The 57,671-nt window shown below is 42.7% G+C and carries 47 protein-coding genes (2 of these 47 running past the window's edge); 24 read left to right on the forward strand and 23 right to left on the reverse strand.

Features of this window, described 5'->3' with window-relative positions; genetic code table 11:
* Positions 1-7,568: the 3' portion of a tandem-95 repeat protein gene (locus MMA19_RS07445; RefSeq protein WP_240205894.1), read on the forward strand. It extends 4,036 nt beyond the left edge of the window; 7,568 of the gene's 11,604 nt are visible here — the last part of the coding sequence; the start codon falls outside the window, past its left edge; its stop codon occupies positions 7,566-7,568.
* Positions 7,569-7,867: 299 nt separating this feature from the next.
* Here MMA19_RS07445 and MMA19_RS07450 read toward each other — a convergent pair whose 3' ends face one another.
* A complete protein-coding gene (locus MMA19_RS07450) occupies positions 7,868-8,149 on the reverse strand; it encodes a hypothetical protein (protein WP_171391373.1) in 282 nt (93 codons plus the stop codon).
* A 229-nt stretch (positions 8,150-8,378) separates the two neighbouring features.
* On the opposite strand from MMA19_RS07450, the gene MMA19_RS07455 reads away from it, so the two are divergent.
* From MMA19_RS07455 to MMA19_RS07470, 3 genes are all read left to right on the forward strand, one after another.
* On the forward strand, positions 8,379-9,188 hold the full coding sequence (locus MMA19_RS07455; protein WP_240205895.1) for a helix-turn-helix domain-containing protein: 810 nt from the start codon (positions 8,379-8,381) through the stop codon (positions 9,186-9,188).
* Positions 9,189-9,869: 681 nt separating this feature from the next.
* Complete coding sequence (locus MMA19_RS07460; RefSeq protein WP_140201167.1) at positions 9,870-10,196, forward strand: hypothetical protein; 327 nt, start codon at positions 9,870-9,872, stop codon at positions 10,194-10,196.
* A gap of 138 nt (positions 10,197-10,334) precedes the next feature.
* Positions 10,335-10,937, forward strand: a complete 603-nt coding sequence (locus MMA19_RS07470) for a hypothetical protein (RefSeq protein ID WP_240205896.1) — start codon at positions 10,335-10,337, stop codon at positions 10,935-10,937.
* 153 nt (positions 10,938-11,090) lie between these two features.
* Here MMA19_RS07470 and MMA19_RS07475 read toward each other — a convergent pair whose 3' ends face one another.
* Positions 11,091-11,339 (reverse strand): hypothetical protein, encoded by a 249-nt coding sequence (locus MMA19_RS07475; RefSeq protein WP_240205897.1) that lies wholly within the window; start codon positions 11,337-11,339, stop codon positions 11,091-11,093.
* A gap of 334 nt (positions 11,340-11,673) precedes the next feature.
* On the opposite strand from MMA19_RS07475, the gene MMA19_RS07485 reads away from it, so the two are divergent.
* The 10 genes from MMA19_RS07485 to MMA19_RS26550 all read left to right on the forward strand — a co-directional run bounded on the left by MMA19_RS07485 (position 11,674) and on the right by MMA19_RS26550 (position 16,350).
* Complete coding sequence (locus MMA19_RS07485; protein ID WP_240205898.1) at positions 11,674-11,952, forward strand: hypothetical protein; 279 nt, start codon at positions 11,674-11,676, stop codon at positions 11,950-11,952.
* On the forward strand, positions 11,949-12,350 hold the full coding sequence (locus tag MMA19_RS07490; RefSeq protein WP_240205899.1) for a hypothetical protein: 402 nt from the start codon (positions 11,949-11,951) through the stop codon (positions 12,348-12,350). The genes MMA19_RS07485 and MMA19_RS07490 overlap by 4 nt, the downstream gene beginning before the upstream one ends.
* Position 12,351: 1 nt before the next feature.
* On the forward strand, positions 12,352-12,840 hold the full coding sequence (locus MMA19_RS07495) for a hypothetical protein (RefSeq protein WP_240205900.1): 489 nt from the start codon (positions 12,352-12,354) through the stop codon (positions 12,838-12,840).
* Positions 12,809-13,468, forward strand: a complete 660-nt coding sequence (locus MMA19_RS07500) for a DUF87 domain-containing protein (protein ID WP_171391380.1) — start codon at positions 12,809-12,811, stop codon at positions 13,466-13,468. The genes MMA19_RS07495 and MMA19_RS07500 overlap by 32 nt, the downstream gene beginning before the upstream one ends.
* Positions 13,469-13,867: 399 nt before the next feature.
* Positions 13,868-14,134, forward strand: coding sequence for a hypothetical protein (locus MMA19_RS07505; protein ID WP_240205901.1), 267 nt, complete (start codon positions 13,868-13,870; stop codon positions 14,132-14,134).
* Positions 14,131-14,997 (forward strand): hypothetical protein, encoded by an 867-nt coding sequence (locus MMA19_RS07510; protein ID WP_240205902.1) that lies wholly within the window; start codon positions 14,131-14,133, stop codon positions 14,995-14,997. The genes MMA19_RS07505 and MMA19_RS07510 overlap by 4 nt, the downstream gene beginning before the upstream one ends.
* A 128-nt stretch (positions 14,998-15,125) precedes the next feature.
* Positions 15,126-15,323, forward strand: coding sequence for a phage tail assembly chaperone (locus tag MMA19_RS07515; RefSeq protein ID WP_240206170.1), 198 nt, complete (start codon positions 15,126-15,128; stop codon positions 15,321-15,323).
* Positions 15,324-15,340: 17 nt separating this feature from the next.
* Positions 15,341-15,769, forward strand: coding sequence for a M15 family metallopeptidase (locus MMA19_RS07520; RefSeq protein ID WP_240205903.1), 429 nt, complete (start codon positions 15,341-15,343; stop codon positions 15,767-15,769).
* 94 nt (positions 15,770-15,863) lie between these two features.
* Complete coding sequence (locus MMA19_RS07525; RefSeq protein ID WP_240205904.1) at positions 15,864-16,235, forward strand: hypothetical protein; 372 nt, start codon at positions 15,864-15,866, stop codon at positions 16,233-16,235.
* Complete coding sequence (locus tag MMA19_RS26550; RefSeq protein ID WP_261359882.1) at positions 16,228-16,350, forward strand: hypothetical protein; 123 nt, start codon at positions 16,228-16,230, stop codon at positions 16,348-16,350. Before MMA19_RS07525 ends, MMA19_RS26550 begins: the two co-directional genes overlap by 8 nt.
* 543 nt (positions 16,351-16,893) lie before the next feature.
* On the opposite strand, the gene MMA19_RS07530 is transcribed toward MMA19_RS26550, so the two are convergent.
* Complete coding sequence (locus MMA19_RS07530; protein WP_240205905.1) at positions 16,894-17,307, reverse strand: DUF3653 domain-containing protein; 414 nt, start codon at positions 17,305-17,307, stop codon at positions 16,894-16,896.
* 1,541 nt (positions 17,308-18,848) lie between these two features.
* Here MMA19_RS07530 and MMA19_RS07535 point away from each other — a divergent pair.
* Positions 18,849-19,100, forward strand: a complete 252-nt coding sequence (locus tag MMA19_RS07535) for a hypothetical protein (RefSeq protein ID WP_006075457.1) — start codon at positions 18,849-18,851, stop codon at positions 19,098-19,100.
* 98 nt (positions 19,101-19,198) lie between these two features.
* Here the strand turns inward: MMA19_RS07535 and MMA19_RS07540 are convergent, their stop codons facing one another.
* Both MMA19_RS07540 and matP read right to left on the reverse strand, forming a co-directional pair.
* The gene (locus tag MMA19_RS07540) at positions 19,199-19,510 is read right to left on the reverse strand and encodes a DUF3634 family protein (protein ID WP_006075456.1); all 312 of its coding nucleotides are present in this window, start codon (positions 19,508-19,510) and stop codon (positions 19,199-19,201) included.
* A 23-nt stretch (positions 19,511-19,533) separates the two neighbouring features.
* Positions 19,534-19,983 carry a macrodomain Ter protein MatP gene (gene matP, locus MMA19_RS07545; protein ID WP_124939722.1) on the reverse strand — a complete coding sequence of 150 codons (450 nt, stop codon included), beginning with the start codon at positions 19,981-19,983 and terminating at the stop codon, positions 19,534-19,536.
* Positions 19,984-20,154: 171 nt separating this feature from the next.
* Here matP and MMA19_RS07550 point away from each other — a divergent pair, with 171 nt between their 5' ends.
* Positions 20,155-21,792, forward strand: coding sequence for a Lon protease family protein (locus MMA19_RS07550; RefSeq protein WP_240205906.1), 1,638 nt, complete (start codon positions 20,155-20,157; stop codon positions 21,790-21,792).
* A 71-nt stretch (positions 21,793-21,863) separates the two neighbouring features.
* Positions 21,864-22,382, forward strand: a complete 519-nt coding sequence (gene fabA, locus MMA19_RS07555) for a bifunctional 3-hydroxydecanoyl-ACP dehydratase/trans-2-decenoyl-ACP isomerase (RefSeq protein ID WP_038230501.1) — start codon at positions 21,864-21,866, stop codon at positions 22,380-22,382.
* Between the two features lie 134 nt (positions 22,383-22,516).
* Here the strand turns inward: fabA and rmf are convergent, their stop codons facing one another.
* The 14 genes from rmf to MMA19_RS07625 all read right to left on the reverse strand — a co-directional run bounded on the left by rmf (position 22,517) and on the right by MMA19_RS07625 (position 43,740).
* Entirely contained in the window at positions 22,517-22,690 is a 174-nt protein-coding gene (gene rmf / locus MMA19_RS07560; protein WP_006075701.1) for a ribosome modulation factor, read from the reverse strand.
* Between the two features lie 164 nt (positions 22,691-22,854).
* Positions 22,855-24,837, reverse strand: a complete 1,983-nt coding sequence (locus tag MMA19_RS07565; protein ID WP_240205907.1) for a DUF3466 family protein — start codon at positions 24,835-24,837, stop codon at positions 22,855-22,857.
* A 5-nt stretch (positions 24,838-24,842) separates the two neighbouring features.
* Positions 24,843-26,765: an ABC transporter ATP-binding protein gene (locus tag MMA19_RS07570; RefSeq protein ID WP_240205908.1), complete on the reverse strand. Its 1,923-nt coding sequence runs from the start codon at positions 26,763-26,765 to the stop codon at positions 24,843-24,845.
* The gene (locus tag MMA19_RS07575) at positions 26,743-26,994 is read right to left on the reverse strand and encodes a glutaredoxin family protein (protein ID WP_081411582.1); all 252 of its coding nucleotides are present in this window, start codon (positions 26,992-26,994) and stop codon (positions 26,743-26,745) included. Before MMA19_RS07575 ends, MMA19_RS07570 begins: the two co-directional genes overlap by 23 nt.
* Before the next feature lie 6 nt (positions 26,995-27,000).
* Positions 27,001-29,124, reverse strand: coding sequence for a bifunctional 23S rRNA (guanine(2069)-N(7))-methyltransferase RlmK/23S rRNA (guanine(2445)-N(2))-methyltransferase RlmL (rlmKL, locus tag MMA19_RS07580; protein WP_240205909.1), 2,124 nt, complete (start codon positions 29,122-29,124; stop codon positions 27,001-27,003).
* 568 nt (positions 29,125-29,692) lie between these two features.
* Complete coding sequence (locus tag MMA19_RS07585) at positions 29,693-30,238, reverse strand: cell division protein ZapC (RefSeq protein WP_038230493.1); 546 nt, start codon at positions 30,236-30,238, stop codon at positions 29,693-29,695.
* Positions 30,239-30,397: 159 nt separating this feature from the next.
* Positions 30,398-31,408 (reverse strand): quinone-dependent dihydroorotate dehydrogenase, encoded by a 1,011-nt coding sequence (gene pyrD, locus MMA19_RS07590; RefSeq protein WP_240205910.1) that lies wholly within the window; start codon positions 31,406-31,408, stop codon positions 30,398-30,400.
* A 215-nt stretch (positions 31,409-31,623) separates the two neighbouring features.
* On the reverse strand, positions 31,624-36,468 hold the full coding sequence (locus MMA19_RS07595) for an NAD-glutamate dehydrogenase (RefSeq protein ID WP_240205911.1): 4,845 nt from the start codon (positions 36,466-36,468) through the stop codon (positions 31,624-31,626).
* Between the two features lie 158 nt (positions 36,469-36,626).
* Entirely contained in the window at positions 36,627-36,845 is a 219-nt protein-coding gene (locus tag MMA19_RS07600; RefSeq protein WP_006074533.1) for a DUF2835 domain-containing protein, read from the reverse strand.
* Positions 36,846-36,940: 95 nt separating this feature from the next.
* On the reverse strand, positions 36,941-39,550 hold the full coding sequence (gene pepN / locus MMA19_RS07605; protein ID WP_240205912.1) for an aminopeptidase N: 2,610 nt from the start codon (positions 39,548-39,550) through the stop codon (positions 36,941-36,943).
* 139 nt (positions 39,551-39,689) lie between these two features.
* Positions 39,690-40,352, reverse strand: a complete 663-nt coding sequence (locus MMA19_RS07610) for a hypothetical protein (protein ID WP_240205913.1) — start codon at positions 40,350-40,352, stop codon at positions 39,690-39,692.
* 165 nt (positions 40,353-40,517) lie between these two features.
* Positions 40,518-42,521 (reverse strand): carboxy terminal-processing peptidase, encoded by a 2,004-nt coding sequence (prc, locus tag MMA19_RS07615; protein WP_240205914.1) that lies wholly within the window; start codon positions 42,519-42,521, stop codon positions 40,518-40,520.
* Positions 42,522-42,538: 17 nt separating this feature from the next.
* Positions 42,539-43,168 (reverse strand): RNA chaperone ProQ, encoded by a 630-nt coding sequence (gene proQ, locus MMA19_RS07620; RefSeq protein ID WP_006074539.1) that lies wholly within the window; start codon positions 43,166-43,168, stop codon positions 42,539-42,541.
* A 98-nt stretch (positions 43,169-43,266) separates the two neighbouring features.
* A complete protein-coding gene (locus MMA19_RS07625; protein ID WP_240205915.1) occupies positions 43,267-43,740 on the reverse strand; it encodes a GAF domain-containing protein in 474 nt (157 codons plus the stop codon).
* 83 nt (positions 43,741-43,823) lie between these two features.
* On the opposite strand from MMA19_RS07625, the gene MMA19_RS07630 reads away from it, so the two are divergent.
* The 4 genes from MMA19_RS07630 (at position 43,824) to rsmF (ending at position 51,086) form a co-directional block, all read left to right on the forward strand.
* Complete coding sequence (locus MMA19_RS07630; protein WP_240205916.1) at positions 43,824-45,620, forward strand: ABC transporter ATP-binding protein; 1,797 nt, start codon at positions 43,824-43,826, stop codon at positions 45,618-45,620.
* Positions 45,621-45,659: 39 nt separating this feature from the next.
* Entirely contained in the window at positions 45,660-46,910 is a 1,251-nt protein-coding gene (locus MMA19_RS07635) for a paraquat-inducible protein A (protein WP_006074543.1), read from the forward strand.
* Positions 46,911-46,918: 8 nt separating this feature from the next.
* Complete coding sequence (locus MMA19_RS07640) at positions 46,919-49,555, forward strand: MlaD family protein (protein WP_240205917.1); 2,637 nt, start codon at positions 46,919-46,921, stop codon at positions 49,553-49,555.
* Positions 49,556-49,667: 112 nt separating this feature from the next.
* The gene (rsmF, locus tag MMA19_RS07645; RefSeq protein ID WP_240205918.1) at positions 49,668-51,086 is read left to right on the forward strand and encodes a 16S rRNA (cytosine(1407)-C(5))-methyltransferase RsmF; all 1,419 of its coding nucleotides are present in this window, start codon (positions 49,668-49,670) and stop codon (positions 51,084-51,086) included.
* Between the two features lie 282 nt (positions 51,087-51,368).
* Here the strand turns inward: rsmF and MMA19_RS07650 are convergent, their stop codons facing one another.
* Complete coding sequence (locus MMA19_RS07650; RefSeq protein ID WP_006074547.1) at positions 51,369-52,208, reverse strand: S1-like domain-containing RNA-binding protein; 840 nt, start codon at positions 52,206-52,208, stop codon at positions 51,369-51,371.
* 112 nt (positions 52,209-52,320) lie between these two features.
* Between MMA19_RS07650 and MMA19_RS07655 the strand changes: the two genes are divergently transcribed.
* Entirely contained in the window at positions 52,321-53,670 is a 1,350-nt protein-coding gene (locus MMA19_RS07655; RefSeq protein WP_006074549.1) for a hypothetical protein, read from the forward strand.
* A 36-nt stretch (positions 53,671-53,706) separates the two neighbouring features.
* On the opposite strand, the gene MMA19_RS07660 is transcribed toward MMA19_RS07655, so the two are convergent.
* A complete protein-coding gene (locus MMA19_RS07660; RefSeq protein ID WP_006074551.1) occupies positions 53,707-54,186 on the reverse strand; it encodes a DUF4442 domain-containing protein in 480 nt (159 codons plus the stop codon).
* Positions 54,187-54,312: 126 nt separating this feature from the next.
* On the reverse strand, positions 54,313-55,224 hold the full coding sequence (locus MMA19_RS07665; RefSeq protein WP_006074553.1) for a putative PEP-binding protein: 912 nt from the start codon (positions 55,222-55,224) through the stop codon (positions 54,313-54,315).
* 261 nt (positions 55,225-55,485) lie between these two features.
* Here MMA19_RS07665 and MMA19_RS07670 point away from each other — a divergent pair, with 261 nt between their 5' ends.
* Together MMA19_RS07670 and MMA19_RS07675 are read left to right on the forward strand one after the other, a co-directional pair.
* Complete coding sequence (locus MMA19_RS07670; protein ID WP_006074554.1) at positions 55,486-56,550, forward strand: 3-deoxy-7-phosphoheptulonate synthase; 1,065 nt, start codon at positions 55,486-55,488, stop codon at positions 56,548-56,550.
* A gap of 1 nt (position 56,551) precedes the next feature.
* Positions 56,552-57,034, forward strand: a complete 483-nt coding sequence (locus MMA19_RS07675; protein WP_006074555.1) for a YajQ family cyclic di-GMP-binding protein — start codon at positions 56,552-56,554, stop codon at positions 57,032-57,034.
* Positions 57,035-57,075: 41 nt separating this feature from the next.
* Here the strand turns inward: MMA19_RS07675 and MMA19_RS07680 are convergent, their stop codons facing one another.
* Positions 57,076-57,671 carry the 3' portion of an NAD(P)-dependent oxidoreductase gene (locus tag MMA19_RS07680; protein ID WP_006074556.1) on the reverse strand. 343 nt of this gene lie beyond the right edge of the window, so 596 of the gene's 939 nt are visible here — the last part of the coding sequence; its start codon lies off the right edge, out of view; its stop codon occupies positions 57,076-57,078.

Raw genomic sequence — 57,671 nt, forward strand, 5'->3', positions numbered from 1 at the left:
ACGTCGATGGAGACACCGCGACGTACGTTGAAGATGGTATTGTCGTTACAACGGTTGTTAGTGAGGGTGCTTTAGCGGCGTGGAATGGCCCCAATAGTCATGTCGGTGCTGGAATAGGTAATCAGTCATCCAATGGACTCAGCGACGATGAAACTCTCACGGTTACAGTTGAAGGAGAAGACGTCAATCAAATTACGTTCCAGCTTGATGGACTCGGCGGGTATTTTGATGAAACTAGCTCCCACGCAACGCAGGTGAACATTACTGCCTATGACGCTGAAGGAAACATTATCAGCACCCAAGGTGGTTATCGTGAATCTGGGGAATACGAAGATACGTATTCCTTCACAACCGATGTTCCAGTCCATCATTTTGAACTAGGAACGACAGGTGGAAATGGAACCTACGTAGTACAAAACATGGTTGTCTCGAGAACCATGGCAGAAGAAATTCAGATCACCACCATCCAAGGAGATGGAAGCGAAGTAACAAACACTCTGCAGCTGAACTTAAATCACAGCACTGCTGAGGATACTCTGAATGTCACAGAGCAACTTATCGAAATTGATGGCACTATCACTTCAAGAGCAATTGAGGTCGAAGAAGATGGAGTCTTGACGCTCCAAGCAAGCGATCTTTTAGTAAACGACTCAGATATTGATGGTGATGAGCTGACTTTAGTGAGCGTAACTTCTACTGACGACTCACACGGAACTGTCAGTCTAGATGAAAACGGACAGATCCAATTCACGCCTGATGCCAACTACAATGGACAAGCTTCATTTGAATATACCGTGACCGACGGGAATGGCTCTTTTGATACCGCTACCGTTTTTGTCAATGTTACACCAGTCAACGATGGACCTGTCGCCACAGATCTACCATTTACTATTCAAGAAGATGGAACGCTTCTGTTTACCAATGACGATATTTTGTCTGCAACCTCTGATATCGATAATGACGACTTGTCTATAGAACAAGTGACTTACGATGGCACGTCGGGTGTATTAGACAGCCATGGTGATGGTACGTATACCTTTACGCCTAATGAAAATTTCCATGGGGACCTCGAACTGAGTTATTCCGTCACAGATGGATTAGAGTCAAGCTCGGCAAATATCAACGTGACGGTAGAGTCAGTTAATGATCTCCCAGTCTTTGGTACCGCGTCTTACACCGTCGATGAAGACAATGTATTAATCTTTAATGAAACTCAGTTGCTCTCTAGCGCTTCCGATGTAGAGGGCGATGTGTCTTTGGTCGAGGTCAGCTACTCTGGTAATGATGGCATCTTCACCGTCAACAACGATGGAACCTGCAGTTTTGCGCCTAATGAGAATTTTAACGGAACGGTTACGCTTGATATTGTCATCGCCGATGAAGATGGCGCACAGGTCGAAGCTACGTTTGACGTAAATGTTCTTGCGGTTAATGATGCTCCAGTCAGCGGTGACATTGCTTATACGCTGGATGAAGATGGAAACATTACACTGTCACAAAACCAGCTGTTATCACAAGCCAATGATGTTGATGGTGATGACTTAACCGCGACCAATGTAACCGTAGGCGGTAATGCAAGTGTCAGTGAAAATCCAGATGGGTCATTTACCGTTACGCCTGATGCCAACTTTAACGGAGACCTCAACCTTGCCTTTGATGTCTCTGACGGACTGGAAACCATCCAAGCGGCAGGGACTCTAACGGTTAACCCTGTGAACGATTTACCAACCACTTCCGATGTCTCCGCCAACGTTGATGAAGACACCAGTATTACGGTCAATCAAGCTCAGCTTCTTGCGAATGCCGCGGACATTGATGGCGACCAGCTCACCGCTTCAAATCTGTCTGCTGCTAATGCATCGATTCAAGATAATGGCGACGGTACCTTTACCATCACACCTGATGCGAACTTCAATGGATTAATTGATATTGCTTACGATATTAGTGATGGGTCAACACCGGTAGCAGGGAATCTTGCTCTCACCGTTGACCCAGTCAATGATGCACCGATTATTTCAGCTGATGTGCCCATTACCATTGTAGAAGACGGTTCATACACCGTGACTCAAGCTGAATTGCTTCAATTTGCCACCGACATCGAAAATGATGATATGACCGCCGTCATTGGTGAACAGGGTGAATCGACCACCGTTTCTGGTACCGTTCTCAACGCGGAAAACGGTCAACCCGTCGTGGGTGCAGAAGTTACGCTAAGTGATGACGTAGGGAATTCAACAACCGCGGTCACCAACGCCCAGGGTCAATATACAGTGACAGGCAATGTATTTGAGCAAGGCAGTGTCACTATTGAGCAAGAGGGTGCTATTACCAACACCTTCCTCGTTCCAGCCGGCGAAACCACTGATAGTGGCGTTATTTCGCTAAGTGAGGTATTAGAAGCTACCGACATGCGAATCGTAGTGACATGGGGTGCAACGCCAAGAGATATGGACAATCACTTGTGGCTTTATGACACCGACACCGGTGCAGAATTAGATCATATCTATTATCGCGATATGAACCATCAACTTGGCGATGGTATGGTTCAGCAGGATGTTGATGACACCAATGGCCACGGGCCAGAAACTATTACTATACCTAACTATCAAGATGCCAATATGCATTATTCGGTGCATAACTACAGTAATCGCAGTTGGGATGTGGACGGGGTTGAGAATGTTCAAGTTCAGGTGTTTGTCGGAGATACATTAGTTCAAACCTTCGCGCCGGAGTTGCCAGAGAACATCAGTGGTGACCATTGGCATGTGTTCGATATCGTAGATGGTATTGTCGTACCAAGTCAGGAAGTAGGAGGTCAGAACAACTTCACCTTACCGACCAGTGAAGACGCGGCGAACGCAGACAACGGAATTGATATTGCATCGTTGTTTAACGTCGATGAAGGTAACACTGACAATGGCTCAGAAGGTAGTGACAATGTCACAATTGGTGATATTTCTATACCAAATGGTGTGATTACCGACAATGGTGATGGCACATATACCATCACTCCGAATGCGGATTTTAACGGTGAATTCGAAATTAACTATACCGTTGACGATGGCAATGGTGGCGTATCTCCAGCGCAACTCGATGTGACGGTGACAGCTGTCAATGATGCCGCTGTGATTTACGATCAGAGCTTTAGCATGGATGAAGATGGCACCTTAACCTTTACGGACGCTGAACTGCTGCAGGGTGCGAGTGATATTGAAGGTGATGATTTAACGGTTACCGGTGTCCACTATGAAGGTACCGACGGTGTACTTACGTCACTAGGTAACGGTACTCACACATTCACTCCAAACGAAAATTATAATGGTGCGTTGAATCTTAGCTTTGATGTGTCTGATGGTACCGATACCTCTAGTGCCTCAATCGCTATAGCGGTAGCTGCCATTAATGATGCTCCCGATACGACACAAGTGGATCTCAACGTTGATGAAGACAATACGATTACGATTACACGAGAACAACTTCTTGAAAGTGTAACAGATATCGATAGCACTGAACTGCATATTACCGATGTAAGTTACTCTGGAAATGATGGTGTATTAGTTGAGAATAGTGATGGTAGCTTTAGCTTTACACCATCTAATGATTTCAACGGCGAGATTCCTCTAACATATACAGCATCGGACGGTGAATTAACCGCAACAGAAACGATCTCATTAACTGTCAACGCCGTCGCCGACGACCCTCAGTTGAATGTAACCGATGAACTGGGTGCTGAAATTGGCGTAGATGGGCTCAAAGTTGACCCTGATAATATTGTTGAATTAAATGTTTCTGCTCAAGTGACTGATTTGGATGGGTCTGAATCAGTTACCGTTCAAGCAAGTGGTATTCCTGAAGGCTCAGTGCTCCGCTATGATAGTCAAACCGTTCTCGATGACCAAGATAATGGACTCACAAGTTATGTTGATAGTGAAATTACCGTTACTTTCGAAGGTGAGGGGGCTGGATACTATAATGCAGTCGGATACTATAAGGTTGACCAAAACGGACAGATTAACGACGTTGAAATCGTCTACGAAAATGCGTCTCAGGTAGGAGGAGGAGGAGATTTAGTACCCGGACAGTCCGCATTTAGTTTTGATCTAGAAGAAGGTGAGAGCTTTAATCTATTTGTCGTGCCAAATGGTTTTAATCATAACAACTTCTCTTCGTTCAGCGATGGCCATTACGAGTTTCAAGACGTCAATGGTGGGCTAGCTACTACTGATTCTATTGACCCGCAACTGGTATTTGTTAGCAGCAATGGAGGAGAGACTGTAATCCGAAGTCAGAATGGTGATGCTATCTTCCATGGGGGAACAAGCCCCAATCTAAATCAAGATAACATTAATCATACTCGTACCTATTTCAACAACGAAAATGAGCTAGTCTACGGTATTGAAGACATGTACAACGGAGGGGATCGTGACTTTGACGATTTCCTATTTACCATTGATTTAGGTGAGGTAAATACCAGCATCTATCAAGGTGAGGTAAATATTGACTCTTCCGAACCTATCACACTTCCAACAGTAGCACTACTGGAACCAATTTCGATAGAGTTGCCCGTTGATTACAGTGGTGAGTTTGACCTCAACATTGAAGCGACATCAACAGAACAATCCAATGGAGATACATCGACCACTTCACAAACCATCCATATTGATGCAAGAGAGCATGCACCTGAATCAACCCCAGTCTCTGCGACGATGCAAGAAGATGGAAGCTTATTGGTTTCCCAGGAAATGCTGTTAGCTAATGCTGTCGATTTAAACAACGATGCGTTGACGGCGTTCGAGCTAGCCACCAACGATGAAAATGCCATTATTGCAGACAATAATGACGGTACATTCACTATTACACTGAACGAAGACTTTAATGGTGATCTCGAACTCAGCTATAAGATCACAGACGGAGAGTTCGTTACTCCTAACACTCTGAATCTATCCGTTGAAGCTGTGAATGATGCACCGATCTCCGAAAGTGTTGAACTTTCTGGTGTTGAAGACGAGAGTATCGTTATCTCTCAAGAAGATTTACTGGCTTATGCCAGTGATGTTGACGGTGACACGTTGACGGCGAAGGACCTTCAGATAGACGCTTCATTTGGGTCGCTTGTCGATAATCTGGATGGAACATGGACATTCTCTCCGGTGGAGAACTTCAATGGTGATGTTCCATTCACTTTTAAAGTAGACGACGGACAGCTTGATACCGAAGCAAGCGGTCATCTCAATCTCTTAGAGGTCAATGATGCGCCTGATGCACCTGCAATTTCACTATCCACAGATGAAGACCAGATCTTAGTCATCGATCCAGCGTATATTCTTGCGCAAGCGTCAGATGTAGATGGAGATACGCTAACTCTCGATCAATTAAGCGTAAGAGCACCGGAAAATGCAACATTGCAAGTCCAGCCAGACGGTATGTACCACCTCATAACCAGTCAAGATTTTAATGGATTGATTGAGCTTGACTATGCTGTTTCAGACGATGCTTTAGAGGCTCAAGGTACTGTTAGTATCGACGTAATCCCCGTTAATGATGAACCATTTGCTGTCGGCAACGCATCTTTGACCACCAATGAGGATGGTGCCTTTACATTTGATGCATCAGATCTCGTGGATCTCTTTGATGACATAGATACCGATGAGCTGGTCGTTTCACGGGTCATCGTACCTGATTCCGAAGATGGTGGTGAAATTGCCCAAAATGAAGACGGCACTTGGACATTTAGTCCAACCGCTGATTTTGCAGGCATCTCCGAACTGCAAGTTATTGTCTCTGACGGAGAATTTGAAACATCACTAGATGTGCCCGTATACATTCGTCCCGTAGCTGACGGCGCTGTTATCACAACCGCACATGATGGGCCATTAGTGTTCTCAGAAGATACAACCGGCTACTTAAACCTAGATGTATCGTTAGTTGATAGCTCTGAGTTACTAAGTCAACTCGTGATGACAGGTTATCCCGTAGGATTCCAAATCACCGACGGGACTCATACCGTAGTAATTGAGGAAGCAGGTCAGCAGATCGTCATTACCGATTGGGACATCAATAATCTGCAAATGACGCCACCGCAAGATTTTCACGGCAACTTCTTTGTGACCGTTTCGGCGACAACAGTCGACTATGGTGATGAAACTACAAGTCAGGATGATAGTGTCTTTGCTGGTGATGTTAACGTTATCTCAGGTAATGAGCTAACTATTAGTACTGACGAGCTCATTAACCTAGCTCAAAATGTGGAGGCAGAGCAGGGTGATGCAATAAGACTCGTTCATTTAGTTGATAATACTCAGGGAGAATTAGTCACCAACTCAGATGGAACTTGGACTTTTATACCAGCACCTGACTTTTATGGGAATGTAGACCTAGCATACATAATTGAAAAAGATGGGATTATCCATGATGAGCAGTTGAGCATCGGCGTTTATGAATCAGGAAGTTCATTACCTAATACTTTAGAAATTGATGGTATTGGCCAGGCAGACGTTACCCCAAGTGAAACGCTCTATTTTTCAGATAGTGATATGTTAGCAACGATCAGCTCTGATGATCATCAAGATCTTAGTATCGAATCAGTTTCTTTACTTGGTGGTGAAGGTATTATTGAATCAGACGGGCAGGGTGGCTATCAATTCACTCCGGCTGAAGGTTATAGTGGCCCCGCTCAGATTGGTTTCGTCGCTAGTGATGGTGACAATAGCGTGCAAAGCCACTTCAATGTAGGTGTAGAAGAAAGCTCGGCTGATAGCGGCCTACTAGTTCAATCCGCTGATTCTTCTATCGAAATCTCAGAGTCACACTTACTTCAAAATCTAGGTTTGACTGACGAATCCGACGTTACCGCTTTAGCCTATACGGGTGATAGCGGCGCGTTGATTTCAACTGGTGAAGATAGTTGGACGTTTTGGCCAGATGATACGTTCGATGGTGATATCAGTCTAGCAACTACAATCACTACTGATGGAGATGAACAAAACATACCTTTGAATCTGAGCGTTGAAGCAATGGAAGCCTCAGAGCAGCAAACAACAGTTTTAGAGACCGTTGTGCCAGATAATACTGAAACAGATGACAGCTTTGATGTGACCGTCGCACCAGGTGATGTTATCAATCTGGAAACACCAGAAGCGGCGTCTTCATCTAATGAAGTTGACCACATTGTGGTTACTGGACTTCCAAATGATGCTGAAGTAACAGGAGGCCTAGACAATGGTGATGGCAGTTACACAATATCAGGAGATCTCACACAGCCATTAACCGTTTCGTTCAGTGATGCATTTGAAGGACAAGTAGATGTCAATTACCAAGGTGTAGATGAACTTGATGCACCGATTGAAGGAGCAAGTGAGACATTACAGATCGATGTCAGTGAACAATACGCACTGCAATCAACACAAAGCGGGCAGACAGTTTCTACTGAACAACAACAAGGAACAGACTGGACGCAAAGTGACAACACCCAAGTTAATGTTGACTTCACAGACGACTCGGGCAGCTTTGACACTGATGACAATACAGGTGGCGGCGCTCAACAAGACCTTGATGACAATTTAATGTAGTGAAACAAACATGAGCAACTACAACTTGAGAACGAGTCTATAAGCGTAATTATCGTAATAAACACATAATCGTAATCGTCAGATTAAGTTTATGTGTTTATTAGGTATTTTATGGTAAATATCGATTATGGTTAAATCTGGGCTAAAACAAGGATAGTAGAGCGGTTCAAGGTAAGGATTTTAAGCTCACGCGCATCTTATTTAACATAATATACATAATACGCACCAAAGGAGATAAAAAAGAAAGGTATCTTGTGCTTATTTATCAGTTAGATACCTTTACTTTTTACCCTTGTTTCTCATGCACGCTTTTTATTCTCTGCTGCTTCCTCTAAACGTCTTAATGCGTTGATAGCACCTTCATTTTTTGATCGTTCGGCGATAATGGCTAGCATTGTCATTTCTATATCTAACCCTAACAAATTAGCTATTTCGCACGCCATTTGATCACTCATTGTGCCGCCTTTGCTCCACAAATGAACCGTACCATGGCTAACTTCTAAGAATCTAGAAACTTCACGTAAGCTAACTAGCTGTTTTTCAACCATTAATCTATTTAGTAAATCTTTTGTGGTAATCATGTTTTTACCTCCTAAATGAAGGATAACTCACAACTTAGGTAGCTAGCATCTACTAGACACTAGATACTTAGATAATCTTTAATAGGAACTGTCTGGAGATGTGGAGCGTCGAAAGACAAATAATATCGTCGGGATGACGAAGTTATCGTGCCCCCTTGCAGTGGAGTGCTTGGGGGCAATCTATCAATGATAACAGTCCTTTATGAACCATACCTGAATAAAAAAACCGATGATTAACTTATCCGCCTACCAAAATGAGATAACGCGCTACAGCCACAAAGCGCAACAAGCCGCTAAAAATGGCTTGGAGCCGTATCTACATAAAGGAAAGAGCGATGTGTTCCGGGTCTTTGTAAAGCAAGGCGCACTATGTAACCCGTCAATCATCTCTCGTTCAGACGAGCCACCGCAACGTAGTAACCGTATCAACCATTTTAATGAAATCTGTAAGTGGATCATTTGCAATGTTTCGTTACACACCCGTACTTTTGCATCATCTGGCAACCAAGGACAAATCGCTAATGCTATTGGTGTTAGTCAGAGTACAGTGTCACGTTTACTTCAACAGCTCCATTCAATGAACGTTATTAAACCTGCCTTTCCAGCTAAACAAGACGAACTGAACAAATCAGGCGTTGTCTCAGATAACGACGGCATCCCTTTACCTAGCGTTTGGGAAGTTACTGACGATTTCGGCTATTTGGCAGGAAACACCGCAGGAAACAAGCTATTTAAAGCGTTCAGAAAGGCAGAGCAAGACGCTGACCAAGAGACTGGCGCAACATTGAAAGAACGACAATTAGTGGTACGCAACACGTTGTGGGAAGGCACAATAGAACGCCGATTAAAGAACCTTAACGACTCTGGTCTAAGAAAAGTCTTATCAAAAGTCACTGACCGATTCAGAGCTACACAAATCATCTTTAAACGCATGGTAAAGCGTGGAGAGGTTGAAGCCCTACCCGATGACCAATTCAAGCGAGAAGAAGCAATAGAGCGCCTCATTGGCCAGCGCTTAAAATATTACGGATTTACATAAACATTAACTGGATAAGTCCAGAAACAGCCATACCTAAAGATAAAAAAACGCTCATTTATTGAGCGTTTTTTTATCTTCCCTACTCTATGTACCACGATTAACGCCCATGCTATCCCCAAATGCGAACGAATACTTTCCCCCTTATGTGTATAGAACTTAAGTTAGTGCATAAGAGAATGGCTTTATGCTGCATATAACGGACAATTTATCGCATGACCTTTTGTTATTAATACGAGTATTTATTTATATGAGTGTATGGATAAAAGCATCCACAGGTCTGTGGATAAGAATGAAGCGGCTTATCTTATTCGCTAAAGCGAATTGAAGCCTTAGGGGAACGTAACTCTTATAGCATGGCGACATACTCTTAAAGCGCTATATGAAAGCCTAAGTGATGTCGCTAACGCGACGGCCTAGCAGAAGAAGGGGCAAAATTTAAAACCTTTCGTGTACTTTAAGGATGACTTGGTCAGTAGACCAATAGACAAAGTTAATCTAATCCTTACTTTGTTCTATTATCCGGATTTTTCCGTAGTTCGCCCCTGCAACTCTATGTCTAATTACATAACAGGTTGATACCATTTGAGTTTTATAAAAAATGGTAGCAACATAGACGGAATGCAAAGATGGTAAAATTCTGTCTAATAAGCGTTATGTGAATAAGTAAGGATACATAAAAGTATGGCGATTGATCATTTTGCACGTGCTAAAAAGGCGTGGCCAATTTTAATTAACAGGGCACAAACGACTTGTGAGCCATTTACCTACAAAGAGATAAGTAATCTAATTGGTCTTCATCATCGAGCTGCCCGCTGGTTTCTCTCTGAGATTCAGGAGTTTTGCAATGAAAATGAGTTAGCTCCTTTGCAAGCTCTCGTTGTTAACAAGAGAACTCGATTGCCCGGAGAGGGTTATTACGGCTCAGCGATTACGCCTGAAGCTCATAGAAAAGCACTTAAAAAGGTACGGAAGGAAAAGTGGGCAAAGGTAAAGTTCAAAAGGCGCTAGGAGTATTCACATAACAATCTGTTTAAGAGTGATTCGCAACGCGTGGCATTTTCAGCTTGCAGTAACATCAGCGTTTAAGGTGTATTGCAGTAACTAACATTGTGCGTTTCTGGCACGTTAGCTGCTTAAGGGGTTTAAATGGCAGAAGTAGAACAATCTATCGATATAATTGAACTTGCAAAGGTTGTTGGACCATATGCTGTGGCGCTAGGGACAACAGCTTTTGGTTATGTACAAACCAAGCGTGTCGCAGAAATCACGAGAGAAAAAGATTTAGAACTCGCGCAACTTCAACAAAGCTCGATTCAGCATGCTGAGAAACTTAAAGCTCAGAATTTGGCATCAACCCAATTGCAAAAAGTACTCAGTCCAATTTATGCGAAGACCGAGGCGATATTACATAGCTATAGTGGGTTAATTGCTGAAAAAACCGAAGCTAAAACACTAAAAAGTGATTTCCTCAAACTAGTTGTAGATGATTATGTTTCCTTTTCTGTTGAAAGTAGAAAAGTAGCCTTGGCTGAAGCGATAGCGATTTGTCAAACGCTTCAAGATCATGAAGCATATGAACTGGTGGTAAAGTTTGAATCTGCAATTACAAAAACGTTGGGGCTGATTGATCTTTCAGGGAACAGTTCTGGGCAAGAGTTTTTAAATGAGCTTAAAGCTGCTAAACGTGAATATGGTCTTTTATACGTAAGAATTTTCTATAGGGTGTCGAATGCTGAACAACGCAGCTAAAGACCGGAAAACTACTCGTCATAGGATTGTGAGATTTGGTACTAGATCCGACATTAGGTCTTAGTCTTCGCAATATAGCTAGTGAGTATAGGTCAAACTTGGCATTCGTCCGGTACTCACTCTTACAGCTGGCTTGTAATGATTTACCTTGACTTAGTAGCTAGACACAAGGTTTTGTATTACCTGAGTTTGGTGTTCTATCTCTTTTTTTATGCTCATAACATATTCAAGAGCGCTACGAGCCTTTTCATCCCTTACCTCTTCGATACGCTCGTCATTACCAAGGTAATTTGCTGAATGCTCAACCGCCTCGTCGTATGCACTTTCGGCATGCACTAGTTTATCAATTAGCTCTGACAGTTTTGCTTTCGCCGCATTAAGTTCGCTAGCCTTATCACTCATCTTTTTTCCCTTATCATTATTAATTTGTTTTGCGCACCTTGCAGCCTAAAAATGTTGCAATTACTTTATGGTGGCTTAAAGGTTTGTTTAGTATACAGTAAATGGTTTAAAGTAAGCATACAAACTGTTTAAGAGTGATTCGCAACGCGTGGCATTTTGACTATGCGTTGAATTTAGTGATTGAGGTGGTTGGCGGCGGCTTTTGGCTTCACATTAATTGCTTCAAAATAACGATGATTTATTTAAAAAAAATGAGAATTCTGTAGAATTAGATTAACGATAACTCCAATCTCGACTTTGTTTCTATAACACGCAGTTAAGGAATAAAGTTTTAATGAGCACCCTACTACACACGCAAAAAAAGCGTACCTTCACCAAAATTTCGGCTTTCTTTGAAGAGTTCATGGCAAAGCCGCCGATGGGAACCAAATCCTTTCTAAAGCCCTTAGAGCAAATCTTCGCGCTAATCCGTATCGATAAAGCCATCCTTGAGCAACATCAAAACGAACTGACCGAACTCAAGCAGCAACTGAGCGAGCTAAACGAGCGCGTCACCGCTAAAGAACAATCGTTCCTGGCACAAGTCGATGAGTTCGTGGAGGCCAACCAATGATAACGCCCGAAGATGATGTGTTGGGCTATGTCCATTGCCCTGAATGCAACTCACCCAAAGCTATCCGCCAAGGTGCGGGAAAGCGTCGTAATTTCCTCAAAGGTCGCTGTAAATGTGGCCCTGATAATCGCACCGGTGCGGATATCCAAAAGGCGATGAATGCCTTTCAGCCGCTTGAAGATATCGAAGCCCAAATCAATGCGCTTAACGACACGAGCGAAGACACACCAGAGATTGACAATCAAAGTGAATCTTTGGCTATCGATGCACAATCCCCAACCACAAACGACGATTCACAACCACCACAATCCGATTCACAACACCCTGCTTTAGCCGTGGCGATGGGCGCGGTATTTGGTTTTATTGGCGGCAAACTAATTACTTTAATGAGAGCGTAGAATGAGCAATACCAATCCAGTAGAAGAACAACTGTCCATCGAAGATACCGAGCTTGATATTCACGATGAAGCCCAAGTCAAAGCCATGCTCAGAGAGCTACAAGATGACGAGCTGACCGACGACGAACGCGAAGAACAAGAGCAAGCGAGAATCGAAGCCAGAGAAACCCGTAAGCAGATTGAAGCCGCGGTCAAAGCGCAAGCCATTGATGCAGTGAAATTTGGGGAATCGCTCATTCAAGAATTTGTTCATCCTGATTTGATGATTCCTGATGACAAAGCCGAACGTTTAGCGGTGTCTGCCCTGCCCTTATTAGCTAAATACGGTGGCAATCCACCGTCTTGGCTCACTCAATACAAAGAAGAAATTATGTTCGCTTTCGCTGTTGGTGGCGTTGGATTGTCATTGCATAGCCAATACAAAGGGATTAAAAAGCGTGAAGCAAAGGAGGCCGAAGATGCAGCCGATAAACGCGAACAACAAGCTTAGTAACGGCCATGTGTTTGCGGTGGGTATGTCAGGCTCTGGCAAGTCCTCCGCGGCTAAAAAGCTGTTCATAAAGCCTACCGACCAAGTGATCATCTTTGACCCTAAGCGCGAGTATGACGACGACATTCAAGGGCGTAAGGTTCGTGTTTACGCCAAACTCTCAGAGTTTGCGGCGGCGGTCATTGCGGGACGCCAAACCAAGCAAGGGTTTAAAATCGCGTACCGACCTATTGAGGAAACCACGCCCAAGCATTTTGATAACTTCTGCAAGATTGCATGGGGCGTTGGCAACGGTAAGCACAGCAAGCCCATTAAGGTGGTCTGTGAAGAAGTTGCCGAGCACAGTATTAGCGCGGGGAAAGCGACGGGCTTTCATGGTAAATTGCTGCGTTTAGGGCGGGCTTACAACATTCACACCATCAATCTGTTTCAACGTGGCCAAGAGGTATCAAAAACTATCATTGATAACTGTCAGTTCGCTTGCGTCATGATGCAAAAGACCAAAGCCAGCGCGGTCTATTTAGAACGAATGACGGGCATCGATGCCAATGCGATTGATGAATTAGACAAACTTGAATACCTGCTGCAAGACGGTAAGCACTATAAAAAGGGCAAAATCCGATGGTAATTGTGACTTGAATCAAATGTATTGTGAACCGATTCACAATCTCTATTAGGTATCGATTGTGAATACCCTGCTGTAGTAGAAGCCACTCAATAACGAGTGGTTTTTTTATTTACTACTAACGATGTGAATCAGGGGTAATCATGAATGCAATTCAAAAGAACTGGCCTATTTTGCTAGTCAGTGCGGCAATCTCTGCTGTGATTGTTTGGGCGTCAAACAACGTAGACGCTGTTGAAGACACTATCGGTTAAGGGGGCGTAATGACTACACCAACTAAGCTGAATTCCTTCACAGGGACAGGCAAGCCCCTGCGGGTATCACGTTAACGGGTGGCGGTGAGCTTTGGGCGTATAACAACAGCAACAACACCTTAAAACTGGCAATGATGGAGGTTCATCGATGAGCTACTTCATGCCCCGTCGAGTGGTCGGGTTCGACCCACTCACGGAACACCTACAAAACTTACAGCCTGAACAAGTGGACGCCTTGCACATGATGCAAGGTATCTACAGCAATCAGGTGGCGATTAGCGCGGCATTGATTTCATTACAGTGTCACGCTTTTGAATCAGATAATGACGTTTACGAACTGGCAGAGAGCGTGGCAGCGAATACGCTCCCTCGCCTACAAGCCATAAGCGAAGAGATGGAGAAACAAACGCTATGAGCGATACCAATTTTGCGGCAATCGGTCAGCTTGTGACCGAAGCCCGTCACTTACTCGATAGCATCAAAGGCGGGGCTATTCGTGTTATGGAAGACACCTTTGAAGCATTAAAGCAAACAATCACTTCAGAGCGTGCACAAGTCGTATCAAATATCGATACGTTAGGTCGGAAAAAGCTTCAATCAATAGATTCTGAACTTGCAACCATCCGCCAAAATATGGACATTCAAGCTCTCAATGGTGAAGGTCGCTACGTCACTGAAATTACGGTTAATGGCGATAAGGACACCTTCTACCCTGTGGCATTTCAAATGCCACGTAACGGGGAGACAGAAATTCAAATATTCAGACATTGGAGCTGGAACAATATTTACCAAGGCGTAGAGGCTAGCGATTTCAATGCTGAACGCTTAGCAAGTGCATTAATCGTTCTTCGTGGTGTTTCCAGTGAATGGTCTGATGATGGTGACTATTTAAGAACTCTGGTTAATCGACAGCGTTACCGTAAAACCGTCGCCAATATTGGTTATATGGCCTACTGCTCGGCTGTCAAATATGACGCTTCCGGGGCTGATACTCCCTCAAATCAGAATAAAGTTGGATTCCAAGCGGGAGAGTTTAGTGGATTTATGCTACGAGGGGGCAAACTCAAGTATCAGATTATCACCAATCAACCGATAGATTTCAGGTTACTTGCTGATGGTGACGTTATAGGTCATCACAAACACGAAACCACAAACGTAAGTTGGATTGCGCGAACTTTGCCGCTGTCAGAAGTAGTTAACGGCGACCCAGCAAACAATCATTCCGATGAATACATCAGTTATATAACGCCTAAAGCGTTATCTGGAGACCAACCATGATTAAGCAACTAATGATAAATGGTGAATTACTCATCAATATTCCTGCGGAAAAGCCTGTTCTTCTGTCTCTGGGAATGCCTGATGAGGAAGCGACTATTGCTCTAAATGAGCACGGCGTACAAAAAGAAATGGAAGCTATCCGAGCTTTTAGAGCGCCTTTATTACTTGAGGCGGATTATCTAGTAAACCTTGCACTTGATAATCATGTGGATGTCACAGCATTCCGCCAATATCGACAGCAGTTGCACGATATTCCTCAAACTTACCAAGCGCTAAAGGATGTGGTATGGCCTCAAAAACCATCATTGCCGCAAGTCTCTGCCTAATTGGAGGATTAATTCTTATGAATCGTAAAACGGTAGAACAAACCGTCTCTGGTTGGGTGCTCTCTGCACGTAGCGAAGCCCGTATGGTGGGTGTTCATGGCGATTTAAAAGCCGTGGTGAGACGCGCTCTTGAGTTATCCCCTTTTGATTTTGGTATCACATCGGGCAAACGCAGCGCGGAAGAGCAAAACGCCCTATTTAAGCAAGGCGCTAGCCAGCTTGATGGTTATGTTCGCAAGAGTCGCCACCAAAGCGGTCACGCGGTCGATTTTGTAGTTTACGACGAGAACAGCAAAGTGACATGGGGCTTTAGCTACTACGAACAAGTGAGCTGGGCGTTTAAAAAAGCGGCGCGCGAGTTAGGTGTGGCGATTGTTTGGGGCGGTGACTGGAAGTCTTTCAAAGATGGCCCTCATATCGAACTGAACAAGGCGGTTTACGCATGATAACCAAATCAGAAGTAAAACCAATTATCTTGACCATTGTGGGGACGGTTGCCGCCGCTTACGTGGTCAAGTTCTTAAAAGGGAGAAAGCTATTATGATTTCGTTGATTACGGCGTTGCTCGACAAGGGGATTGGGTACTTTCAGCGTAAGCAGGAAATCAAAGCCAAGATAGAGCGCATCAAAAAGGGAGATGAATCCGCCTCAAAGCTGGACGAGGTCAGTATTAAGCAGCGAGGCTGGAAAGATGAATACTTGCTGATTCTAACCACTATCCCTTTAAGCCTGTCCTTTGTCCCCGACTACGCCTCGGTGGTTCAGATGGGCTTTGATGCGTTGGCGAAGACACCAGAATATTACTGGTGCGCACTAGGCATGATTTATATCGATACGTTCGGTTTTCGTCGTATGGTGCGCGTTGCGTTTGAACATTGGTTACAGAAGCGTTTCGGGGGCGTGAATGGTTGAGCTATTACAAGAGTTAAACGGCATAAGCCTATCTCCTACTATGTTGCTATTTATCGCCATGTACTTGGGGCATGACAATCGCATTGTTAAGCTTGAAACCAAAGTATCGAAATAGATAGGTATAATCAGATAAAGGCGCAAAAGCAAAGTGCCTTTACTTTTATCATTTTTATACAGTACTACTATGCAAGTAGCGTTTATGAGACGCAAATCAATGAGAATCGTTATTTAAGGTTATAGAGACAAAGTAGAGTCACTTTTTCACTTCTTTGTATACTTTATCCACAAACATAAACTGTCTACAAAATGGACACTGAACCTTATAGTAACCTTTCTTGAATATAGATTTCTCAAATAGGGTTCGTTTAATCCTTCTAAAATTGCCTGTTGATTGACAATAAACACAAGTTGTTACTATAGGCATCGGCGTTGTCGTTCCCTGACGTGATTAATTGGCAGGTATTATAAGGGTTGATGTTTTCTATTTCAGGGGATTCTGACTAACTGATACAAATATAGATAAAACTGTACGAAAGACTGATTGAAAGTGCTTGGTCACATATCTAAATCAGCATTGTGTGAGTTTAACAAGACATTATTGGAACTGAAAAACTTGATTCTATTCAGGGGGTTAATAAGGATATCATATTAAAAGGCGCTACGTTACAGCGCCTTTTCTTTTACGTACTCTATGTCGCTTTATACGATTCTTTTTTTTCCGCCTAAACTGGACCACGTTGGACGTGTTCTTCAAACTCATTTTTATATCTAGTTCCATCAGGTCAAAAGCAGAGAGTTCTCGCCCACCAGGCGTGATCAAATTGTCCCCTCGTATTTTAAATTCTCGCCAAGGTTTAGAGACTGGTAGATAACCTCGATGTTTAATCAACATCAGTCTGACAACTGATAAAGGGTAATTCCCATTTTTCTGCCAGTTCTTAATCGTGTTCGGATGAACGCCGAAATACTCTGCCACTTCCTTATAACCATCAAAGTGCCATAAAAAGAGATCCTGAATCTGGTTTTTGTATAGGCCGAAGTTGTATAGCTCGTCTCTAATTGTCTTTTTCATGTGATCTAGTTCTCATTCTGATAAATGGGACTAAAATCATAATTTTTAGGGGTTTTATAAGACAGGTAATGCATATTGCTCATAACCTAAAGTTTCGAATTAGTCACAGTACTCGAATTCAGAACGCATTATTTCATCGCTATGATCCAAAGTTGATCTTCGCTTATTAAACATAAAGCCGCGATAATGCGCACTAAGGTATAGGATTAGGTAGGAATATGCTGAGACTTCTTCCCGTGGGAAACTTATGTATCTTGGCACTCACATCCTTTTGATTTATGGTTAGTTAACCCTTATACCGAAAATTAATTTAACTCGTCTAAATGTCTTGGCAGTTTCTATGTTGTGAGATGCCTGCTTCCACATCCATACGCATTATGCAGCGTTCAGCAAATGACGGTTCTTATAGCCGTAAATCTTGTAGAAAGTTTGGATGCTGTATGACTGCGCCACCTTGAATACCAAAAACGTTTAAATAGTAAAAAGCCCGTTATTTCTTTGTTTAAGCTGCTAGATCGCAATATCTATCTCACGAGAACCATTAAGTCGAGTTTCATTGTTAGTGCTCCTAGCCATTCGTGCCCCCTGATATAGGCGTTAATTAAACAACGTGCGTAGTTATCTGAGTCATTTTCGTTCTTTGGTGCAAAACACTAAATCATTTCATGAACGGCGTTGAGTTTTACATAAGTACTTTGATAGCTTCGAAGCATCTTAGCGCCTGTTGGAAAGCCTTATTTATTAAGCGAAAAGGTTTCGACGCGAGATAAACACCGCACCTTGCCGGTTGTTTCCCACACGAATGTTCAAGGGATTGTTATTGCGTGTTCTGCATACTAATCATTGTGGTATCAAAGGTTCGTGTTAGTATCAACCACAGAAAAATCATTACGCCAATACTGAGAAAATCGGTAATCTATTGATATGGAATTGGGAAAAGATAGAACCCAAACTAAAGTTTATCTTGTACTTACCAAGGAGGTATATATGAACTGGCTAGAACTGCTTATAGCATTCGTCTATCTACTAACAGCGATCGTTAACGCCATTTTTAACTAACTGAATACGGTCTCCTAGCGACTGCAACACAAAGAGGATCGAATCAAGTACAATATTTATACATTAATAGTCAATAGGTGCTTTACATTTAATTTAAATCATTAGTACTAGATATATACGATACCATTATTAATCTAGTTTATATTCACACCACGAAAATTGATAGAAATTAGTAATAGTAAAGGAAGATTGTAAATACACATTTATACTTCACACCACTTCCAGTTAACTGCTGCCCACAGGTTTACAAACAAAGGAAAGAACAAGTTATTGACTGTATCAATCTTGATATTAATAGCAATAATAAAAAACGAAAAAATAATATATAACACTACCATTATAAATAGAATATGATTATGAATTTAGATATTTATAAACTTTTATTGTGTTTTTCTAAGATATTCTCTTTACAAAATGAGTTAGATGTTTAATTCTAATTTCACCAACGAGAACAACAAGAATTATTAGAAAAGGAATATTCTATGTCTTTACCTATTGAGTGGTTTACAACTAGCTATACACGAATTCAAAAATGGGATATCGAAGGGTTGTCATTATTGGAGGCAGAAGCAGCTTTAGAAACCTATTTAACAGATAACAACCCTATCTCACTAGAGATGGCTGATTACATTGCCGAGAACTGGACTTGTCGCCGGATACAAATGCTGGATTCTGAATCAAGGCGTACCCTAATGAAAATCTGGGATGAACGAGAAATAGCGGCGCACGGATAGTTGTTTATCTTATCGAGTCAATTAATTTAGTTATAGTGCATTAGGTATATTAAAAAAGGCGCTTCTTACAGCGCCTACACTTCTAAACTAATTGGAACTCATCGAGATTTCTTTTTGCCTTTTGACTTGAATCCTTGATGTGGGAATACATTTCGAATACGTTGTTGGCATGCTTTCGCTACTGAGTTGCTAAATTTTAGTTTCATACCGGTACGGGTTTGGTAAACTTTTAAAACACCTGTCGCTTTATCACGCTCAACAATATCTTTAAGATTATGTCGAAAAGATGGAGGAATATGACCTTTAACGTTACCTAGTTCACCGTTATCAAATTTTACAGTTAAAACTGGACGGTCAACGGCAACAAGCCAAAAAACAACAAGTGCACCTATCAGAACAACGTATAACATCGCAACTACTCCCTATTCCCTGGCTAATCAGACAGTAACTTACTTAAGTCCTCTTTTAGGCTGCTCACTGTCTTGGTCGCTTTCTCACTGCGCGACGCTTCACTTAACAAGTATTCGATCGCTTCGGATAATGTACATCCGAGTTCGTTTGCTCGGTAAGACAGCTTTTCCCAAACTCGGTAGTCAAGATCGATAGACTTTTTCTTTGTATGAACTTGTTCTGCATTATAGTGACGCTTGCGCTTGGCACGAATTGCCTGCTTGAGTTTATTATCAAGCTCTGCAGACATATGCTCATCAATCCAATCAAGAACCAGAGTAGGCTCGTGTTCTAATGATTTAAAAGTCGCAACGGCCTGATCGATTTCACTGGTATCAATATAGCGAGTGATATTCTCCCCCTCGCGCCACTTTTTAGATAAATACTGCCACTTCCAACCACATTCTAGGTTTTCAAGCTGTTGGTATTTCATTGGTTTGCGTCCCTACTCTGTTTACAGTGACAGCGTAACCCAAGTCACGTAACAACTCAATAAAAGAACACAAAATCTGAGAATCTGCTCCCGATTAACCGTGCTCTATTACTAACGTTACTTCTGGTTTCGTTGTATACTCCATCCAAATTTTAAATAAGTAGCACCTTAATGAATCTAGTCCCTTGGCAAGACGTTTGTCCGCAGTACAACAACTATCAAACCACTATTGAACAAGCACCGAATATTGCACCAGCATCGCTGCTTGATTTGCAACCTCGTTTACAAGCCGCTCTTAAGTTTTTCACATCAAAAGCTTGTAAATCTAAAGTGTTAGTTGTTAAAGATGGTGACAACCTAAAGTACCGTGAACTAATAGCTGATTCACTCAAAGCATTAGGAAAACATGTTGTCGTGACAAAGGATACAAGCTCTGCGCTACTGTTTGATCATTACGCTAAGGTTGATAACCAACTTGAAGTTTCCGCTGGATTAATTTCACAAGCTAATAACGGATTTCTTGTGGCTTCAACTCAAGCGGCATTAAGTACGTTAAGCGCTTGGGGAAATATTAAGGCTTTGCTTTCAGGAGCGTCACTAAACAGTGTGGCTATTGATAAGCAGTCCACTGTTTTATCTCCGCCACAATTCCAATCAGATTTTAAATTGATCATTCTTGGTGACCGAGACCAACTCGCTGAATTTGATTATGCTGACAATGATTTCCGCTCTGGTTTTATGCAGTATACGGAACTGGAGAGTGACCTAAAGGTCTCCGACAAAACTATCTCGACGTACTTTGGTTTTGTAAATGGTCTACTAGAGAAGCTGCTTCCCGAATATAATCTAGATAGTTCAGCCTACCTGCGCCTTCTCCAAGCCGGAGCTCGTGAAACTGAAGATAAGCAGTATCTTCCTCTGTCCATCGATTGGCATTCGGCACTTCTTGGTGAAGCATCATCTTTTAGTCATGACAAAGTAATAACATCCGCTCATATTGAGGAAGCAATTTGTGCGAAACGAAGCAGAGAAGCGTATCTTCCTGAACGCGCAATTGACGATATTCTCGAGGGGCAAGTTGTTATTGAAACTCAGGGACAACAGGTTGGCCAGGTCAACGGATTAACTGTTATAGATATTCCCGGGCACCCAGTTTCCTACGGAGAACCCGCTCGAATTTCCTGCGTAGTGCACTTTGGTGATGGTGATGTCTCTGATGTCGAGCGAAAAGTTGATCTTGGCGGTAACATCCATGCGAAAGGCATGATGATTATGCAGGCGTTCGTTTCTTCCGAGTTGGACCTTGATGCCCCGCTCCCTTATTCTGCCTCTATTGTGTTTGAGCAATCTTATTGCGAGGTTGATGGTGACAGTGCGTCGCTAGCTGAGTTGTGTTCTCTCGTAAGTGCATTATCTGGCTATCCTATCGACCAACAAATTGCGGTCACAGGTGCTGTCGACCAATTTGGTCGCGTTCAAGCCGTCGGTGGCCTCAATGAGAAAGTCGAAGGTTTCTACAGCGTATGCAAACACCAAGGTTTTACTGGTAAACAAGGTGTTGTACTCCCAAAAACTAATCTTCAACACCTAGCTCTCAGTACTGAGGTAGTCGAAAGTATTAAGAAAGGTGAGTTCCATATTTGGTCAGCTACACACGTTGACGAAGTGGTTCCTCTCCTTCTTAATAAGCCTTTCAAGAGTGAAGACGAAGATAGCGTTATTGGAAAGATAGCCGAACGTATTGAAAATTTTGAAAAACTTGAACTGCCGGAAACTTTGTTAGAAAGGGTTAAAAACTGGTTTGTCTAGTCGTGGTCGGACTTGTCTAGCGTACACCTGTTCACTAAGATGCTCATACCAAAATTTGGAGTAATTTAATAATGCAAAACAGACGTGAATCTTATAGCCGTGAAGATCTTCTAGCCTCTAGCCGTGGTGAACTATTTGGCGAAGGCTACCCTCAGTTACCAGCACCAAACATGCTGATGATGGATCGTGTAACTAAAATGTCAGAAACCGAGGGTGACTTTGGTAAAGGTTTAATTGTTGCAGAATTAGATATCACCCCTGACCTATGGTTCTTTGATTGTCACTTTATTGGTGACCCAGTCATGCCAGGCTGTCTTGGTCTAGATGCAATGTGGCAGCTAGTTGGCTTCTACCTTGGTTGGATTGGTGGCGAAGGTAAAGGTCGTGCTCTTGGTGTAGGTGAACTAAAATTCACTGGTCAAATCCTTCCTACTGCGAAAAAAGTAACGTATGAGCTACACATGAAGCGCGTAGTAAATCGCAAGCTTGTTATGGGTATCGCTGACGGACGTGTCCTAGTAGATGGTAAAGAGATCTATGTTGCTAAAGACCTAAAAGTCGGCCTCTTTAAAGACACATCAACTTTCTAAATCGAAGTTTTCAATAAACGACTCCCCAGAGTCGTTTATTTTACTCATACATATTTAGTTATAGTGCATTAGAAGTAACAACCACAAAAAAGACCTCAAGTTGAGGCCTTAAAATACTTCAATTTTGCTCCCGACTACTTGAAGAGTCCTGAATGTTTGTCATCTCGGGCATCACGCCAACCGCCTAGCCAATAAGACTTAGCATCCATTTGTTGATAGGGACAGGTTTCCATCGATCGACCATTCAATCCAGCTTTATAACCCTGTGATTGAGCTCGCTCTAGACGATCACGTTTTTGTCTCTTCATAGTACGGTCCTCGTTATACAAAGCCAGTCTCCCAGCTTTCTACCATTAAAGATTTGTGGAGCTTTTGTGACTCCTCTTTAATAATTGCGCATTATTCCGCTGATCACAAGGCACAAAAAATCCCAGATTCAGAAGTGTGAACCTGGGATTTTTGTCACTTGTGACTATTTGTTACGGCGTAACCCTAAGAACCCTAGAAAAATCATCGCCATCCAACCGAGACTACCACCCTTACGCTCTACGGGAGCGGCTTCTAATGCACGAGTCTGGATGTCAGCAGATGTTGCATTTGCGATCGGGATCAACTTAACCGCTACTACTTTCTCACGTTTTTGACCATTGCCGCAATATGAGTTGTGGCCAGTTGTATCATAGCCGCCTTCACATTTTAGCGCTGTCGCTACGATAACACCGTCATCGTTAATATCAGCTGCATCGACGATTCGGAACTGGTTATTGTTAGTAGACTCACTACCACCATTCGTTAAGTCATCTAACAACCATGGTCGATTTTGGAAAATAGCACGTCTGTCTATCATGTCCTGATCACCAGAGTCAGCAACAGTATACGGATAGATAAAACCACGTTGACGACGTTTCTTACCAAAATACTCTGTAGACTGTTCGGCATCAACAGCACCAACGATTTCGTTAAAGTTGTTAATAGCTCCCGTCTCACCGCCAGCACCACGGAAGAAGATCCCACTATTACCGTTAAGTTCATCAAAGTACTGCGCAGAACCAACGTTACCGCTAGAGTCGATCGAGGCTAAGAACATTCGGTTAGGTGCAGCGCCATTTTCACGTTTATCTCCTCGACGTTTTGCTTCGCCGATTACAACAAGGTTTTTGTTGATATCAGTAGCTACTGAGTTGCTGTAAACGAAATCATCACCATCTTTCACTGTTGCTCGAGAAATAACTCGTGAAGTTACACTTCCAAGCTTATCAGCCGCGAAATCAGTATTTGGAGTGAATACGGTAGCTTGCATAAACAAGTTGCTTCCATCTTTCGTAGTATTTAGCCCTACAAAGACTGGTTTACCTGAATAAGCGGTAGCTGAAGAAACAGCGACTCCACGTATACTGCCTTGGCTTGCCTTTTTGTCGATATTGTTATCGCCAGTATTCTGCCAACCATAGAACGTATCAGGTTGGACTTCAGTGGCAGAACTTACGCCTGTGACATCCCAAATTGTAGCTTTAGTTGCAAACGCAAAATTTTGACAATCAGCATAAGCGGCAGGATCAGCTTTAATAGTACTGTTGTTAATACAGTTTGCTACGGAGCCACGATAGTTCTTATTAGAATCGTTGTAATCAAAAGGCGCTACAGCAGCACTACCAACAATATATTCATTGCTACCCAGCTTAAATGAGTCAAACGCCATTGTACGACCCATCTTCTGTGTAATATTTCCGTCTTGTTTAGGCAACAGAATGGACGGGGTTGCACCATCTCCCCAGAAACCTCGATGACGGTAGATCAGAGCACTATTAGAACCGTTGTTATAATAGCCACTACTCGTGTTACCGATTGCTACACCATTACTATCAACTCCATTAACTACTGCGTTACTTGAAGTTGGTGTATAGGTAAACCCACTCGGCGAATAGGCTGCTGATAGAGGTTGCTCCAGAGCGAATAAGCTACCATTTTTAAATACTTGTGCATTTGACTTATACGTCGCGGAATTCCATGCATCACGTTCACGACGTAAACCACCGTGATCACTAAAGCTGTACCATAATTTATCTGTCCACGCAGGGTCACAAGTTTGATAGCCTAATTCATTTCGGCAATAGTCTCTGTTGCGACCCCAGTCTGTATAATAAAAGCTTGAATCGTAATTGAATGGCACTTCTTGACGATATGAGTGACCTTCAGATCCCGCACGCGAATCACCATAGGTTACTATTGCATTAGAAGAGCAGTCCTCTCCAAAACAACCTTTATTGGTACCCGTCTGTTTGGACTTATCAATGGCAGAACCGTAGAACTCAGTGATATCAACACCATTGGAGAGGCCCGCTTCATAACCGCTAGCAGGCCCAATCTCAACAACCTTATACAACGCTGCCTGACTTGAAGTTGCAGCCATAACACCGGCTGCAATTAATGAAATTTTGAAATTAATACGACTCATGAAGACTAACTTTCCTGTTGCATTGCTTCGAGCTCTTCCCATCGCTCAAAGGCAATTTCCAGTTCCTGCTCTTTGGCAGACAAACTATCTAAAATTGGTTGTGTCTCAGTGACAGGTTTAGTGAAAAAATCAGGGTTATTCACGGTTTCCTGCAACTGTTCTAATTCTTGCTCTAGCTGCTCAAGTAACGCAGGTAGTGCCTCTAATTCCCTTTGCAGCTTATACGACAGCTTTTTAGGTTTAGAGTTCACAGCAGTTGCTTTCTTTTCTGGTTCAACTGCTTGCTTTTTAGTCTCTTTCACAGGTTCGTAAGCTTTTCTTGCTTCGATGACCTGCATTCGTTGTTGTTGGGCATCATGATAACCACCAACAAACTCTTCTATAACCCCTTCACCTTCAAAAATCCAGCTCGTAGTCACAGTATTATCAACAAATTGACGATCGTGACTCACTAAGAGCAGCGTGCCCTGATAGTTAGCAAGTAATTCCTCGAGTAACTCTAACGTTTCGATATCTAGATCGTTGGTTGGTTCGTCAAGCACCAATAAGTTGTTCGACTTAAGGAAGATACGCGCCAATAATAAGCGGTTTTTCTCGCCGCCAGATAATGCCTTAACCGGAGTTCTGGCACGTTTTGGGGCGAATAAAAAGTCTTGAAGATAGCTCAACGCGTGTCGTTCTCGACCGCCTACCATGACTTCTTGCTTACCGTCAGCAAGGTTATCAATCACCGTCTTCTCTGGGTCAAGAGCTTCACGATATTGATCGAAATAAGCCACTTCTAGCTTAGTACCACATTTCAACTTTCCAGATGTCGGCTGTAATTCGTCGAGGAGAAGCTTGATTAGAGTACTCTTGCCGCAACCATTAGGACCAATAAGCGCAATTCTGTCGCCACGCTGGATGTTAAAGGAAAAGTTCTTAACTATGGTTTTGCCTTCAATCTGATAATTGAGGTCATTAGCTTCGAAAACGATTTTTCCGCTACGAGCGCTATCATCCAATTTAAGATTCACTTTACCCTGAACTTCGCGACGACCTTGGCGTTCCTCACGCAGCTTTTTAAGCGCTCTTACTCGTCCTTCATTACGCGTTCTACGTGCTTTAATTCCTTGACGAATCCATACTTCTTCTTGCGCAAGCTTTTTATCAAATTCAGCATTTTGCATTTCTTCAACACGTAATGCTTCCTCTTTCTCAACCAAATAGGTTTCATAACTACCTGGATAAGAAACTAATTGACCACGGTCAAGGTCGACAATGCGAGTTGCCATCGAGCGAATAAAGGCGCGGTCGTGCGAGATAAAGATAATTGAACCACGAAAATCTTTTAGGAAAGTTTCCAGCCACTCGATTGTGGTTACATCTAGATGGTTGGTAGGCTCATCGAGTAGTAAAACATCAGGATCACAAACAAGAGCACGAGCTAACGCAGCTTTACGCTGCCATCCACCAGATAAGTCAGTTAACAGTGTGTTGCCATCTAACTTCAAAGCCCCAAGAATATTCTTAATGCGGTCTTCAAAGCGCCACGCCCCGGCAACTTCTAAGCTCTCTTGAGTTTTCGCCAATCGATTTATGTTTCGCTCAGACGGGTCTTGCGCGACCAAATCCAGTTGAGCATGATAAGTTTTTAATAACTCACCGACTTCTGCCAGTCCTTCGGCGACGTAATCAGCTACCGTACCGGCCTGATCACGCGGAGGATCCTGTTCAAGCCGTGATACCACGACATCTTGAGTGATCTGCAGTTTGCCATCGTCCATGACGATTTCTCCCGCAAGCACTTTCATTAATGTTGATTTGCCCGCACCATTGCGGCCAACCAAACACACACGTTCGTTTTCTTGAAGTGCGAAATCAGATTTGTCTAGCAGTGGATGATCACCAAATGCTAGTTGCCCATTATGAATGGTAAGTAATGCCATTAGCTGTTAACCATTGTTTCAGTTGAGAAAGGTCAAAAGGCCAGTTAATTTCAGATTGTTCGCTTTTTACAACTGGTATAGTGACGCCGTAACGAGAAAATAGCTCATCATCAAAAGCAATATCGATCACTTGTAACTGCTCAGTTAATCCAACCTGAGATATGAGCTCAAATGCCATCTCACAGAGATGGCATCCTTCAGTACTGTATAGAATAAGTTCCTTTTCCATAATCCTTTACTTTTGGTGAGTAATAACCCAACAATTATGAATATGTTTGTTACGAGCAAAATCAAGTGGCAGAGTTTTATCTGAAATGTTCTCGGCTTTAAGGCCAAGTTCTTCCAGCGCTTTCAAGTCCATCTTGAAGTGTCGTTTGTTGTTCGAAAATACTATCGTACCTTCTTCGCGCAGTAGTCGTTTCAAGTTCGTCATTAGCGTTACGTGGTCACGCTGAACATCAAATGATTGTTCCATTCGCTTAGAGTTCGAGAAAGTCGGTGGATCAATAAAGATAAGGTCGTAACTACCGTTGGCTTTTTCTAACCATTGTAAGCAGTCTGCTTGAATATATTGATGCTGACGGCCAACTTGGCCATTGAGTTTCATGTTCTCTTTCGCCCACTCTAAGTAGGTATTTGACATATCAACTGTTGTCGTTGATTTCGCGCTACCCAATGCTGCGTGAACAGTTGCAGATCCTGTATAAGCAAATAGGTTTAAAAAATCTTTGTTGCTCGCCATTTCACCAAGCTTACGGCGAGTGATTTTATGGTCAAGGAACAGGCCAGTGTCTAAGTAGTCGTAAAGATTAACGATTAGCTGAGCCCCGTATTCATTTACGTGAAGCTTTGATGACTTAGCCGCCAGTTTGTTGTACTGCGATGAACCTTTTTTCTTTTCACGTACTTTAAGAACCACGTTGTTGGTACCAACACCGGTTACCTTGATACTGGCACGAATAACATCCGTTAATCGACGCTTTGCTGTCTCTTCAGGAATGCTTTTGGGAGCTGCGTATTCTTGAATAACCAGATAGTCTTGATAAACGTCAACAGCAACATTGTAGTCAGGTAGATCAGCATCATATATGCGATAGCAATCTAAGCCTTCCTTTTTAGCCCACTTTCCAATCTTTCCAATGTTCTTCTTGAGACGGTTAGAAAAGTCCGGAGCTACAACTTGTGCGTCCTTATTGCCGACTAACTCGTCTTCGGAGCGTTGAGAAATTGAATAGTTTTTGTGGTGACACTGTAACGCACCATTGTTCAGTTTAAATTGTTTTTCTGCTCGCATACGTAAGCAACTTAACAAATCGTCTGAACTAGAGAAGATAGAGGCTTGGCAACCGCCAAATTGAGTTTTTAGTTGGTTGCCAAATTCGGTATAAAGTGCGATAAGCCCTGGTTCCGTGCCCAAGCGCTCGCCGTATGGAGGGTTACACACCACAACACCTTCTCCGAACTCGGCAGGTTTAGTCACTTGGCTCGCATCGCCAAGCTCAAAGTTAATCAACTCTTCAACGCCTGCACGTTTGGCATTTTCTTTAGCGGTTCTCAACACTTTAGGGTCGTTATCGAATCCCCAAAATCTGCTGTCAGTCTTTTTGACACCGCGTCGAGCTTGGACATTAGCTTCTGATTTTACCTCTGCCCATACCTCCGGTTCAAAATCTTCAAGTGCTTCAAAACACCATGTTTGACGCTTAACACCAGGAGCCATATTTGCAGCAAGCATGGCCGCTTCTATCAGCAGCGTACCAGAACCGCACATAGGATCGAGCATGTTTTGCCCTTCTTTCCAGCCGCTACGAGCAACAATGGCAGCGGCCAATGTTTCTCTTAAAGGCGCTCGGCCTGCTTCTGTTCTATAGCCACGTTGGTGTAAGCCTGAGCCAACCATATCTAAGCCAATAAGCGCTTTATCTCTATGTAGGCGCACATGAACACGCACATCCGCGCGGTCTTTACTGATATTTGGGCGAGGCAAATTCTTCTTATTGAAGCAATCTACTACGGCGTCTTTGACTTTCATCGCGCCATACTGGCTATTGCGAATCTCACGGTTGGTACCGTTAAAGTCTACGATAAATTTCTTTGAGCTATGGAAGTGATTAATCCAGTTAATGGAAGACGCAGCCAGATATAAGTCCATATCATCTTGGCAAGTAAACTCCGAAAGCACTTTAACAAAGCGAGAAGCATATCTGCTCCATAAACAAGCTCGATAAATCTGCTCATTTGACGCTTTAAACTTCACTCCCGCTTGTACAGGTTTTACTGAAGTTAAACCCAATTGCTCAAGCTCTTGAGCCAGTAGGTTTTCGAGTCCATTAGAAGTAACGGCAAGATATTGGTTCATAGTGTTCATCTGACTGTGAAAAATGGTGTTGATTATACCTGACAAACGGCCTTCTCACTAAACAAACCTACTCTAATCCCTTAGTTATTCGTTTGTTCGAACAAGCTTTAACCGAATGAAACTCATAAACACCGTCACCATCATTATATTAGCCGTTAATGATATACCAGTCGTATTTATTGACCAAGGGACGAAGTGAATACTTATTTACATCAATTTTGGTCTATACCAAAGAGCGTTTTGATGCGTTATTTTATTACATTTTTAGCTAAAGGAGGAATTTATAGCGATAAAACACCCTGTTTTAAGCAGAAAAAGAGTCACTATTTAGATAAAAAATATGCGAAATATCACCAGATAGGATTCAAAGGTATAGGTTTCTTAAAAACAAGATAGGAAGATGGTGGCAAATACGAGGTGTATCCTCTAGGATTGAGGCAAAAAAAATCGGCCATGAAGGCCGATAAATTTCTACGAGGAACGTTTTTGGAATCGTTGTGTACTACTAAAAGCTGCCACTGCTTTTTCTATTTGGCGCATTTTGCGCTCGAATTACCCTACTAAGCTCTTAACCGACAAGAGCAATGGGCTGGTTAATTCTCATAAATTGGTGCGCACAAGCCATTCTGTCATGCATGACTTTAATGCTCTGGCCAAATTGAACACCTTTACTTGGCGTCAAACTGAATGACTCTAAATCGACTAAGGCACATAAGCTAGCGCTCTCACCGACTTCTAGGACAATAAAGAAACCTTCCGAATGTTGATTAACTAATCGGACTAAATCGCCTTCTTGGGGTTGATAGCTGCCATTTTGATGGTCAAAGAACCAACTCTTTGGCTGAACGGGCTTATGGAAGCGCTTGGCTGCAACACAATAGAGTGTGAGTTCAGCCTGTCGAGGCTCAGATAGCCCCAATATGCTTATTTGGTCTTTAAAGGTTTGGAACGCGGATGCGTCATCTACAGTAAAGTTGTTCTGACCCATCGCGCAGTCGACAAGGAGCTTTCGGGAAAGATTGGTTTTAAAAACCATCTCATCTCCCAAATCCAGCATGAGAGAACCTTCGTCCTCATCCATATACCAGATCCATGTATCGCTGGGTTTAAGCATCGTTCCGTCTCTTATATTTAAAGAATAATCAGACTGTTAGGTAAAACGCTTAATTACCTTTTTTGTCAGTTGAATATAATTCTACAAACGATTACGCAAAAAAAAAGGGGAAAACAATTTTCCCCCTCTCTTATGTTAGACCCAGTAACTTTTCAGTAATTACAGGTTTTTAACGATGTCTTTAACAAGTTTTGGACCATGGTAAATGAATCCGGAGTAAACTTGGACGAGTGTTGCACCTGCCATCAACTTCTCTTTCGCAGAAACATAGGAATCAATGCCGCCAACACCGATAATTGGCAGCTTACCTTGCAAATTCTCAGCAAGTAGACGCACTACTTCGGTACTACGTGATTGAACTGGACGCCCACTTAAGCCACCAGCTTCATTCGCATGCTTCATTCCTTCTACGATAGAACGATCCAACGTAGTATTCGTTGCGATCACGCCATCAATTTTATTTTTGATCAACGATTCACAGATTTGGCCAATCTCGTCGTCACCAAGATCCGGAGCGATCTTCAATGCCAAAGGTACATATTTATTATGTTTTTCAGCAAGTTCCGCTTGTTTCGTTTTCAGTTCTTCTAACAGCTTATCAAGTGCTTCACCATATTGAAGGCTGCGCAGTCCCGGAGTATTTGGAGAGGAAATGTTTACGGCAATATAACCAGCGTGCTCGTATACCTTTTCCATGCAGATAATGTAGTCTTCAGCACCCTTTTCGATCGGAGTGTCTTTGTTCTTGCCGATATTAATACCTAGAATACCGTCAAATTTTGCTTTCTTTACGTTCTCTACAAGGTTATCGACGCCTAGGTTATTGAAACCCATTCGATTAATAATCCCTTCAGCTTCAACTAAACGGAAAAGACGAGGCTTGTCGTTACCTGGTTGAGGACGAGGTGTCACAGTCCCTACTTCCACAAAACCAAAGCCCATAGCACCAAACGCTTCGATGCATTCGCCATTCTTATCAAGACCTGCAGCAAGACCTACAGGGTTCTTAAAAGTCAGCCCCATACATTCAACAGGACGATTAGGAAGCTGTTGACGATATGCTAGATCAAGAGGAGTGCCAGTAAAACGTTTGAAGTTCTGAATAGCGAGATCATGAGCCTTTTCGGCATCAAGTTGGAAAAAGCCAGTTCTGGCAAGACGGTAAAGCATTGTGCCTCCGATAGAAAACCCGTGTAAACGGGGTGGTATTATTTACTTATTTGTTTGAACATGCAATGAAGTTTTTAGTTTTCTCGCGAAAACGCAAACGATTAGACGAATAAAAACACAAATTATGTGACATTGTCACTCATTATTCTCTCGACAATAAAAAAGCGCCTATAAAAGGCGCTTATCACTTAATAAAACCGGTTAGCAGTATCTATTTATTGTGTGTTTGCACAATTTAAATTTAACAAGCTCAATTCTCGGAGTGCTACAGAGAACTTAGCAAACTCATGAACATTACCTACTTTGAACTCGTTGAGTATATTTTCCCAACGAAGCAAACTACTCGCATTAGTTTCCATCCAATTATTAAGTGACAGGATAACGTCTTCGTTATCGCCACCACAGCCACATTTAAGGACTTGCGCTGTCAACAAACGTTGCTGCCAGTCTAGATCTTCGCGGAATGCTGCCCTAGCAAGAGCTTGCCAATTATTGTCAACGCCTTGACTGTTTATTTGGTTTAAGAACCAATGCAATGATAGACGATCACCGAGATGGAAATAGAGTTTAGAGGCTTGCTCAACACTAAAGTTAGCTTCTGCCGCGATTTCCGAAATATCAACAGCGGATAGTAGGCTAGATAAACGAGCTACATAATTGGCCAGCTCTTTTCCTACTCCTTGCTCCACCCAGTTTTCAGCTTGTAGACGATGTTCCGCTACTTCTTCAGCTACAAGGCAAGTTTCAAGTGTTTCCTCTACTTTCATAACATCATCACGGTAGCGCGCAACGAGTTGCTCAACCGACTGTTTGCCAGGTCGATTTCTCAAGATCCAACGAGCAAGTCTGCGTAATGTGCGGCGTACAATAAACAGCAGCTCATATTGCGCTTCTGAACTGGCAATATTATCAAGTTTACGTATTTGCTCGAAAGTATATGCAAAACCATAGATTTCTCTAGATGCTGCGTATGCGTTGGCAATATCAACTACTGTGGCACCCGTCTCTTCTTGTAGACGAGTCACGAAATTACATCCCATTTCGTTAACCATCTGATTTGCAAGCATTGTAGAGATGATTTCAGCCTTCAGAGGATGCGTTGACATACTTTCTATGTAGTTACGGCGTAACTCAGATGGGAAGTATTGTGTCAGTTGCTGCTGATGATACGCATCGGTCGCGATCTCATCAGTCACCAGTTCTTCTTTCAATACCATCTTACCGTAAGCCACCAGCACTGAGAGCTCAGGTCTTGTCATTCCAATGCCTTGTTTCTCGCGCTCAATCAGCTCTTCATCAGATGGAATATATTCCAAACCACGATCCAAGTGACCTGCTTTTTCTAGCGTATGTATGAAACGAATCTGTTCTTTGACTAACGATACGCCTTGGAATTCTGTTACTGATATAGACTCTGACTGGCAATAAGCATCATCTAGTACAATCTCGCCAACCTCATCTTCCATTGACTCAAGGATTTCATTACGTTGTTTGACCGTCAGATCACCGTTAGACACCAGACCATTCAAGAAGATCTTAATATTAACTTCGTTATCGGAGCAATCTACACCACCTACATTGTCAACAAAGTCAGTATTAACACGACCACCAGTTAAAGCGTACTCAATACGCCCCAATTGAGTCATACCTAAGTTACCGCCCTCACCAACTACCTTGGCTTTCAATTCGTTGCCGTTGATGCGTAATACGTCGTTAGCGCGGTCACCTACATCAGTATGCGTTTCAACGCTAGATTTAACGTAAGTACCGATACCACCGTTCCAAAGTAGATCGACTTCCATGGAGAGAATCATCTTAATAAGATCATTTGGTGCCATGGATGCTTTCTTGGTCCCAAGCATTTTTTGGATCTCAGGAGTTAACGTGATCGATTTTGCTTTGCGAGCAAAAACACCACCGCCCTTTGAGATCAATTTCGGATCATAGTCTTCCCAACTCGAGCGTGGGAGATCAAATAATCGTTTACGCTCTTCCCAACTTTTCGCTGAAGATTGTGGGTTTGGATCAATGAAGATATGCATGTGGTTAAACGCAGCTTGAAGTTTGATGTGCTTCGATAACAACATACCGTTACCAAATACATCCCCTGCCATGTCACCAACACCAATAGCAGTAAAGTCTTCGTTCTGACAATCAATGCCCATTTCACGGAAGTGACGTTTAACTGACTCCCAGCCACCCTTAGCGGTAATGCCCATTGCTTTATGGTCGTATCCGTTGGAACCACCGGAAGCAAACGCATCACCCAACCAGAAGTTATATTCATCTGATACCGAGTTGGCCAAGTCAGAGAACGTCGCAGTCCCCTTGTCCGCAGCTACTACTAAATACGGATCGTCTTCATCATGTCGAACAACACTCTTCGGTGGAATAATTTCACCTTCGATAATGTTGTCGGATACATCTAATAACGCTCTGATGAACTGTTTATAGCAGCGTTGACCTTCAGCAAATATCTCATCACGTGATGATAGTTGAGGTTGACGTTTACAAACAAAACCACCTTTTGCCCCTACAGGCACGATCACCGTGTTCTTAACTTGCTGCGCTTTCACCAACCCAAGTATTTCAGTACGGAAATCTTCTTGGCGATCTGACCAACGCAAACCACCACGAGCAACTTTACCACCACGTAGGTGTACACCCTCAATGTCCGGCGCATAAACGAAAATTTCAAACGCAGGTACTGGAGCTGGAATTTCTGGAATGTTCTTTGGCTCAAGCTTTAAAGATAACCAAGGCTTGTTAACACCATTGTTATCTTTCTGATAGTAGTTTGTACGCAGTGTAGCCGAAATCATTTCAACATAGCGGCGGATAATACGGTCATCATCCAAGCTTTCTACTTTATCTAACTGTTTGTGAATCTTATCAATAACACGTTGTTGCCCTTTCTTACTTCCTTTTAGAGAAGGCATAAAGCGCTGTGCAAATAACTCAACTAGGTCTTTTGCTAGATCTGGGTAATGATTCAGAGTGTCTTCAATATAGTGTTGGCTGAATGGGAAGCCGACTTGACGCATATAACGCGCATACGCCCTTAAGATTGACACTTCACGACCAGTTAAGCCGGAACCTAGTACCAGACGGTTGAAACCATCACTTTCCAAACCACCAGACCAAATTGCAGCGAATGCTTGTTGGAATCGATCGCGAGCTTCTCGAAGATCGACAACCGCATCACTCTTATGTAGCATTGCAAAATCTAGGATCCAGTATGTTCCGCCATCTGACTTAACGATCTCATACGGTGATTCACCGATCACTCGCAGACCAAGATTTTCAAGCATTGGCATTACATCGGATAAGTGTATTGGTTCATCACGATGATATAGTTTCAGTTTAACTTCTTTGGAATCCGCCGCCGCTTCTTGTGGTCGGTAGAACAGCATGCCCAACTTATTATCTTCATCAAGGGATTCAAGTCGTTCAATATCCGCCACAGCAGAGGTCGGCATCATGTCTTCTTTATATGAACGCGGGAATGCTCTTGAATATACTTTCGATAACGGTAACCCTTTGCTCTCACCAAAATTGGCAACAATAGCTTCCGAAAGACGATCATCCCAAGACGCTGATACTTCCATTAGGTTTCTTTCTATCGCCTTCACATCCATATCCATATTATTGTTATCAACCCTTACGATGTAATGGGTTCTAGCCAGAGGGCTTTCGGAGAAATAAGTCGTAAACTCAACCTCTTGCTCACAGCCAAAGTAGTTTTGAAGGATCCGTTGTGTATCTTTTCGAAGCTGAGTGTTATAACGATCTTTGCTAACATACACCATGCAGCTAAAGAAACGACCAAACGGATCTTTACGAACAAACAAGCGGATCAAGTCACGATCCTGCATTTGAACCACACCCATACCTATCTCAAGCAATTCTTCTTCTTTTGCTTGAAGTAGTTCATCGCGCGGATAGTTTTCTAATATATTACGAAGCGCTTTATATGAATAAGATCCATTTCGGTATCCACTAGCATCCAAGATACGATCAACTTTTTCGCGAATTAGTGGAATGGTGGATACACTTTGGTTGTACACGGCTGATGTATACAGGCCAGTAAATCGATGTTCTCCCACAACCTTTCCATTTGCATCGAATTTCTTGATTCCGATGTAATCTGTATACGCGGGTCTGTGGATACGACTTGCTTTATTACCTTTGGTAAGAATAAGTAGGAAAGGCTTTTTCGCTTCTAGGCGTGCCGAGTCGGAAAACTCAGAAATTTTTACCGAACGGACACGTTCTTCACTGGCGAACAGGCCTAAGCCTTTATCTTCGGTAGGTTTGAGTATGGAGTCACCCTCTTCATTGATGAGATCAAACTCTTTGTAGCCCATAAAGGTAAAATTGTGGTTACCAACCCAATCTAAAAACGCGATGGTTTCATCAAAACGATCGGCTTCCATTGGAAGTTTCTTTTTGTTCTTAACCAGATCTTTTGTGATTTGCTTAAGCTTATCCGACATCGCCTCCCACTCGTTAACGACCAAACTAGTGTCTTCGAATATAGAAACCAACTCATCCTTAAGCGCTGACATTTCAGCTTTGTCACTTAAACGGTCGATTTCGATATGGAAAATCGATTGTAAGTGCCCTTTCCCTTCATTAACTGATGTTATCTGCCCTTGTTCATCGCGTTCAAATTGAGTCGGACCATGAAGCATGATGTGACAAGTCAAATCTACTCGATTAAGAGCCATCTTGACTGAGTCAACTAAGAACGGAGAATCTGGAACGGCGATTTCTAAAATAGTGTGAGTTGATTGCCACCCATGACGACTGACCGCCGGGTTGAATACCCGAACCGACACTTCATCGTATTTTTTCTCATTGAGATGATGCCATAAACTAACAACAGCACCGTAAAGATCTGATTCATTTCTTTGTAGCAAATCATCGGGGGAAACATTGCTAAAAATATGTTTGGCGAGTTTAGTTACTAAAGGCTGATTGCTCCCTTCAACTTTGGATTCAATCAACTTGTATACTTTCTCCAGTAGAACCGGAACAACTGGTTCGCGCGTGGTCATAGAAACGCTCCACTTTTTTGTTTTTATGAGGGATGTAGGCTTGTTCTATATTGTAAAAGTTTTATTGAGAAAGAGTTAATAAAAAATGGAAGAAGTTTCAGGGAAATGTTTGATAGTGTGACTAATGCACTTATTCATATCACTATAATTTGGAGCGGTTACAGTGATTCTAACCGTATAAACTTATTGTTCTGGTCAGTTATCAATCTAAAGCGACCTTTAATGCCTAATTGTGTCAAAAACGGTCGAAAGCGACTTGCGGGAAGCTGCAGTTTTAAACGCTCATCGGTCACCACCAAAATACTGGATGCATGACCAGTGTAATGAGCAAGGTAATTCTGATACGAAATATTGAGATTAAAGCAGTACTGTTTCATATTGTTTAAATATTGTGCAATTTAAGTAATTTTCCTTAGGTTTATTTAAGAAAAAGCCAATACTGTTCATATATACAGTATTGGCTATTTATCGATTATGACTCTAGTGCTTTTGTGACTTTTTCAAATAAGTCTTTAGCTAAGTTGTCCAAACTGCGTAACTTATTCAATTCGACTTTGATAAGTTCCTGACGTTTTTCGTCGTACTTCTTCAGCTTGAGCAACGGATCAATTAAACGTGACGCTACTTGCGGATTTGATTCATTTAACTGACTCAATATCTCACCAGCAAACTGATAGCCCTCACCCGAGATATCATGGAAGCGACGTGGGTTCATGTTCAAGAAAGAACCTATCAAACTGCGAGTACGATTTGGATTGCTTAAACTAAACGCTTTGTGTGACATACAATGTTTAACATTCTCTAGAGCGTTGATTGATGGATTGGCCCCTTGTAAGGCAAACCATTTATCCATAACCAGTCCATCATGACTCCATTTCTCACTATAATCATCCATCAATAGCTGACGACACGAAAGTGAAGCACTATTTGCGGCAGTCATAGCGGCGATAGTGTCCGTCATATTGTTGGCATCACGATATTGTTGCTCGGCCAAGTATTGGTACTCATCAACGTTCACCAAGTACTGTAGACAAAGGTTTCTTAACGAGCGTTTACCAATTGCGTCATGCTCAATCGAATAATCGGCTTGAGTTAACGTGTGGTATAACGCAGACAATTCATCTTGTAACGCATCTGCTAGCAGTGACTTAATCTCTTTCAACACGTCGCAAACTGCATCGACATCTACAGTTTTATACCAGCCGGCTACTTCATTAAAGCTTGGCAAAGATAATGCTTCAGCAATGAACGCCTCTTCTAGATCTTTGTTCAGTAGTACGCCTCGAAATGCATCAATTACCAAGCTCGGTAGTTCTACACTAATGCCACTTTGAACAGAAATAACATTCGATTTAATGTACTTTGCCAACAACATTTGCCCAGCATCCCACTTAGCAAAATCGTTTTTCGCATTGATCATTAAAAAGGCTAATTGCTCATCGCTGTAATCGAATTCGAGACGAACCGGAGCTGAAAACTCGCGAAGCATTGAAGGCACAGGTTTCGAAGATATGTTCTCAAAGACAAATTCTTGTTCACTCTGGGTTACATTTAACACGTTATTTAACTCGATTCCGTTACAACGTAACTCTAGAGAATTTCCTTTTTCATCATACAGTTCTACGTCAAACGGAATGTGTAACGCTTGCTTTTCGGCTTGATCTTGAGTTGGCTGAGTTTGTTGAGAAACGTTAAGCGTATAAGTCTTCGCAGATTCATCGTAACTATCGGTAACCGTTAATGTTGGCGTACCCGATTGACTATACCAAAGACGGAATTGCTTCAGATCGATTCCCGATGCATCTTCCATTGCGGAAACAAAATCTTCACACGTCGCTGCAGTGCCATCATGCCTTTCAAAGTACAATCTCATACCTGCTTGGAATTTGTCTTCACCTAGCAGCGTATGCATCATTCGAATAACTTCACTTCCCTTTTCGTAAACCGTCAAAGTGTAGAAGTTATTCATTTCAATGACTTTGTCAGGTCTTATTGGGTGTGACATTGGGCTAGCATCTTCAGCAAACTGAGGGCCACGAATAATACGAACATTATTGATGCGGTTAACAGAGCGAGAGCCTAAATCCGAAGAAAATTCTTGGTCACGGAATACCGTTAAACCTTCTTTTAAACTCAACTGGAACCAATCGCGACAAGTCACTCGGTTACCTGTCCAGTTATGAAAATACTCATGACCAATAACAGCTTCGATTCCCAAGTAGTCAGTATCTGTAGCGGTTTGGTCGTTAGCCAAAACAAACTTAGAGTTAAAGACATTGAGGCCTTTATTCTCCATTGCACCCATATTGAAGAAATCGACCGCAACGATCATATAAATGTCTAAGTCATATTCAAGACCGAACCGTTCTTCATCCCACTTCATCGAATTAATTAGTGAAACCATCGCATGATTAGCACGATCGAGATTGCCTTTGTCTACAAATATTTCCAGTGCGACATCTCTACCTGAACGTGTTTTAAATATATCTCGCAATACATCAAAATCACCGGCGACAAGAGCAAAGAGATAGGAAGGCTTTGGATGTGGATCTTCCCAGGTAACAAAATGTTTACCACTTTCTAATTCACCTTCTTCGATTTTGTTGCCATTACTTAGGAGGTATGGGAAAGCTGTCTTGTCTGCGATGACTTTCGTTGTGTATTTAGCAAGAACGTCTGGTCGATCTAAAAAATAAGTAATACGTCGGAAACCTTCGGCTTCACATTGAGTGCAGTAAGCACCATCAGAAATATATAAACCTTCAAGAGCAGTATTCGTTGACGGAGAAATGTGGTTTTCAATCACCAATTCGAATTCTTTTGGCAGATTAGAAATCTCCAAACCGGAATCATTAGTAATGAAATCACTCCAAGCTTCTCCATTCACTCTGACTTGAATAAGTTCGATATTTTCTCCATCAAGTACCAAGGTTGTTGCCTCACCAAGTTGCTTAACTTGGGAAACAGCGGTCACTTTAGTTTGGGTTTCATGAAGGTCGAAAGTAAGATTTACATCTGTGATAGTATGCGACGGTGTTTGATAGTCGCTACGGTATTTGGCTTTAGGTGCTGACTCGGTCATCCTTTGTCCTTATATTATTATCGTTAGCATAGTTAGCTTAATCCTCGACGATTATATACCTTAGAACTGTTACTGTGCAGAATTGGATACAAAAAAAGCGTCAAACTAAGTTGACGCTTTTGAGTAACTGCCTGTGTTGCTAGCGAATACGGTTGAGGACAGCAAACATATCACCGTCTTCTACCTCTAAAGTCAGTTCATCCTGATTTAATGTATAAGTTGCATCGTGTTCACCGTCTTTATAAAGCAACACGATGTGATCATTTTCGGTGTAGTAGACGCCACTATGAATCGCTTCATCCCCATCGCTTGAACTTACACGAAACGTAAACACAAAATCTGGCTGAAGGATTAAATCCATTCTCGCAATTTCTTGAGCGTGCTTGTCATCACCACTCACACTAACTGAAGACCAGATACCAGCGAGTGCATTGGGCAACGCTTTAGTAAAGACGACTCCATTAAGATTAAGCATATTATGGTTACCACTATAGTTATAGACCTGTGGTTCATCACTGTTTAGACCGAGAATGATCGTATCATCATTGGCGGTAAACAACCCTTCCCAATGTTCAATACTGTAATCTTGTTTTTGAATGTCTATCGAAAAAGTGTAGTTGGAACCCAGCGATAACTTGATTGCTAAAAAGGTGTCCGGGCCTTCTTCTGGACTCGGGTTTACTAAATACCAATCTCCCAACAGAAACGGTTGGTCAAACTGAGTTAAGTCATTGTTATCTTTACGTGTATCAGACAGCACCTCAAACGACAAAACACATAAAAGTAGTGTAATCCATCTCATATGTATCCCCCTCACAGTTATAATAAGCTTAGGTGGATTAATACGAGATTGCGAAATTTTTTGATCTAAATCACGATTTTTAATTTTAAGTATCAAATCTGAGGCAAGCGAGGACAAGCATTAAAAAAGCGAGCACTAGGCTCGCTTTTGTTTAGTTTGAATACGTTAAGATTTGGCGTTTACCATGTCGACCATAATAGCCACGGCTTCATCTAAGTAAGCGTCTGGAACTTCATAATCTTTCGGGATGTCATCCAAAGTTTTGTATGGCTCTTCTCCCGCCGCTTTTTGACGCAAGTTGACGCGCTCTAATCTAAGCTCATCATTGTTATCGCTTTCCGCTTTACGTGCAGCTTCATTCAAAGATAACGTTTTGTCGTCTTTTTCAGCTTTGTACTTAGCGATGTCTTCTGCGATAAATCCAAATTCCATATCCGATTTAATGCGTTCTTCATGCTTAATCGTAAGCGATGCGATCATTTCATCGTTACGTTGTAACTCGCTGTATTTCGCTTTATCTATGCTATCCCATGGTAGTGCGTTATCTTCAACACTCTCACCAGTTTCAGCAGGATCGATTGGCGTTGGGAAGGCGATATCTGGCACTACGCCTTTGTTCTGCGTACTACCACCATTAATTCTGTAGAATTTCTGGATAGTATATTGTACGTAACCTAACTCTTTATCGAATAGATCATAGATATGGTTTAGTGAGCGGTGTTGCTGAACTGTACCTTTACCGAATGAGTTTTCGCCTAATACAATTGCACGACCATAGTCTTGCATTGCAGCTGCGAAAATTTCTGAGGCAGAGGCGCTATAACGATTAACGAGTACAGTCAATGGGCCTTGATAGCTGATTTTACCGTCAGTATCACTGTTTACATTGACTCGACCATAGCTGTCTCGTACTTGTACAACCGGGCCACTTTCAATAAAAAGCCCCGACATTGCAGTGGCTTCCGTCAAGGCACCACCACCATTGTTGCGTAAATCAACAATGATGCCGTCGACACCTTTTTCTTTCAGCTCGGTAATTAGTTTGTCTGTGTCTTTAGATAAACCAACATAGAAACTCGGTACCTCTAGAACACCAATTTTCTTACCGTCTTTCTCGATAACTTCAGACTTAACGGCTCTGTCTTCTAAACGAATCTTGTCACGAACGATTTCAACAACTGTCGCCTTAGCATCTTTGCCGTCAGGTAAAATCTGTAATTTAACCTTGGTGCCTTTTGGACCTTTGATAAGCTGTACTACATCATCAAGTCGCCATCCGATGACATCTACGATTTCTTCACCATCTTGACCAACACCGATGATCTTATCGCCTTCGCCTAATTGCTTACTCTTAGATGCCGGACCACCTGCTACTAGAGAACGAATAACAGTATAGTCATCAGTGAGTTGGAGAACGGCACCAATACCTTCCAGAGACAGATTCATCTCTGACTGGAACTGTTCTGCAGAACGAGGAGATAAATAACTAGTATGAGGATCAACTTCTCTTGCAAACGCATTCATATAAATTTGGAATGCATCTTCGTTGTGTGATTGAGTTAGGCGTTTGATTGCGTTGTTGTAACGTTTACCAAGCGTTTCTTTTATCTCATCCCAATTCTTGCCAGCCAACTTCAGATTCAACGCATCATACTTAACGCGTTTACGCCAAAGCTCATTAAGCTCCGCTTCATCCTTTGGCCAAGCGGCCTCTGAACGATCTAACGTAATGCTTTCATCGACATCGAATTTCATCTCTTTGTCTAACAGAGATAACGCGTATGCAAATCTGTCATAACGTTTCTGCATCGAAAGGTTATACACATCAAATGCAATTTGGTTATTACCAGCTTTGAGTTGATCATCAAGCTGAGTCGACCAAGAGTTGAACTTGTCTATGTCGGCTTGTGTGAAGATATTTCGGTTGTAGTCGAGCATTTCCAAATAACGTGCAAAAATCGCTTTTGAAAATTCGTCGTCTAGAGTGAAGTGTTTGTAGTGAGAACGAGTAAAACGAGAAGTTACGCGTTTACTGGCTGTTTCATGTTGTACTTCGGGAGCCAAGGTAGGGATATCTGATTTTTCAAATTTCGCTTCCAAAGCGTGAGCTGATGAAGCTGCTAGCCAAAGGCTAGCAGCAACTATCGATAATTTTGAACGGCACTTCATGCGTAGGAATTTCTCCTTTATGCGCGCAGGTGCTCCGCTTTAACAACCATTTGTAGGCCATTTACTAGCTGAACGCGCACATCTTCCTTATTGATTTCAACAATGGTCGCAGCCATGTTCCCTTTGCCCATGTTTACGTTTACTTGCTTACCGATGATCATTTCATCTGCATTCAAAGCGCGCGTTTCAACTGGCGTATTTACTTTCGCTGGTTTCTTAGTATTGTTTTGTGGCTTACGTGCTTGAGGCTTTTTAGCTTTAGGTTTTGCCTTGCCTTCTTCACGAGCTTTCTGAGCTTGTTCTTTACGACGAGCTGCAACTTTAGCTTTACTTTCAGCCAGTGTAGCTTGCGCGTGTTCAACATGCTCAGCTTCTAGCTCACCACATTCATTGCCATCTAGGTCAACACGCACTGCACCCGGTTTTACACCGTGTAGATAACGCCAAGAAGAAGTGTATTGTCTTAACGCTGCACGTAGCTGAGTCTTGCTGACTTTCTCGTCATCTTTTAAACGTTCAGCAAGATCTTGAAAGATACCAATTTTAAGTGGTTTTGCTTCACCTTCTACAGTAAAGCATTTAGGGAAACATTCAGCAATATACGCGATAATTTCTTTGCTGTTCTTCAACTTCTCAGTGTTTTCCATGTGGGTTCCTGGTTAATGCGGTTATCCGCGAAGCATTAAGAAAAATATTCTTGGTATTATAGTGACCTGCACTAGAAAAACCACAGGCAAATTTCATTTTAAGCCGCGTTTGTATGTGAATTGAGCACCTTTTCTACCGAATTCATGAAGTTTTTTAGTCCCTCTTCGTCGATTTCACTGAATCGACCAATTGTTGGGCTATCAATATCTAAGACGCCGACTACTTCACCACCGATAGAAAATGGAATCACAATCTCTGAATTGCTTGCAGCATCACATGCAATGTGACCTTCAAACGCGTGTACATCGTATACACGTTGTATGGTGTTGGTTTCTGCCGCAGTGCCACAGACACCACGGCCGACTGGAATGCGGACGCACGCTGGTTTTCCTTGGAAAGGTCCCAACACTAACTCGCCCTGTTTCATTAAATAAAAGCCGGCCCAGTTAAGATCATCTAACTCCATAAAAAGAAGTGCACTAATATTAGATAGGTTAGCAATAAAATCCGTTTCGGATTCAATGAGTGCTGTGGCCTGTTTCGCCAAGCGTTCATAGGTTTCTAGATTCATGATATGTCCATCAATAACACTTTCAATATCTTACAATACCAGTACAATGCCTCAAAATCGTAATAGGAACTATTCTCAAAAGCATGACAAGTACGAAAGACACTATTAGCCGTTCCTGGTTAATAACTCAAGTAAAAAATCATAAGTCTCGGCTTATTGCGGCGAATATTATCGCTCTTATTGCTACACTCATTAGCGTCCCTATCCCACTATTGATGCCACTGATGGTCGACGAAGTTCTGCTTAACCAACCTTCCACTGGTTTGCAGTATATGAATATGATCATGTTAGGTAGTTGGCAGACACCTATCGGCTACATCGCTCTTACCTTAGTACTCGTCGTTCTTATGCGTACTGTCAGCCAAGGTCTAAATATTCTGCAAGGTCGCCAGTTTACGCTGGTTTCTAAAACCATTACCTATAAAATCCGATGCAAGATGATAGATAAGCTCGGTCGTATCAGCATCAAACAATATGAGACTCGCGGTAGTGGCGGCATTAATGCGCATTTAATTACTGATATTGAAACCATTGACCAATTTATTGGCTCAACGTTAAGCAAATTTATTATTAGTTTCCTAACCGTTTTAGGCACCGCTATCGTCTTGCTATGGTTAGAGTGGCGACTAGGCCTGTTTATCCTATTGGTCAACCCAATCGTCGTCTATTTCTCCCGAAAATTGGGCGGAATGGTTAAGCATCTAAAAAAACAAGAAAACCAAGCGTTCGAAAAGTTTCAAAATCGCCTAGTTGAAACACTTGATGGTATTTATCAACTTAGAGCTGCTAATCGAGAGCGAGATTTCTTACAACAGCTCAAAGAACAAGCCGATGAAGTTCGCAGTAACGCCGATAAATACGCGTGGCAGTCTGAAGCCGCAGGTAGATTGTCGTTTCTTCTTTTCTTAATTGGATTTGAGCTTTTCAGAGCCATCGCAATGGTTATGGTGTTATTCAGCGATCTCACCATAGGGCAAATCTTCGCGGTCTTCGGCTATTTGTGGTTCATGTTAGGCCCTGTTCAGGAATTATTAGGTATTCAGTTCTCTTGGTATAGCGCAAAAGCCGCACTAATAAGAATCAACAGTTTACTCGAATTGGAAGAAGAGCCGCGCGCCATTAGTAAAGTCAATCCATTCAAAGCTGATCGCGAGGTAGATGTTGCTGTTGAAAACGTCTCTTTCTCTTATGATCAAGACAAAGACGTACTCAATAAACTGGACTTGCATATCCCAGCGGGTAAGAAGGTCGCACTGGTGGGAGCAAGTGGTGGGGGCAAGTCAACGCTCATTCAGTTACTTATCGGTGTTTATAAACAACGCAGTGGCATCATTCGCTTCAATGGTGTTAACACTGACGACATAGGTTTCGACATAATTCGAGATAAAATTGCTGTTGTTTTACAGCAACCTATACTTTTTAATGACAGCTTGAGGCATAATCTGACACTTGGCAGAGAGTATGACGACTTCTCCATTTGGAATGCGCTCAAAGTTGCTCAGCTACAAGACGTCACTGACAAGTTAGTCGACGGTCTAGAAACACAAATTGGTCGCAATGGTATTCGGTTGTCCGGAGGACAACGTCAACGACTCGCTATTGCTAGAATGATATTAAGCGATCCGCAGTTCGTCATCCTTGATGAAGCGACGTCTGCACTCGATACTGCTACCGAAGCGGCTTTACACACCGCATTGACTGAGTTTTTGAAAGGCCGCACCACATTGATCGTCGCTCACCGACTTTCAGCAGTAAAACAGGCCGATCTCATCTATGTTCTGGAAGATGGACAAGTCACTCAATCAGGAACGCACGTCGAATTGGTCGAAGCAGAAGGACTGTATCAGACACTTTATGGCTCAGTGCAATCAGCAAGTTAGCTCCACAGCAACACACTCATCTTTGATAGGTCATGAAAGATGAGTGCCTGTTCTCACGCGCGTACACCTACCCAAGTTCGTTTATGCCAATGCTGTGAATTGCCTGTTGACATCGTCGACCTAAAAAAAGGCTACAGTGCTGATTGCCCTCGTTGCGGTACCCAACTCTATCGCAGCGAAAGTTACTCAATTGGTGGCAACCTTGCGCTAGCAATAACCTGCCTACTCCTGTTTATACCTTCTCATTATTTCGACTTTATAACTATCCGACTTGTAGGAATGATGATTGAAGGCACCTTAATGGAAGGGGTTTATGCCCTCATTAAGGAAGGCTACCCAGGGCTTGCTTTGTTAACCCTATTTTGTCACACCATTGCCCCACTCGCTATGTGTGCTACAGTGATAACTGCTCATGTCGCACTGAAGTATCGTTGGTTCAATACGCTTAAAATATCGCTCAGCATTCTCTCACACAGTAAGCACTGGGTAATGTTAGATGTCTTCCTGATCAGTGTCGCTATTTCATGCTTTAAGCTCCAAGATTATTCGGATATCTACGTTGGTAATGCACTATATAGCTTGGTGATTCTACAAGTACTTACTATTGTTCTAGTGAACCGAGTAAGCACAAGACGTTATTGGGAAAGTTGGCAAGCAGAAAGCTCATTGCCAGTAGAAGCGAAAGAAATCCACTGCCACACATGCCATTTATCACAACCCGAAGCTGAATTTTGCGTTCGTTGCCACAATCCACTGCACCATCGCAAGCCCAACTCCATGCAGAAGACATGGGCGCTGCTTATTGCCGCTACCGTTGCAATATTCCCAGCCAACCTTGTGCCTATTTCAATTTTAATTACCAATGGACAACGCCTAGAAGACACCATTTTTTCTGGGGTCGCATCGCTTATTAACAATGACATGCTGGGCATTGCCATTATTATCTTTGTCGCGAGTATCGTAGTACCCGTAGCTAAGATTATTGGCCTCAGCTATCTGATGTTTTGCATTCAATTCGACAAGGTTAAAAATCACAAAGTCGAAATGAGTATTTACCGAGCGATTAAATGGATCGGCAAATGGTCGATGACTGATTTGTTCGTCATTTCAATCATGCTTACCTTAGTAGACCGTGGCCAGATTTTGAACTTCACCCCAGGGTTTGGTGCCGTTGCCTTCGGTATAGTGGTTGTATTAACCATGTTTGCGGCCGAAACATTGGACCCACGATTACTGTGGGACAGACATAATTCGAAACCTTCCTTGCAACCTGAAACCAAAGTTGAGTAGTAGCTTTAATGAGTAACGAGAATCAACAGCAACCATCCTATAGCCCAGAGATTAAGAAAGATCGACGCATATCTCCTCTCTGGATCTTGCCTGTTTTGACCATCGCCTTGGCGGGTTGGTTATTAGCAAAAGCCGTTCATGATGCCGGTCAACGAGTGCAAATCTACTTCTCTGATGCGCAAGGATTAATAGCAGGTAGAACGACTATTCGCTATCAAGGTTTAGAGGTGGGTATGGTGCGAGACATCAATCTGTCAGAAGACCTGAGTAACATCTATGTCGATGCTGATATATATCCTGAAGCAACCAAGTTACTGGGTGAAGACACTAAATTTTGGTTGGTAAAACCTTCCGCGTCGCTATCTGGAATTTCTGGATTAGATGCTCTAGTATCCGGCAACTACATATCGATTTTCCCTGCTACCGAATCCGATAACGCGAAATCCAAATATGTGGCTCTTGAGTCAGTACCAACAGAACTCGCCGTCAACGACGGGTTAACTGTTACTTTAAAGGCAAGAGACTTAGGGGGCATTTCAGTAGGCTCAAAAATTGTCTACAAGAAAATTCCAATAGGTGAAGTCTATAGCTTCAAACTTGATAATGATGCTGAAACCGTCATTATCAAAGCATCTATTCAAGACGAGTTTCGTCACATCATCACTGACAAGAGCCGCTTTTGGAATGTGAGTGGCATCGGAGCTAATGTTGGTTTTCAAGGTGTCGACATTCGTCTTGAAAGCTTGAGTGCTATTCTCGCAGGTGCCATTGCCGTAGACTCTCCAGACGGTGGTGAACCGGTAAAAGCTGGGACAGATTTTAGACTGTACAAAGATCTTAAAACCGCTGGTCGAGGTATTCCAATTCGCATCGCCCTACCCGATAACAGCAACCTGAAGGCCAATGGCTCACCGATTATGTATCGCGGCCTTGAGATCGGCCGTATAAACAATTTGGCACTAAGCGGCGAACGAGACTCTATCATTGCTTCAGCATCTATCGAGCCAGCCTTTAGTGATATGCTCAATCAGGGCACACTGTTCTTATTGGAAGAAGCCAAAGTGTCACTGTCTGGGGTTGAAAACCTATCAAATCTAATTACTGGAAACTTTTTGACGCTCGTTCCTGGAAGTGGCGAACAAGCCCGTGACTTTGTAGCAGTTAAACAAGACGAACTCGACCGCGTTCAAGCGAAATCTATCGCTATACGTCTACTTTCTGAGAACTCATTTGGTCTTGAGCCTGGCAGCAGCGTCCTTTATAGAGGTATTCCTGTCGGTACGCTAAATAGCGTGGAACTGGTGGACGACCAAGTGGCAATGGATATCTCCATTGATATTGAGTACAAAGATCTGATTCGCTCGCAAAACCGCTTTTTCGTAACAGGCAGTGCTACCGCTGAGTTAACTAAAGCGGGACTCAACGTTACTGTCCCACCTGCAAAACAACTTCTAACAGGCTCTATCAGTTTTGTCAGTGAAGGTGCGAAAACAGACCGCGCAGAATTTGCCTTGTTCCAAACCAAATCGTTGGCTGAGTTAGCAAAACATGACCAAACTGGTTCAATGCGCCTGACACTATTCGCTAATGAGCTTCCTCCAATTCAAGAAGGTAGTCCTGTTCTATATCGAAATATGCAGGTAGGTAGCGTATCAAACTACTCATTGACCGATGGCGGAGTCTATATTCAAACGAGCATCGATAACAAATACAAGCACCTCGTTACACCGCAAACGGTATTTTGGAACCGCTCTGGTGTTGAAGTTGAAGCCTCTTTATCTGGGATCAATGTTAAAGCTGCGCCACTCAAAACACTTATCGACGGCGGTATCGCATTTGATAGCATGCCGGGTATCGACAACAAAACTGGCAAGAACTGGAAACTATATCAGGACTTCAACTCAGCTCGTAAATTTGGTCAGTCTATTACTCTCTATACCACGACATCAGACCAACAAGTCAGTAAAGGTATGCCGCTAAAATACCAAGGGGTAAAAGTTGGTGAAGTGATGCTTACCGTTCCAGATTTCGATAAAGAGCATGTTGAAGTAATCGCAAGAATTCTGCCGGAGTATGTCGATCAATTAACTACATCAGGCACCTATTATTGGATGGTGAAACCGCAAATCGGTCTAAACGGTGTGAAGAACCTAGGCGCTATTGTTAGTCAATATATAGCCGTAGAACCGGGTAAGGGAAAAGCCTCTAAGGTTTTCGATCTTAACGATTTTCCTAAAGTAGAAAACGGCGTTGAGTTTACGCTACAAAGTGAAGCTCGTGGCTCAATTAAGCCAGGAACACCTATCCTCTATCGAGACATTGAAGTGGGTCGTGTCACTGACGTCGAGCTTGGCACATTCGCTGATCGTGTCATCTCCACCATTCAAATTGATCCGCACTATGCGTATTTAGTCCGTTCTAATAGCGTGTTTTGGAATGTGTCTGGTTTAGATGTGCAAATTGGCCTCTCGGGCGCTAACATCAAGGCTGGTACTGTTGATAGCCTGATTCGAGGAGGGATTACGTTCTCTACTCCAGAAGGGAAACAGCTTCAACCTCAAGCAGAAGCTGGACAGTCGTTTTATTTAAACACCTCTGCAGAAGAAAACTGGAAAAAATGGCGCACGCCAATCCCTACTCCTTAATCGAACAAAAGACGCGTTTCCTAAGCCCGCAATAGCGGGCTTTTATTTGCTTTGATTACCGCTGGGTATATAATTCGCTGCTAAATAAACACAGCTATCTAAAGGCATCATTTTGCACGCCAATGTTTACCTCCCAGAAGACTTCTTAAGACATGTTGAAACGTTCCTCCCTAGCACTCTCAACATGGAAGACTTCATCGCCGCTTGTCAAAGACCCTTAAGAAAGAGTATTCGCGTTAATACCCTTAAGATTTCAATTGATGACTTTTTAAAAAAAGCACTGGCAAATGGGTGGGAATTAACGACCATCCCTTGGTGTGAAGAGGGATTTTGGATTGATGCAGACGAAAGCACCGTACCCCTTGGCAACACCGCAGAGCATATGGCCGGATTATTCTATATTCAAGAAGCCAGTTCTATGCTGCCGCCTAGCGCTTTATTTTGTGGTGATGAGAGATTTGAAGCCGTCTTGGACATGGCCGCCGCTCCCGGCTCAAAAACGACTCAAATTGCCGCATTAATGAATAACGAAGGGGTTTTGGTAGCGAATGAGTTTGCCGCTAGCCGCGTTAAAGTATTGCACGCCAATATCGAACGCTGCGGAGTCAGTAATGTTGCAATGAGTAACTACGATGCTCGCGTGTTTGGCGGATGGTTGCCCGAACAGTTTGATGCCATTCTCTTAGATGCACCATGCTCAGGGGAAGGAACCGTTCGTAAAGATGCCGATGCAATGAAAAACTGGAGCCTAGCGTCTACCAAAGATATTGCACAAACCCAGAAAGACCTTATTGAAAGTGCATTTCACGCCCTAAAAGTAGGTGGGTCCTTGGTCTATTCTACTTGTGCTTTAAGTCCAGAAGAAAACCAACAGGTTGCTCTTCATCTCACACAAACTTTTGGAAATGCTGTTGAAATCACGTCATTGCAACAGCTGTTCCCTGATGCAGAGAAAGCGACAACACAAGAAGGGTTTCTGCACGTTTTCCCGCAAACTTACGACAGTGAAGGCTTCTTTATTGCCAAGTTTAAGAAAACAGCAGCTTACCCTGCTCCAACAGTAAAGAAGCGACTAGGTAAGTTTCCTTTTCAACCATTAACTCGAAAAGAATCAAGTGACGTTGTCACTCAACTACAGCAAACTATGGGAACCTCTCTTCCACAACACAGCACGTTATGGAAGCGTGACAATGACATTTGGTTATTCCCAGAAGCGCTAGAACCAATGTTGGGAGAGTTTCGTTTCTCGCGCATGGGTATCAAAATCGCAGAACAACATAAAAAAGGTTATCGCTGGCAACATCAAGTCGCTACTGCTCTGACTAATACTGAAACAGCCGCTGTTCCCCTATCTAAAGAGGACGCAAGAGAGTGGTTTATGGGTCGAGACGTAAGGCCTGAGGGCTTATCTGGCAAAGGAGAAGTGTTCGTTAGTTATAACGGTTTTATTATTGGTTTGGGTAAATGGGTTGGAAATAGAGTAAAGAATGGCCTTCCAAGAGAGTTGGTGCGCGACAAAAACCTGTTTTAAGCCAAATACATAGCGGTTTTAGCTAGCTAAAACCGCTTGTCACATCGCTTTTTTCCTGTTCTGTACTACACTTTAAAGGTTATCAACACATAGGCAATTAAACGCAATAGCCGTTTAAAGTAAAGATTCTAAGCACTGACATAAAGAAGCATAGCGACGCATTATTGAATGCAGGTTTGTTTAAAACAGTTAGCGTAGGCTCTCCATGAGCCATTCCCCTAGGCCCAAATCAGGATCAGTTTTGGGCCTCTTTTTGGTCTGAAGTTTTATCGTTAGTTTTGATTAGTCTTGAATCAGACGAATACCATCTTTATCAATACTGATCTTACCTTGCTTATATAGACCACCGATACTCTTCTTATATGTACCTTTACTGGTTTTGAAGGTGGCAAAAATCGCTTCAGGCGTAGATTTGTCGCTCAATGGTAAGAAGCCACCTTTCTTCTCTAGTAGACTTAGGATTTTTTCACTTAAATCATCCATTTTTGCAACGCCCACTTTTTGAAGCGTCAAGTCTATCTTACCATCAGAACGAACTTGTTTGATAAAGCCCTTCAACTGCTTACCGATAAACAACTTACCAAATACATCCGAAGGGAAAATCATTCCCCAGTGTTCACCATTAATGATCGCTTTGTAGCCCAAGTCACTGCGTTCAGCGATGAGCAAATCAACTTGCTGGTTCTTTGTATATTGTGCAGGTGTATTGTCTAAAATCTTGTTGAATTTCGTGGTACCAACGATACGGCCGGATGCTTTGTCGGTGTACACGTAAACCAGAATCGTTTGTCCTGCTGACAGGCGACCACGCTGTTCGCTAAAAGGAATAAGTAAGTCTTTCTCTTTAATTCCCCAACTGGCAAATGCGCCGATGCTATTTACGCCTTCAACTTTCATCAGGCCCCACTCGCCAACTTGTGCAACTGGTTTTTCTGTGGTTGCAGCAATTTGGTTGTCCGCATCAAAATAGAGAAAAACATCAACAACATCACCAACCGCTACACCCTCAGGAGCGTGCTTCTTGGTTAATAAAATCGAACCGTAATCTTTTCCGTCTAAAAACCAACCAAAATCCGCTTCTTTTGTTACTTCTAGCTGGTTGATACGACCTACGTTAATCATTGTGTTTATCTCTATTGGGGTAATTGGCGCGATTATACCTGACTCGCTTTAAGATGCTAGTTTACCTTGGTTCTGATATGCTTAACGTTATCAAAGCACACGGAGAAGTTGTTTGATCACCGTCGACAAGCAAGACGCCATTACACTCAAAATTGCACACGTGATGGCAAATTCAAAAAGATTAGATTTAGATGTTTACTTATTCGTCCCGAACGAACTAGGGATGAAGTCACATCTAGTATCCGAAACAGATTTCTACTACGATTCAATTTCGCAAAAGCGAGCCTACTACAGTAATGAAACACTTCTGCCACTTGTTCACTCGCGATTAGCAAAGCGAGGACGTCTTTCTAATACTCAATACCGCGTCAGTTTGAGTCTATTCGCCTACCAATATGTTATTGCCCTCGATAAAGCAGTTGCAACCTTAAAAGAAACGGCGAAGGAAGATGTCACCGCAGATGAAATAGATGAAGTCATCGAGCTCGCTCTCGATATTCTTAAGAAGATGCGCCGTTCGATTCCTTATGAAGAAAGCCTTAAACGTCACTATGCCAACATTGATAACTATTTATCTTGGTATACCGGGCAGAAGTTTCTCGAACTCGTCGTCTATATCCCTAACGGTAAGGCATATACCCCTTTAAAAGATCGGCTTATTACCATTGTCGAAAAAGAACAGGCACATCGAAATCTTAACAACTACAACTCTGAAAAAGTTCGTAAAGACCCTACTCGTCTTAGCAACAAGATGAGATTATTGCGCCGCTTGATTGAACACCCTGTAGTACTGCAAGAAAAGTCAACGTCCGTCGGCAGTAATACTAAACGAGTTATCAAAGGTACTGCGACTGGACTGGTGATGTTATTCGTAACGTCCGCGGTCATATTGGCACGCGATTATCTGGGCGAGATTACCGCTTCATTTATTCTTGTACTATCTGTTATCTACGCATTGCGTGAAGTATTTAAAGATGACCTACGCGATATTATGTGGCGCTGGATACAAAGAGGAAAACCTAAGTGGCGCAGACGTTATATCGATGCAACTACAAAGAAAGATGTCGGCAGGAAAATTGAGTGGTTGGACTACACAACGTTCGAAAAGATGCCAGATAGAATTAAGTCTATTCGCAAGAAGCGTGTGGTTCAAAGAGAAGAAGAAATCTTGCACTATCGCTCACTAACCGACATGGCGACCTCTAAATTTACCAGTGGTTATGATCAGACTCGTGAAGTCATTAATATTAACTTCCGAGCGCTGACGCGATTGATGGATAAATCCAACAACCGCTTTTATAAGCTTCAAGACGGTCAAGTAGTGAAAGAATCGTTAGAAAAACGTCACTTGCTCAATCTGATTGTGAAGGAGCACAACCATGGTAACGAACCCATTTACTATCGTTGGAAAATTGTGCTCAGCCGTTCGAAAATTGTCGATATAGAACAAATCCCACTGTAGTACTAAAAGTTTGAGTACACAGTTTGGTTTGCTAGGTTACGCTGCCTTAGCTTTTAATGACAAGACCAAAGAAAACTCCGCCATTGGTTCGTCACCATGTAGTGATGGACAGATGGCGGTAATCTTTACCGGTCTGTTCACACGCTCTCCCGTTCTTATCGTCTCGTCCAACATTTCATCAATAAGCCTTCCGTCAGAGCAAACAAATTGAACATCAGCTTCTGGCCGTTTTAGAAATTTGCCTTCGACCTCTTTGAATGCCAACGACACTTTATTACCGCGTTTTTGCGCTTTGTTCATCGCCATAAATCCGCCGGCCACATCAGCACCAACCGCAAGCACGCCAAAATACATACTGTTTAAGTGGTTCTTCGTACGTCGCCTTAATGGAATATTAATTACGACCTTTTCTTCGTTCAGCTCCAGTAATTTTGGACGGCACAACCAAATTAACGGCACCTTCATAAACCCAAACGCGTTAAGGTAAAAATTAGCCTTTTGTAACGGCGATAACATACGACTTCCCTCATTCATACTTGTCTGACCAGTAAACTAGAAAGCTACGAAGATGTCAAAATTTTGTTAATAAAAAACTCCTAACTTCGTAAGAAGACAGGAGCTTTCACTGTAGCGCCGCCGTAATTAAGCTGCAGTGGAATATACGTCGATTCTACCCAGTTCAGAAATGAAGTCTTTAAGGGCTGGATAATCGTCGAGTGATCCAATTGTCAGTAGAGCCGGTTTTCGCGCTTCTTTTGAGGCGGCAACCGCTTCTTTAATTAGCTTTAGTACCGCTTCGTTTTGAGGGTCGTATAGATGAACTAGTTCTTCTTGATTGATGTCGACACCTAAAGTCAATTGAGTCAAGCTCTCAACTTTAATTACCAATCCATCGAAATACTGAAGCAAACGCTCAGACAGCAGCACTGCAGAAGGAGTGTCACAAGCAAACAATACTTTTAGACCATTAAGGCCTCGTGGCAAACCCTGCTCAGCGAGTCGATCAATGATTTTAGCGGCATCACTCAAGGCACGTACGCAAGGCACAACGATTTCGACATTAATACCGTCAGCTCTCAAACGCTTTATCACTTCGCATTCAAGCGCAAAGCACGCTTTATAAGCGTCAGAAGCAAATCGAGAGACACCACGAAGTCCCAGACAAGGGTTCACCTCATCAGGTTCCGCGCCTCCACCTAGTAGAGCACTCATCTCGTAGCTATTTGCATCATTGAGTTCAAGACGTACGGTGTCGTAAGAAGCAATATTCGCCGCTTTAATTGCATTCACTAACGTCTCAACAAAAAACTCTGAAGCACTTTGCTCACCTAAGATAGCATTTATTGCCTCGAGCTCTACGGTATCGAGAGAGTCAACCATTGAGGCATAGTTGGGGTGAAAGAATATCTTTTCCATAATGAGCTCAGAAATAGATACATAAAGATGGGTAGCAGGTTGCTGCTGCTCGCCAAAACTAGGTAGTACATTTCCAAGGTTCAGGTTGGTTGTTGATTCGGCTTCTTCTTGGCCAGTTTGGATAGTGTCGTACCCCATTGCTGCTCCGTGCTGTTGTTATTTGCTTTAAAGGAAAAATACCGACTCCCGCCAGTGAATACAAGGGATTCCTTTTAATTAAATGTGACCACTATTTTTGTAGCACGAGGATAAAGCCAAACTTTGATTCTAATTTAACCAATGTGTGTTTTATGAAGGACGAATCAATGCAAATGATACGGTTATCTCCGGATTAGAGGTTTATTCTAACTGTCATTTCGTTTATCTTTACCGCTTCGTAATAAATTTGCAGGCTGCACCATGCCATTAAAGACAGATGAACTAAGAACACAGGCATTAGGTCCAATGCCGACTCCGTCAGAATTGAGTACGAATCACCCAATCACGGATGACGTTGCAGAGCGCATTGCTAATTCTCGCCGTCAAATTGAAAGTATTTTAAGCGGAGAAGACAATCGTCTTCTTTGCATCGTAGGACCTTGTTCAGTCCACGATACTGAAGCTGCACTAGACTACGCTAAGCGTTTAAGTGCAATTCAAGACAAGTATAAAGACGAACTATTTATCGTCATGCGTACCTACTTTGAAAAACCACGCACTGTTGTTGGCTGGAAAGGCTTAATTACTGATCCCAATCTTGATGGTTCTTATGCTCTTGAGACTGGCTTAAACAAAGCTCGTGGTTTGCTTCTAGACATCAACAAACTTGGTTTGGCTACGGCAACTGAGTTTTTAGATATGATTACGGGCCAATACATCGCCGACCTTATCACTTGGGGCGCAATTGGCGCACGTACTACTGAGTCGCAAATTCACCGAGAAATGGCCTCAGCTTTATCTTGCCCTGTTGGTTTCAAAAACGGTACCAACGGCAGCATCAAAATTGCAATTGATGCGATTCGCGCCGCAAGAGCACAGCACTATTTCTACTCACCAGATAAACATGGCCGTATGACAGTATACCGCACCAGTGGTAACCCATATGGCCACGTGATTCTACGTGGTGGAGACACAGGACCAAACTTCGATCAAGCGTCTATCGAGAAAGCATGCGAGCAGTTAGCATCATTTGACTTGCCAGCTCGCCTAGTTGTTGACTTCAGTCACGCAAACTGCCAAAAACAACATCGTAAGCAACTCGACGTTGCGAAAGACATCGCTGGTCAAATCATCTCTGGTTCCAATAAGATTTCAGGCATCATGGCTGAGAGCTTCATAGAAGAAGGTAACCAGAGCATGGAAGATCTCCATAACCTTACTTATGGACAATCAATCACAGATCCTTGCCTTAGTTGGAATGATACCGTTCAAATGCTAGACATTCTTGCTGATGCTGTAAAACAACGTAACGAGAAGGAAGGTTAACATGCCGTCATTTGATATTGTTTCAGAAATCGACACAGTAGAACTGCGTAATGCTGTAGACAATGCAAACCGTGAACTGGCGACGCGTTTTGATTTTAGGAACGTCGAAGCATCGTTCTCTCAAAACGATGAATCCGTAAAACTTTCATGTGAAGGCGATTTCCAGCTTAAGCAAATGCGCGATATTTTGCGTGGTAACTTGACTAAGCGCGGCGTTGATGTAAACGCGATGGAATCGCAAACGGCTGAACAATCAGGTAAACAATGGCACCAAACCGTATTGTTCAAGCAAGGTATCGAAACCAACGTTGCAAAGAAAATCGTGAAACTGGTAAAAGACTCGAAAATTAAAGTTCAAGTCGCGATTCAAGGTGACAAAGTCCGCGTAACAGGTAAGAAACGCGATGACCTGCAAGCAACTATGCAGTTAGTTAAGACTGGTGAACTAGGTCAACCATTCCAGTTTAATAACTTCCGCGACTAACTCGAGTTAGTCGTTTTGATTAAAAGGGCGTTAACGCCCTTTTATTTTATCTGCGCCAAGCCAATTTCCTCATCGCCCTCTTTTAGAAGCCTATGTGATGAAGATTGCGGGTCTACAAACACTACTATACGTTCTTTGTTTGCTTTGCGTTTTTGAATGTCTTGAGAGACTTGCGCGATATCTTGGAACTCGATGCGCTCTGCGTCCCGTCGAACTAAATCAACAAATCCGAATGGACAACTCTTGTCAAAGAACACCACTTCAGCCTCTTGCATAATCCTTAGTGCTTTAATAGGCAGGAGTTCAGGGTCAACACCAAACTTGATCCACGTACAGGCATTGGAAAACTCTGCGTCACTGTTTATGAGCTGTTGATAGGCGAGCTCAAGTTCATGATTATTCTTACATTCCACTACCCTAGGTTCGTTGAAAAACAACTCCCAGAACTTGCGTCGCTCATCAACGGTAGCGAAATGCTGTTTAATATCACCACGTTTGCTTGCGGCAAAATCCGCCAGCTGAGCCGTATTCATGGGAAGTATGGACTCAAGCTTTTCTCGAATACCTCTAATTAAAACTGGCGAGGCGCCACCACTTGATATGGCAATTTGAACGCGGCCGCGATTGATTATCGATG

The organism is Vibrio sp. CyArs1, from assembly GCF_022432925.1.
Taxonomy (GTDB): domain Bacteria; phylum Pseudomonadota; class Gammaproteobacteria; order Enterobacterales; family Vibrionaceae; genus Vibrio; species Vibrio mediterranei.

Bases quoted from the DNA above. Each gene is read 5' to 3' on its own strand.
- MMA19_RS07530 (WP_240205905.1), bottom strand. From the start codon at position 17,307: ATGAAAAAGACAATTAGAGACGAGCTATACAACTTCGGCCTATACAAA.
- MMA19_RS07460 (WP_140201167.1), top strand. From the start codon at position 9,870: ATGGCGATTGATCATTTTGCACGTGCTAAAAAGGCGTGGCCAATTTTA.
- MMA19_RS07510 (WP_240205902.1), top strand. From the start codon at position 14,131: ATGAGCGATACCAATTTTGCGGCAATCGGTCAGCTTGTGACCGAAGCC.
- MMA19_RS07570 (WP_240205908.1), bottom strand. From the start codon at position 26,765: ATGGCATTACTTACCATTCATAATGGGCAACTAGCATTTGGTGATCAT.
- matP (WP_124939722.1), bottom strand. From the start codon at position 19,983: ATGAAATACCAACAGCTTGAAAACCTAGAATGTGGTTGGAAGTGGCAG.
- rlmKL (WP_240205909.1), bottom strand. From the start codon at position 29,124: ATGAACCAATATCTTGCCGTTACTTCTAATGGACTCGAAAACCTACTG.
- MMA19_RS07540 (WP_006075456.1), bottom strand. From the start codon at position 19,510: ATGTTATACGTTGTTCTGATAGGTGCACTTGTTGTTTTTTGGCTTGTT.
- rmf (WP_006075701.1), bottom strand. From the start codon at position 22,690: ATGAAGAGACAAAAACGTGATCGTCTAGAGCGAGCTCAATCACAGGGT.
- MMA19_RS07670 (WP_006074554.1), top strand. From the start codon at position 55,486: ATGCCATTAAAGACAGATGAACTAAGAACACAGGCATTAGGTCCAATG.
- MMA19_RS07550 (WP_240205906.1), top strand. From the start codon at position 20,155: ATGAATCTAGTCCCTTGGCAAGACGTTTGTCCGCAGTACAACAACTAT.
- MMA19_RS07455 (WP_240205895.1), top strand. From the start codon at position 8,379: ATGATTAACTTATCCGCCTACCAAAATGAGATAACGCGCTACAGCCAC.
- pyrD (WP_240205910.1), bottom strand. From the start codon at position 31,408: ATGCTTTACCGTCTTGCCAGAACTGGCTTTTTCCAACTTGATGCCGAA.
- MMA19_RS07575 (WP_081411582.1), bottom strand. From the start codon at position 26,994: ATGGAAAAGGAACTTATTCTATACAGTACTGAAGGATGCCATCTCTGT.
- MMA19_RS07495 (WP_240205900.1), top strand. From the start codon at position 12,352: ATGAGCAATACCAATCCAGTAGAAGAACAACTGTCCATCGAAGATACC.
- pepN (WP_240205912.1), bottom strand. From the start codon at position 39,550: ATGACCGAGTCAGCACCTAAAGCCAAATACCGTAGCGACTATCAAACA.
- MMA19_RS07490 (WP_240205899.1), top strand. From the start codon at position 11,949: ATGATAACGCCCGAAGATGATGTGTTGGGCTATGTCCATTGCCCTGAA.
- MMA19_RS07630 (WP_240205916.1), top strand. From the start codon at position 43,824: ATGACAAGTACGAAAGACACTATTAGCCGTTCCTGGTTAATAACTCAA.
- MMA19_RS07515 (WP_240206170.1), top strand. From the start codon at position 15,126: ATGGAAGCTATCCGAGCTTTTAGAGCGCCTTTATTACTTGAGGCGGAT.
- MMA19_RS07520 (WP_240205903.1), top strand. From the start codon at position 15,341: ATGAATCGTAAAACGGTAGAACAAACCGTCTCTGGTTGGGTGCTCTCT.
- MMA19_RS07500 (WP_171391380.1), top strand. From the start codon at position 12,809: ATGCAGCCGATAAACGCGAACAACAAGCTTAGTAACGGCCATGTGTTT.
- MMA19_RS07470 (WP_240205896.1), top strand. From the start codon at position 10,335: ATGGCAGAAGTAGAACAATCTATCGATATAATTGAACTTGCAAAGGTT.
- MMA19_RS07595 (WP_240205911.1), bottom strand. From the start codon at position 36,468: ATGACCACGCGCGAACCAGTTGTTCCGGTTCTACTGGAGAAAGTATAC.
- MMA19_RS07640 (WP_240205917.1), top strand. From the start codon at position 46,919: ATGAGTAACGAGAATCAACAGCAACCATCCTATAGCCCAGAGATTAAG.
- MMA19_RS07665 (WP_006074553.1), bottom strand. From the start codon at position 55,224: ATGGGGTACGACACTATCCAAACTGGCCAAGAAGAAGCCGAATCAACA.
- proQ (WP_006074539.1), bottom strand. From the start codon at position 43,168: ATGGAAAACACTGAGAAGTTGAAGAACAGCAAAGAAATTATCGCGTAT.
- MMA19_RS07525 (WP_240205904.1), top strand. From the start codon at position 15,864: ATGATTTCGTTGATTACGGCGTTGCTCGACAAGGGGATTGGGTACTTT.
- MMA19_RS07610 (WP_240205913.1), bottom strand. From the start codon at position 40,352: ATGAGATGGATTACACTACTTTTATGTGTTTTGTCGTTTGAGGTGCTG.
- MMA19_RS07505 (WP_240205901.1), top strand. From the start codon at position 13,868: ATGAGCTACTTCATGCCCCGTCGAGTGGTCGGGTTCGACCCACTCACG.
- MMA19_RS07675 (WP_006074555.1), top strand. From the start codon at position 56,552: ATGCCGTCATTTGATATTGTTTCAGAAATCGACACAGTAGAACTGCGT.
- fabA (WP_038230501.1), top strand. From the start codon at position 21,864: ATGCAAAACAGACGTGAATCTTATAGCCGTGAAGATCTTCTAGCCTCT.
- MMA19_RS26550 (WP_261359882.1), top strand. From the start codon at position 16,228: ATGGTTGAGCTATTACAAGAGTTAAACGGCATAAGCCTATCTCCTACT.
- MMA19_RS07585 (WP_038230493.1), bottom strand. From the start codon at position 30,238: ATGCTTAAACCCAGCGATACATGGATCTGGTATATGGATGAGGACGAA.
- MMA19_RS07650 (WP_006074547.1), bottom strand. From the start codon at position 52,208: ATGATTAACGTAGGTCGTATCAACCAGCTAGAAGTAACAAAAGAAGCG.
- MMA19_RS07660 (WP_006074551.1), bottom strand. From the start codon at position 54,186: ATGTTATCGCCGTTACAAAAGGCTAATTTTTACCTTAACGCGTTTGGG.
- MMA19_RS07625 (WP_240205915.1), bottom strand. From the start codon at position 43,740: ATGAATCTAGAAACCTATGAACGCTTGGCGAAACAGGCCACAGCACTC.
- MMA19_RS07450 (WP_171391373.1), bottom strand. From the start codon at position 8,149: ATGATTACCACAAAAGATTTACTAAATAGATTAATGGTTGAAAAACAG.
- prc (WP_240205914.1), bottom strand. From the start codon at position 42,521: ATGAAGTGCCGTTCAAAATTATCGATAGTTGCTGCTAGCCTTTGGCTA.
- MMA19_RS07600 (WP_006074533.1), bottom strand. From the start codon at position 36,845: ATGAAACAGTACTGCTTTAATCTCAATATTTCGTATCAGAATTACCTT.
- MMA19_RS07485 (WP_240205898.1), top strand. From the start codon at position 11,674: ATGAGCACCCTACTACACACGCAAAAAAAGCGTACCTTCACCAAAATT.
- MMA19_RS07565 (WP_240205907.1), bottom strand. From the start codon at position 24,837: ATGAGTCGTATTAATTTCAAAATTTCATTAATTGCAGCCGGTGTTATG.
- MMA19_RS07535 (WP_006075457.1), top strand. From the start codon at position 18,849: ATGTCTTTACCTATTGAGTGGTTTACAACTAGCTATACACGAATTCAA.
- MMA19_RS07635 (WP_006074543.1), top strand. From the start codon at position 45,660: ATGAGTGCCTGTTCTCACGCGCGTACACCTACCCAAGTTCGTTTATGC.
- MMA19_RS07475 (WP_240205897.1), bottom strand. From the start codon at position 11,339: ATGAGTGATAAGGCTAGCGAACTTAATGCGGCGAAAGCAAAACTGTCA.